Below are 47805 nucleotides of genomic sequence, written 5' to 3'. Positions count from 1 at the left end.
GAGAACAGGATCCGGGTGATCGAGCAGTAGTCGATGGGGAACGTCAGCGGGCGGGCCAGGCCGAGAATGTCCTGGAGCAGGCCGAGCGGGTGCCCGCGGCGCTGGCGCATCATCGGATCGCGCGGGTGGTGAGCAGTCCGCAGCGCCGGGCGCTGGAGACCGCGCGGCCGACGGCGGCGAAGCTGGGACTCGAGGTCGAGGTGCTCGACGGGCTGGCCGAATACGACCGGGACCTGCCCGCGTACATCCCGATCGAGGACGCCAAGGTGGAGTTCCGGGCCGAATACGATCGGATCAAGGCCGGTCATCTGCCGACGGTGATCGACGAGCCCGCGTTCAAGTCGCGGGTGCTGGACACGATCACCGATATCGCGGTGCGCGCCGACCACACCGATACCGTGGTCGCGTTCGCGCACGGTGGGGTGGTCAATATCCTGCTCCAGGACATTCTCGGCCTGGCCCGCCCGCTGACGTTCCCCATCGACTACTGCTCGATCACCCGGATCCTGTTCTCTCGCACCGGACGGCGCACCGCCGCCACCATCAACGAGAACGGGCACGTCTGGGAGCTGCTGCCGCGCAACATCAAGGCCTGACCCACACGGCCATTCCCAGCAGACTGCCAGCTCGGTCCCACCGCTGTCCCAGCGTCGGCGGCTTTCCTGGAGTTCGTGCACCGCGGACGCGGTTCATGTTCCGGGAGAAAGGGATTGACGTTGCACTCCACGAAACTGTCTTCTGTTCGACGGATCGGCCTTCGGGTCGCGGTGGCGGGTGCGCTCGCCGCGGTACCGGTGGCGGCGGTCGCTGCCACCGCATCGGCCGAGGCGCCGAGCGCAGCCACCACCCAGGTCGCCGAGGCGGCTGCCCCGGTCGCGGCGAGCGCCGATGAGGTGAGTCGACCGGGGCTGCACCTCGGGGAGCACCGCGATGGTGAGCGTCGCCTGTACCTGGACGATCACCGCCCCGGCGGCCCGGGCCCCGACGGTTCCGGACCGCGCATCCTGCATCGGGTGCTGCCCGGCGCTACCGGTTCCTTCGGTAGCAGCTAGCGGCTGCGCACACGACTGCGGCCACCGACCCGGCAGTGCCGAGTGGGTGGCCGCAGGGCGGAGCCGCTGATCACGCCATGCGCGCGAACCAGTTGTGCATCCAGGAGATGGCGGTCTGCCCGCCGCCCACCTGGTAGGTGCCGTAGCTGGTGTGGGCGTGCGACTGGTAGAAGTCCTCCAGCTCCTTGATCCGCTGCTGGTTGGCGGATTCGGTGAGCTGGGCCTGCAGGGTCGGGATGCCGCCGTTCGCCATCAGATCGTTGATGATCGCACCGGCTTCCAGCTGGTAGCGCCACATGTTCGCGGGATTGGCGTCCGAGCTCTGCGCAAGGAATCCGGCGAAGCGGGTGACGAAATCGTCCGAGGCTGTCGCGCAGTAGAGGTCGTCGACGGCGCAGATGGTGCGCACTCGGTCGTGGATCCAGCCGAAGCCGCCGACCCGCGGCCCACCGCCACCGGCACCACCCGCGTGCGGGCCGACCTGGATATCGTTCGGCGAACGCCGCGGATCCGAGATCAGGCCGACGCCGGCGATCCGGCTCGGCGGGACGACGCCGACGCCGGTGCCGATCTCCGCGGCGAGATCGCCTGCGGCGTCGGCACCCTGGCTGTAGCCGACCAGGCCGATCTTGGTGGCACCGCACCGCTGCGCCATCGCGCCGACGAGCCCGCGCGCCTTGTCGGTGGCCTCACGCTTGGACTGGCCGTAGACATCGCCCTCCCACGGGAAAGCGGTGGCGGCGTAGGTGACGTAGTCGACCTTCGTCTCCGGGCCGAGCCCGTTGGTCACGCCGGACAGCATGCCGGGCTGTGGCTTCTTGTCATGGCCGGTTTCCCAGGTGCCGGGAATCGCCACCACGTACAGACTCGGGCATCCGGGTGCGGCCGTTGCCACGGCGTTACCTCCGACAACCAACCCGGATGCGATCGCCACGCACGCGCCGAGTGCCGCGGCAACCTTCTTGAACTGCATACTGCTCCAGTCAACCCATCGCCCCTGATCAGGGCGTTCCCGTACACGCTGTCGCTATGATGCTGAACTCGTCGGATGGCGCACCGGTGCACACGAAGTGAACACCATTCCACCCGTCGAGTGCGCACACCCGGATAACATCCGAGGCCCCGACGCACACACCGCGAATAACAATAGGGCTACACCGGAACGCCCGCCAACCGAACGCGATCGGTTGTCCGGTTTCCTCTACTGGAGCTATCTCGCACCGACCCGTGGAGCTACGGCCCGGTGCGAGTGACGCGTCCGTCTAGTGATTCTGCGGCGGGTACTGCCCACCCTGCGGCGGGTACTGGCCGCCGTGGGGCGGGTTGTTCGGGTCCTGCGGGTACTGGCCCTGCTGCGGGTACTGACCCTGCGGCGGGTATGGGTTGTTCGGGTCCTGCGGGTACTGGCCCTGCGGTGGGATCTGGCCCTGCGGCGGCTGGGCGTTCTTCTTGCGCTTCATGAGCAGCACGACCGCCACGACGATGGCGAGAATGGCGACGACGCAGATGATCCCGATGATCAGCCCGCCCTTGCCCTTCTTGCCTTTGCCGCCTCTTTTCGCCAGCTCCTGCTCCATGGCCGCGGTCCACACGTCCGGGCTCGCCCAGGTCGAGTGATCGAGCGTGGCGGCGTTGGTCAGCAAGTCGAGGTGATACAACGAAGATCCCCAATCCGATGTGTGTCGGCGGCCTCCTCCTGGCGCCGGATCCTCCACACTATTGCCCGCGGGCTCGGCGCGCGAAACATTCGGCGAGCCGATCGCGTCAGCGTGGCTTGACCAACGGGAACGGCAACGTCTCGCGGATGCTGCGGCCGGTGATCAGCATGACGATGCGGTCGACGCCCATGCCGAGGCCGCCGGTGGGTGGCATGGCGTGTTCGAGGGCCTGCAGGAAGTCCTCGTCCAGTTCCATGGCCTCCGGGTCGCCGCCCGCCGCGAGCATGGACTGCTCGGTGAGCCGGCGTCGTTGTTCGACCGGGTCGGTGAGTTCGCTGTAGGCGGTGCCCAATTCGACGCCCCAGGCCACCAGGTCCCAGCGTTCGGCGACGCCCGCGATGCGGCGGTGGCTGCGGGTGAGCGGGGAGACCGAGGTGGGGAAGTCGATGTAGAAGGTGGGCTCTTCGGTGCGGTCTTCCACCAGGTGCTCATACATTTCCAGCACGATCTGGCCGGCGTCCCAGGCGTGCTGGTACGGGATCGTGTTGGCGTCGCACAACTCTCGCAGCCGCGTGACGTCGGTGCGTGGAGTGATCTCGGTGCCGATGGCCTGCGAGATGGCTCCGTGCACGGTCTTGACCGGCCATTCACCGGAGATGTCGACTGCCTCGAAGGTGCCGTCGCCCTTGGGGCGCATCGCGACCATCGCGCCGTTGGCGGCCAGGGCCGCGTTCTGGATCAGCTGACGGCACAGGTGCATCATCCGCTCGTAATCGCTGTGCGCCTCGTACGCCTCGAGAATGGTGAATTCCGGGTTGTGGCTGAAATCCACGCCCTCGTTGCGGAAGGTGCGACCCAGTTCGAACACCTTCTCCACGCCGCCGACGCAGAGCCGTTTGAGGTAGAGCTCGGGGGCGATGCGCAGGTAGAGGTCCAGATCGTAGGCGTCGATATGGGTGCGGAACGGCGTCGCGTTGGCGCCGCCGTGCACCTGCTGCAGGATCGGCGTCTCGACCTCGATATAGCCCCAGTCGGTGAGCGAATCCCGCAGCGACCGCACCACCGCACTGCGTTTGGCCAGCACGTCGCGGGTCTCCGGGTTGATCATCATGTCGACGTAGCGTTGCCGGACCCGCGCCTCCGGATCGGCCAGGCCCTTCCACTTGTCGGGCAGCGGGTGCAGGCATTTGCCCAGCATCCGCCAGTCCGCGACCAGCAGCGACAACTCCCCGCGCCTGCTGCGCCCGATCCGCCCGCTGACCTCGATGAGATCGCCGAGGTCGAAGAATTCGCCGAATTCGGCGCAGCGCTTGGCGCCGAGCCGTTCCCGGTCGAGTACCAGCTGGATGTCGTCGGACCAGTCGCGCAGCACGGCGAACACCACGCCGCCGTAGTCGCGGATGCGCAGCAGCCTGCCGCATACCCGCACCGTCGTCCCGCGCGGTGACCGGCGCGCCGCCGCGACGGTGTGGGTCGGCGGATAGGCGACGGGGTAGGCGTCGATGCCGGTGGCGGCCAGCCGATCCAGCTTGTTCATCCGCACCCGCACCTGTTCGGGCCTGCGCGCCAGCTGGAGTTCGGCCTCGGATTCGGGCGGCTCGGGCGGGCTGCCGTCGGCGTGCAGGCCGGTGCTGGTCGGCGGGACGGCGGGGTGGCGTCCGGTGTGCGTGGCCGGGTCCGGTTCGGCGCCGAAGCGCGGCAGGAACCCTTCGGCAAGGCCGCTGGCCATCGCCACCCGCGGCAGCTGCCTGCGTTCCTCGAACAGGAAGAACCGCGGCACCCAGATCGGCTGATATTTCACATTCGACCGGTATAGCGCTTCGAGCTGCCACCACCGGGAGAAGAACAGCAGCACCCCGCGCCAGGCCCGCAGGATCGGCCCGGCACCGATGCGTCCGCCTTCCTCGAATACCGAACGGAACACCGCGAAGTTCAGCGAGATCTTGGTGATGCCGTACTGGTCGGAGGTGAGCGCGAGCTGGGAGATCATCAACTCCATCACGCCGTTGGGTCCGAGCGGGTCGCGGCGCATCAACTCCAGCGATACTCCGGTGCGGCCCCACGGGACCATCGACAGCATGGCGAGTACGCGGTCGTCGGAGTCGACGGCCTCCACCAGCAGGCAGTCGCCATCGAGTGGGTCGCCGAGCCGGCCGAGCGCCATCGAGAAACCGCGCTCGTTCTCGGTATCGCGCCAGGCCTCGGCCCGCGCCACGATCTGGGCGAACTCATCGGCGGGGATATCCGAGTGGCGCCGGATCCGCACCCACATGCCTTGGCGGCGCAATCGGTTGACGGCTTGGCGGACCGGCTTCATCTCGGCGCCGGCCAGGGAGAAGTTCCTGGTGTCGAGCACGGCCTCGTCGCCGAGGCGCAGCACCGACAGCCCGGCTCTGCGGTAGGCGGTCGCTCCGAGTTCGCTGGCGCCCATCACCGCGGGCGCCCAGCCGAACTGGTCGGCCAAGCGCAGCCAGGCATCGATCGCCTGCGGCCACGCCTCTTTGAGGCCGATCGGGTCACCGCTGGCCAGGCAGACACCGAGCTCGACCCGGTAGGTGATGGCGGCCTTGCCGCTCGGCGCGAACACCACGGCCTTGTCGCGGCGAGTGGCGAAATAGCCGAGCGAATCCTCCACGTCGGAGCGGGCCAGCAGTCCGCGCAGCGCGGATTCGTCGAGCCCGGTCATGGCGTTGTCGGCGCGCTGGGAGCGCAGCAGCACGATGAAGGCACTGAGCAGGGCGACCGCGCCGAACAGGCCGAGCAGGAAATTCACGAAATGATGCGGCGAGCCGTCGAACTGCTCGTTCTCCACCAGGATCGCGCCGGTCACCCGGTACACCGCCCACAGCGGGCGTTGCGCCCCCGCGGGCAGCGAGCCGGGGAACATCTCCACCAGGCCCCAGCCGAGCAGGCAGCCGAGAGCGGCCCCACCCATCAGCGCGAGCAGCGCTTTGCGGCCGGCACCGCGGCGCACCCGGGTGTAGAACTCGGGCCAGGCGGCGATGAGCACACCGATCACCGCCACGTGCACCACGGCCGCGACCAGGGCGTTCACATCGCGGTCGGTGAGGAAGGCGACGACGTTGTCGAGCACCCACGTCACCAGGTAGATGACGAGCAACCACCAGGCGATGCGTTTTCGTCCGGCCGTCGCCGCCGCGAGCAGACCCACCACCAGTGCCCACACCAGGCTGGTGTCGGGAGCGTCGAAGTAGTAGTCGTCGATGTAGTGGCGGGGCGCGTGGGTCAGATAGCGCAGCGCGGGCGACAGGCTCCACAGCAGACATGCCACCGCGAACACACCGAGCACCAGCCCGGCGTAATGCGGAACCTCGGCCAACCGGCCGCGCCCCCGATGCGGTACCGGCGCAGCGGGTCTGCTCGCGGATAGCTCGGTGGTCGTGCGTAGGTCGTCTGGCGCGGAAGTCACCGATCCAGTGTGACCGTTGGGGTGGATTTGCCGGTCGTTTGTCGCGGCGTGTTCGCGACCCCTTTGCGACGTCTCAGAAATGGCGGATCAGTGCCGGATGCTGGGCCGCTGCAGTCTCGGCCGGGCCGGAGGAGTAAGTATTTAGTTCATGTCGGAACCAGTCGATGTGCCGATCGATGACGAAGCCATTCGGCTCGGCCAATTTCTCAAATTGGCCAATCTGATCGATTCCGGTTCGGAAGCCAAGACGGTGATCGCCGCGGGTCTGGTGCGGGTGAACGACGAGGTCGAGCTACGGCGCGGACGGCAACTGCACGTCGGCGATGTGGTCGCCCTCGCCGGTCACCAGGCGCGAGTCGCGGAGTAGGCCGGATCAGTCCGCTGCGCGGACCACGACCCCGTCGTGATCGCTGTAGAGCATGTCGCCCGGCACGAAGGTGACACCGCCGAACTCCACCGGTACGTCCTTGTCGCCGGATCCGGTCTGGGTGCTCTTGCGCGGGTTGGTGCCCAGCGCCTTGATACCGATGTCGAGGGTGCGCAGGATGGCCGAATCGCGCACGGCGCCGTTGACGATGACGCCGGCCCAGCCGTTGGCTACGCCGCGGCCCGCGATGATGTCGCCCACCAGAGCGGTGTGCACGCTCGCGCCGCCGTCCACGACCAGCACCTTGCCCTCGCCCGGTTCGCTCAGCGTCTGCTTGACCAGCAGATTGTCCTGGAAGCAGCGGATGGTGGTGATCCGGCCGGAGAATGCCGCGCGGCCGCCGAACTGGATGAATTGGGTATCACAGCTGCGAATCTCGGGGCCGATTTCGTCGGCCAGGTCCGCGGTCGCCACAACATCTGTCGGTTCGGTCATGGCCCTCAGCTTAGAGGTGGCCGGGTTTCACCCCGAACGGACCGCTCGGTCTGGGTCCGTTCCCTTGGGCCCGACACGATCAGGCGCAGCCGGGCGCCGGACCGCGCATGGCCGGAGCGAAGGCCGAGGTACGCCTATCGATGTCCGTAGCGCAGTTCGTACATCTCGCGATCGTGGTCGGAAATCTTGCCGTGATCGACCAACCCCGGATCGAGCCCGTGCTGCACCAGCCGATACCGGCGCCACACATAGCTGAGCGCGACGGTGAAGATGATCAGCGGCACGATCATCATCACGATCAGCCCGAGCTTGAGCGGCATCGGTCCGGGAAACAGCAGCACCAGCGCGAAGAACGGAATGATCGGCCCGATGAACCGCACGAGATAGCGTTCCATGGCCCCGTGCCCGACCAGGTCGTGGACCACCCACTCGTGCAGGTCCGCGGGGAGCTCGCGGCCCAGATCATAGGCAATGCGCTGCCCGAAGGTGGGTTTCTTCATACCTAAAGGCTATGCCTGTGCAGGAGGTCACCGCCAGCTGCGAATGGGGATTTGAGCAGGGCATTCGACCGATTTCCCACACTCGCTGTGTCCCGCCGGCAGTGCTCATTCCGTGCCGTCGGCCCCGCGGGTCCGGTGGAACTCCGCGATCTGCTTGGTGAGGTTGTCGGTGCTGTGCTTCACCGCGATCTTGACGAACGGCTCGATGGTCTTGCCGAGTGCCTTGCCCGCCAGTCCACCGGGGACCCGGTAGTCGACGATGGCGTCGACGGTGCACCGCTCGGCGTCCTTGGCGTGGAACAGGAAGGTCGATTCGACCTCGAATCCTTTGATCGACTTCACGCCGATCGCGACATGCGGTTCCCAGCGCACCACCTGGATCCGGGAGTTCAGCGAGACCGGCCCCAGCTTGATGTGGCCGTCGAACGTCGCACCGACACCTTCGGTCTGGCTGCCCACCGGCGTGAACTCCTGCACTTCGCGCAGAAAGCGCGGCAGGTTGCGGTAATCGTTCACGTAGGCGAACGCGGTTTCGGCCGAGGCGTCGCAGTCGGCGACGATCTTCACTTCGGTCATGGCGCAACCTTAACCGGGCGTTCGCCCGCGCCCGTCATGCCGTGACGGCCAGCGTCGCCGCCAGGCCGAACGCCGCTGCCATCACCACCACCTCGACGGTGGCCCGGCGCAGCGAGGCATCGGCGGGCATCCGGTGATCGGCGGCGCGGCCGACCCAATCGCGGCGCCACCACCAGCCGAGGGCCAGCAGCACGCCCAGGATCAGTGTCTTGGCCAGCAGCACCCGTCCGTATCCGGTCTGCACCAGCGGCGCGAGCCCGGCGATCCGGACCAGGCCGTTCACCAATCCGGTCACCGCGACGACCGCCACCAGCGGCAGCGCCACCGCGGAGTAGCGCGGCAGGGCGAGCGCCCATTCGCCACGAGAACGCACCACCAGCGCCAGTCCGATCAACAGGCCGAGCCACGCGCCCGCGGCCAGCGCGTGCACGGCGGCCAGTACCGAGCCGAACGGCTGCTGGGACATATGCCCGGTGATCGGCCGCAGCGTCAGCGCCACCGCCGCGAAGACCAGCACCAGATCCGGCGAGGCGGTCGCCGGGCGCCGGAACGCCAGCGCCGAATAGCAGGCGATGGCACCGGTCCCGATCAGGATCGCGATACCGACCTGGCCGCCGCTGAGCTCGGTGAGGAAGGTGGCGAACCGTCCGGCGTCCAACGCGCCGACCCGCACCCCGACGACGTCGGCGGCCTCGAACACCAGCACCACGAATTCACTGCCGCACCAGATTCCGGCGAGCACCGCAAGCAGCCGCCACGGCGGCCGCAGCCGCTCGTGTACCCGCGGCAGCGCGGCCAACCCGAGCACGGTGGCCCCGGCCAGATCGGCGAGCACCCGGACCGCGCTCTCGGCCGTCACCGCGGTCAGTGCCCAGGCCAGCAGCACACCGAGCAGCCCGGACGGGACGACCAGCAGCAGTGCCGGACGGCGGTCACGGCCGCCGGTCGCCCGATCGGTCACCGGCCGCTCTTACCGCTGCCCTTGCCGAACAGGCCCGTCCCGAACAACGCGAACGCCAGTCCGCCACCGAACAGCACGATCGCGCCGACGATGAACACCCAGATCGGAATGCCGCCGGAATCGCCGTCGCCCGCGTCCGCCGAACCCAGTGCGGGGCCGGGGGTTCCATTGCCGGGGGTGGTGAGGGTGAAGGTGAGTTTGCCTTCCACCGGATGCCCGTCGGCGGAGGTGACCCGGTAGCCGACCCGGTAGGTGCCCGCCGGTCCGAGTTCGCCGACCGCGACGCTCACCGTCTTCCCGTCGACCACCGGATCGCCCTTGGACCACAGATGATCGTCGGGGCCGACCACGGTCAGCGAGGGGAAGTTGGGTTGCAGGTTCTCGTTGAAGGTGATGGTGACCCGCTCGGGGCCCGCATCCAGCGAGGCGCCGTCCTCGGGGGAGGTGCCGACCACCGCGGAGTGCGCCGCGGCAGGCCCGGCGACGGTGGCGCCGACACCGAGGCACACGGCCCCGGCGAGCAGGGTGAGCAATACTGCGCGCAGTCGCACGCGCCCGCCGCTCACGACCGCCGTCCCCGCAGGACCGAGCCGACGCCGAGCCCGAGCCCGACCAAGCCGACCGCAAGCCCGATTCCGCCGAGCCAGCGGGCCGTGGTGTCGGTGCCGGAATCATCGGATTCGGTTGCCGCGGCCTGATCTTCGCTCTCCACGCCGTGCGTGCCGTGTGAATCGCCGGAGGCGGCGGCCAGCGTCAGGGTGGGGGCGGGGTTGGCGACCAGGCCCTGATCGGCAGGCTGATTCCAATCGACGACCTTGCCGTCGCTGTAGGTCTGCTTGGTCGGGAAGCTCACCGAATCCTGCTGCGGCAGGGGGCCGAGGGCCACCGCGAACTGCTGGAACTGGCCGGGCCCGACACCGGGGTTACCCGGATCCGCGGTCCAGGTCACGGCGGTGACCTGGGACTTGTCATTGCGATCGACCTTGGCGGTCCAGCCGGGGATCGGCTCGGTCATGGCAACCGCGAGATTGGGCACGGTGACGGTGACGGCTGTGGTCGCGGCGGTATCGGATTCGGTCGGAACCCGGAAGGTGGCCACCGCCATCGCACCCTGCTTCGCACCGGGCGCGTCGACGGTGACGTGGGCGTTCGCGACCCCGGCGGTCAGCGCGAGCAGTCCGCCGCCGAGCGCCACCGTGCAGATGGCACGCGAAATGAACGTTTTCATGAATGAAGTGCTTTCTCTCCGAAAGGTATTGATGCGTCAGGCCGGGCGTGCCAGGGGCGGGGCGCGCGGGCCCGCGGCACCGATCGGAGACCGGCCGAGCAGCCGGAAGATCACGACACCGGCATTCGGCGGGCGGTGCGTGAAGGGCGTGCGCGGCGCCGTCACCACGATCCGCACGGCCGCCGATACCGCGCGATAGAGCCGCTCGGCGAGCGGGATCAGCGCGGCGCAGACGGCGGTCGCGGTGAAGTGCGCCAGCAACATCGGGCCCGAGGGCAGATATCCGCCGAGCAGTTCGCCTGCCGGTGCGGCCGCGGTGGGGGAGGCGTGCTCGTGGCCGTAGAGACCGGTGAGGGCGACATGTCCGCCCGCCTGTCCAGCGGCCAGCCAGGCGAGCACCGGACCCCAGCCCATCGGCCGCGCGGCGGCGGCAAGACCGGTCACCGAAGCGGCGATCAGGATCAGCGCCAGTTCGGCCGACGACGGATACGCTCCACCGGCCAGCCCGTGCGCGGCGACCGCGAGCGCGCCGGCCGACGCGCCGACCAGGAAGCCGCGCGGGCTACCGGAGGTCGGGCGTCGGTACATCGGTGCGGTGGATCAGCGCACGCCGAGGCGGGCCAGGACGTCGGATTCGAGGCCGGTCAGTTCGTCGGCGATGGAGGCGTGCACGGCGCGACGGCGCTGTGCGGGCATCTGGTCGGCGGTGCGCACGGCGGCGCTCAGCGCTTCCAGGCGGTCGCGGGTCGCCGCGACGAACTTCTTGCCCTCGCCGTTGTCGCCCGCGCCGACCTTGTCGAGCGCGGCCTCGGTATTGGCGATCCTGGCGTGCAGGCGGGCACCGTGGCCGGTGTACTCGCCGAGCTGTTCGACGCCGATACCGAGCTGGTGGGCCTTGCGGTTGTCGAGCTGGGCGCGCACCGCGGTGGCGCCGCGGTAGGCCAGCGGGGCGAGCACCGGCACCAGGATCCTGGCCACGCCGATGTACTTCTTCACCTGTCCGACGCTGAACGGATCACGCTCGGCCTTGGCCGCGGCCTTCAGTGCGGCCTTCTCCTCCGCCTGCAGCGCGGCGATCTGAGCCTTGGCCACCTTCTTCTGGGTGCGGGTCTCAGCGCGCCGCTGTTTACGATCGTTCTTGGCGGCGAGCTTGGCTTCCAGGGCCGCCTTGTGCTTGAGGGCTTTCGCCTCGGCCCGGCGGCTCGGGCGCCGCTTGCGCTTCGTGAACAACCCCATCGTTGGCCCTCCGTCATGCTGGTTCGCCCTGGCGGCTCGGCGCGCGAAGTTGCCCGTCCGCCCATGTCACACGGTTTGCCGACACCCTATCCGGTCGCGGCCGGTCGCTGCGAGGGCGGCGGGCGAACGCCGGGGACGCGGGCGACGATTCGCTGATCTGTCGGGGGTAGGGACCATACTGCTTACGTGCATCCGGGCAGGGCCGATCGAGAGGGTCGCGAGTTGGACGAGGGAACCGAGCAGGATCGGTCCGTCGCCGCAGCGACCGCGTTTCTCGATGCCAGGGCGCTGATCGGGTGCAGGCACCGGCTGAATATGAACGCCACGCATCCGGAGCTGCTCACCGGCGTCCGCGAGGACGCGGGCGTGCAGCAGCGTCGCGAGGCCGCCGTCGCGCATCGGCTGCGGGTACGCGACGCCCTGGTCGGCGCCCGTCCCGAACAGTGGGTGGTGATCGATCCGGCGTTGCGCGCGGCCGATCGCGCCGAATCCACCATGCGCGCCTGCGCGGCGGGAGCGCTGTGCATCTGGGGCGGATTGCTGCCGCAGGAGCCCGATACCGGTCGCCGCGGCGGCGCCGAGATCCTGCTGCGCGATCTGGACCGCGGCGGCTATATCCCGGTGATCGTGGTCAACCACAAGGTCACCGATCCGCGTCAGCCCGAGCCGGCCGAATTCCACCCAACCACCTCGGATCTGTACCACTGGGATCCGCAGCCGGATCCGCACCGCAAACTGCGTCAGCAGCCGCGCGATCAGCAACGCCTCGCCCACCTCTACCGCATGCTGCAACGGCACGGGCTGGCCAGCCCCGCCCTGGTCGGCGGGGTGATCGGCTACCACTTCGACCGCATCCTGGTCCACGATCTGACCCAGGTGCTCGCCGATTACGACCAGCGCTACGCCGACCGGATCGCGGTGGTGCGCGGTGAGCTGCCGACGGTGCCGTCGAAGGTGCCCGAGTGCAGGCAGTGCCCATGGTGGAACCGCGGCGGGGCCGACGGGCGCGGGTGCGAGGGCTGGTTGATCGACCACCGCGACGTCAGCCTGGTCGCGCCGGGCTCCCGCGCCGACGTGCTGCGCGGGCACGGCGTGCAGACCATCGACGATCTGGCCGCCTGGTCCGGTCCCGAACCCGAGGACTGGCAGCACGGCCCGTTCGAGGAGGCCGTGGTCACCGCGCGCGCCTGGATCGCGGGCGCGCCACTGGTGCGCCGGTTCGACCAGGTGAAGGTGCGCCGGGCCGACGTCGAGGTCGACGTCGATCTGGAGAGCTTCCAGGAGTTCGGCGCGTACCTGTGGGGCACCCTGCTCGACGGGGTGTACCGGCCGTTCGTCACCTGGGATCCGCTGCCCACCGAGGACGAGGGGCGTTCCTTCGGCGAATTCTGGACCTGGCTGATGCGCGTGCGGGCGGAGGCCACCGCCGCCGGCAAAACCTTTGCCGCCTACTGCTATTCGCGTACCGCCGAGGACAAGTGGCTCTACGAGTCGGCGCGCCGGTTCGCCGGTCAGCCGGGGGTGCCGACGGTGGAGCAGGTGCGCGCCTTCGTCGATTCGCCGCAGTGGGTCGACATGTTCCAAGCCGTCACCGAGCAGTTCATCTGCCCGAACGGCAAGGGCCTCAAGAAGATCGCGCCGGTGGCCGGTTTCGCCTGGCGCGATGCCGAGGCCAACGGCGAGGCCTCGATGAGCTGGTACCGGCTCGCGGTCGGCTACGACGGCGCGCCCGATCTCACCCAGCGCACCCGGCTGCTCGAATACAACGAAGACGATGTGCGCGCCACCATGGTGCTGCGGGAATGGATGTGCCCGCGGGTGCCGGGCCCGCACCGCGCCGAGCTGGAGGTGCCCGCGCTGGCCGATTTCGCGCGGCCGGCCGATCTCGCGCGAGTGGGGGACCGCTCTCGGGCGTCGGAGGCGGTCGGCGGCGGCGGTAATATTTCGGCGTGACTGAGCACGTCGAAACACTCGAGTTCCAGGCCGAAACCCATCAGCTGCTCGAGCTGATGATCCACTCGGTCTACTCCAACAAAGACACGTTCCTGCGGGAGCTGATCTCGAACGCTTCCGACGCGCTGGACAAGCTGCGGCTGGAGTCCTACAAGGACAAGGACCTGCACGTCGACACCTCCGACCTGCATATCGAGCTGGAGGTCGACAAGGACGCGCGGGTCCTCACGGTCAAGGACAACGGCATCGGCATGTCGCGCGCCGAGGTGGTGGACCTGATCGGCACGCTCGCCAAGTCGGGCACCGCCCAGCTGCGCAAACAACTCAGCGAGGCCAAATCCGAGGCCGCCGCCGAGGAGCTGATCGGCCAGTTCGGCATCGGCTTCTACTCGACCTTCATGGTCGCCGACAAGGTCACCCTGACCACCCGCCGCGCGGGCGAGACCGAGGCCACCCGCTGGGTGGCCGAGGCCGGTAGCTCCACCTACAGCATCGAAACCGTCGACGACGCCCCGCCGGGTACCGCGGTGACGTTGCAGCTCAAGGCCCCCGACGAGGACGATCACCTCTTCGATTACACCCAGGAGTGGAAGCTCCGCGAGATCGTCAAGAAGTACTCCGACTTCATCGCCTGGCCCATCCGCATGTCGGTGGAGCGCACCGTCACCGAGGGTGAGGGCGAGGACAAAAAAGAGAAGACGATCGTCGAAGAGCAGACCCTCAACTCCATGAAGGCGCTGTGGACCCGCCCCAAGAGCGAGGTGAGCGACGAAGAGTACAAGGAGTTCTACAAGCACGTCAGCCATGCGTGGGACGAGCCGCTCGAGACCATCCCACTCAAGGCCGAGGGCACCTTCGAATACCAGGCGCTGCTGTTCATTCCGTCGACGGCGCCGTTCGATCTGTTCACCCGCGAGCACAAGCGGGGCGTGCAGCTCTACGTCAAGCGGGTGTTCATCATGGACAACTGCGAAGAGCTGATGCCGGAGTACCTGCGCTTCGTCAAGGGTGTGGTGGACGCCCAGGATCTTTCGCTCAACGTCTCGCGCGAGATCCTGCAGCAGGACCGCCAGATCCAGATGATCCGCAAGCGCCTGGTGAAGAAGGTGCTGTCCACGGTCAAGGACCTGCAGGGCGCCGAAGACCAGGGCAAGTACCAGACCTTCTGGCGCGAGTTCGGCCGCGTCCTGAAGGAGGGCCTGCTCTCCGACTTCGACAACCGCGACACCATCCTCGAGGTGTCGTCGTTCGCCTCGACGCACTCCGACTCCGAACTCACCACGCTCGCGCAGTACGTGGAGCGGATGAAGGACGGCCAGGACTCGATCTACTACATGACCGGCGAATCCCGCCAGCAGGTGGAGAGCTCACCGCATCTCGAGGCGTTCCAGGCCAAGGGGCTAGAGGTGCTGATCCTGACCGATCCGGTCGACGAGATGTGGGTCGGCTCGGTGCCGGAATTCGACGGCAAGCCGTTCAAGTCCATCGCCAAGGGCGAGGTCGATCTGGAGACCGAAGAGGAGAAGAAGGAGTCCGAGCAGCTGCGTGAGCAGCAGGACAAGGAGTTCGCCGAGCTGCTGGGCTGGCTGGGCAAGACCCTCGAGGACAACGTCAAGGAGGTGCGCCTGACCAACCGGCTCACCACCTCACCGGCCTGCCTGGTGGGCGACGTCTTCGATTTCACGCCGATGCTGGAGCGGATGTACCGGGCCTCGGGCCAGGTGTTGCCGGAAACCAAGCGCATCCTCGAGCTGAACCCGACCCACCCGCTGGTCACCGGCCTGCGCGAGGCCTACGACTCCCGCAAGCAGGACGCCGACGAGGGCAAGGTCCCCGAGCTCACCGAGACCGCCGAACTGCTGTACGGCACCGCGGTGCTGGCCGAGGGCGGCGAGCTGAAGGATCCGGCGAAGTTCGCCCACATCCTCACCGATCGGCTCACCCGCACGCTCTGATGCGGGCCGAGGGCAGTCCGCCGATACGGCGGGCTGCCCTCGCCACAGTCGTGCCGCCGCGCCGCTGACGCCACACCAGCCCGGCGATATCTGCGCGCTGGAGCCACGGTTCGTCCACCGCGGCCGGTCGCGTGGGCTATCCATCCGCTAACGCACGGCATCCAACCGCGGTGCGGCGCAATGAGTCCGATCTCCTGCTGTTCGATTCGGCGCCGATGTGCGCGACCCAGCCCTTGGTCTGGGATTTGTACAAGTAGCTGTCGCTGAAGGCGATAGATCATCCGGAGTGCGAGATCCGCGCTCCGGACAGGAGATCGATCATGTCGACTACGACCCTGCGTGGCCGTAGCATTCGCCGGGCGGTGGCCCGAACTGTTCTGCTGGGGGCCCTTGTGCTCGCTCCCGCCGCGACGGTAGCGCCCGCATTCGCCGAGCCGATCGGCTCGACGCCGACCGCGCCCACTCAGCCGACCACGGCGCCCACTCAGCCGACGCCGCCGACAACAGCGCCGACGCCGCCGACAACACCACCACCGACGACGCCCGCGCCCACCCCGCCACCGGAGCACAAACCGCCGAAGCCCTGCCCGGACGGTGGGTTCGATATGGGCACGGGTTGCCCGCCCCCGCCGCCGGACCCGTACGGCCCCGACGGCTATGACGTGCACGGTTACGACCGGTCCGGCTACGACCGTTCGGGCTTTGACCGTTCCGGTTACGACCGCTTCGGACGGGACCGTTTCGGTTATGACCGCAATGGCATCGGCCGCGATGGCTACACGCGCCAGGGTTGCGCGGTCGATGGCAAGGACCGGCCGGACGCCGACCACGAGGCCTGCGAGCGTTGGCGCTCGCGCCCGGCGACCGGTAGCGCCGGCTAGCGAGTTCGCGGCCTGCCGGGGCCGCGCTCCCGCCTCGCCGCACGCGCGAACGCCCGCCGACCCGCGGTGAGCGGGAGGGCGGGCGCCGAGCGCCGGGCAGCGCGAAACGATGCCGGGCGGGTAGTACTACCGCGGGATTACCGCGGCGCCATGCGCAGCGCGCCGTCCATGCGGATGGTCTCGCCGTTGAGGTAGTCGTGCTCGACGATGTACTGCGACAGCTGCGCGTACTCGTCCGGGCGGCCCAGCCGCGACGGGAACGGCACACCGGCCTCGAGGCCCTTGCGGTACTCCTCGGTGACGCCGGCCAGCATCGGGGTGTCGATGATGCCGGGGGCGATGGTGTTCACCCGGATGCCGAACTGGGCCAGGTCACGCGCGGCCGGAACGGTCATGCCGTGCACGCCGCCCTTGGAGGCGGAGTAGGCGATCTGGCCGATCTGGCCCTCGAACGCGGCGACCGAGGCGGTGTTGATGACCACACCGCGCTGGCCGTAGTCGTCGACCGGATCGGTCTTGGCGATGGCGTCGGCGGCCAGGCGCATCACGTTGAAGGTGCCGAGCAGGTTGACCGTGATGACGGTGCGGAACAGCTCCAGATCGTGCGGGCCGTTCTTGGACAGGATGCGCCCGGCCCAGCCGACACCGGCGCAGTTGACCACGATGCGCAGCGGCGCGCCGGATTCGACGACCTTCGCGACGGCGGCGCTGACCTCGTCGTTGCTGGTCACATCGGCCGGAAGGAGGGTGACACCGGCGGGCACGTTGTCGCCGGCCCGCTCGATCGACTGCGGCACGTCGAGCCCGAAGACGGTGGCGCCCAGTTCGGCGAAACGCTTGGCGGTGGCGGCGCCGAGGCCGGACGCGCCTCCGGTGACAATGGCGGCGGAACCCGAAATCTCCACGATGGTCCTCTCGTTCGTGACAAGCCAGTTGGCCCTTCGTCAATTTGCACCCTAACGGGTCACCGGTGAGGCGCGGATCACCACTCCCTGGCCTCGGGGCCCAGCGGTCCGGGCAATTTGCGAACACTAGTGTTCGCTGATGGTACCGTCGGCCGCATGACGTCGATATTTGGTGGATCGGTCGCCGGCCGCCGGGTGCTGATCACCGGTGCGGCCCGCGGCATCGGAGCCGCGCTGGCCAGGCAGTTGTCCGCGCACGGCGCGCAGGTGGCGCTGCTCGGGCTGGAATCGGAATCGCTGGCGGAGGTGGCGCGCGAGTGCGGCGGGGCGCCGTGGCGCTATTGCGATGTGAGCGACCGCGCGCAGGTGGACGCCGCGGTCGAGGACGTCGTCGGCGAACTCGGCGGCCTCGATGTGGTGGTCGCCAATGCCGGTGTAGCCAAACAACTTCCGCTGATCGGCGGTGATCCGGAGGTGATGGAGCGGACGCTGGCGGTCAACGTCCTCGGCGTGTACTACACGGTGCGCGCGGCGGGCCCGCACATCTCCCATTCCGAGGGCTACGCGCTGGTGGTCTCCTCGCTGGCGGCGGCCGTGCACCTGCCGCTGCTCGGCGCCTACAGCGCGTCGAAGGCGGGGGTCGAGGCACTCGGCGACACCCTGCGTCACGAACTCCGGCACACCGGGGCGAAGGTCGGCGTCGCGTATTTCGCCGAACTCGACACCGATATGACCGCGCGCGGATTCGGCACCGAGGCGGCACGCTCGCTGCTCGGGCGCAGCACCGTGTCCGGGGTGGCGCCGCTGGGCCCGGCCATCGACGCCGTCGAACGGGCCATCGCGCGCAGGCGCCGACAGGTGGTTTCGCCCTGGTGGGTGCGGTTCGTGCTGCCGTTGCGGCCGATCGCACAACGCGTCACCGAGCTGGCGTTGCGGCGCGGCGTGCACGAGGCCCTGAGCATCGCGCGCACCGAAGCGACACCCTTCACGACCGAGCAGCCCGCGCGAACCAGCAGAATGGGTCAGCACCCGCCCGACCGAACACCGGAGTAGCCAGCCATGACCGACCCGGCCACCAGTCTCCGCCAGCTGCCGCGCGGCCGGCACGGTCTGCCCCGGGAGCAGGTCGTCGCCTCACAACGCGAGCGGATTCTGCACGCGATGGGCGAGGCGATGGTCGACAACGGTTATGTCGGAACGTCGGTCGCGGCGATCCTGAAGAAGGCCGGTGTCTCGCGCGAGACCTTCTATGAGCAATTCCGTTCCAAGGAAGACTGTTTCGAGGCCGCCTACGAGCGGGCCGTCGAGCAGCTGCTCGCCCGGATCGACGAGACCGATGCCCCCGCAGCCGATCCCGGCGATCCGGCGCATATCGACCCGGTCGAGCGAATGCGCCGGCTTTTCGACACCTACCTGCGGCATCTGGCCGACGATCCGGCCGGTGCCCGGCTGTTCCTCGTGGAGGTCTACGCCGTCGGAGCGAAGGCGGTCGCCCGGCGGATGGAGCTACAGGACCTGTTCGTGGAGCGGATCGCCGAGGTCCTCGACGCCCGCACGCCCGAACAGCGCTTCGCCTGCCGAACCCTCGCGGCGGCCGTCGGCGCGATGGTGACGGGCAAGATCGCCACCGATGATGTGGCCGGGCTTCGTGCGCTCCGCGAACCCTTGCTCGAGCTCGTCGTTCGCGGCGGGGATCTGTACGGGCAGGCGCTGGCGGGCGGCTGATATCGGCGTCAGCGCAATTCCTCAGCGGGCTGTTCTGAGCCATCGGTTGCCGCGATGGGCGCTGCGACCGCTGTCCGGCGCCGGGTCAGCACGTAGAAGACCGCCCCCGCGAGGGCAGGCACGGTGATCGCGACGGCCGCGCCCGGCAGGGTGCCGAGGCCGGGCCAGGCGAGCCCGGTGAGCGTCAGCGAACCGAAGAACAGGAACAGCAGCCCGGAACCGATGCCGATGGCGCGTTCGGGCAGATGCTTGCCGACCAGGATGCCCAGTGCGATGGCCAGTGCGTCCGCGGCGACCATGCCGATGGTCGAGCCCAGCCAGACGCCCGCCCAGTCGTAATCGGTGGCCAGGGCGGCGGTGGCGAACATGGTGCGATCGCCCAGTTCGGCCAGCAGGAACGCCGACAGCACCACCAGGAACGGGGCCGCGGTGGCGAAACGGGAGACCTTGGGAGCGGCTTCGGCGTCGTCTTCGGGATCGAGGTGCTCGCGCAGGGTCCAGACGCCGACGGCGAGGAAGGTGAGCGCGGCGACCAGCGCGATCGCCGTGGTCGGCAGTGCCGCGCCGAGGAAGTGGCCGACGGCGACCGAGATGACGTGCACCGCGGCGGTGGCGGTGGCGATTCCGCCGAGCACCACCCACCAGCGATAGCGCAGTGCGAACGTCAGCGCCATCAGCTGGGACTTGTCACCGAGCTCGGCGAGGAAGACGATGCCGATACTCAGCAATACGGTGGCGATCATGTGATGTGTTCTCCCGGGCTCCGGCCAGTCGGCCGGAAAACGGGACGCCTCCGGCCGACAACGTCAAGGTTGTCTCGGCCGAAGGTCTCGCCCACCGGAGAAGTTCCGGTTCACGCAGCCGGACCCGCGCCACACGCGGCGGCGGATCAGTATGTCGACTACGCGATTGGGGGCTACTCCCCTTCGCTGCTGCCGACTCTACCCGCCCTGGCGTCGCGACGGCAACTCGCTGTTGTCGAAATCGCAATGCGCGCAATAAGTTTGGTGATCCGTGCGGTAGATTTCGGGTGCCCTTACGCGGCCAGCAGCATAGCCAGAACCGCGGTGTCGGGATCGCTGATCGGATCCAGCCCGACCCGGCTGACCAGCGAGGTCACCGTTCCGTCCAACTCGGCCTCGGCCCATGCGGCCCGGTGTTCCAGCCCCAGATGCGGCACGCCGGGCAGCAGCACACAGCCCGAGGCGGCCCCGCTGCATTCGGGCAGCGACGGATTGGTTTCGGACGGCGGATGCAGCATCAGCAGGGCGGGCGGCACATGCTCGGCAAACTTGCCGGGCGTCACCGCGGACTCACCGAGCACCGGCCCTTCGGCCAGTACCAGCCCGACGGTGCCCGGCTCGGGATCATCGGGCAGATCCTCGCGCGCCCCGAACACCGTCGATGTCGACAGCAGCCCGGGCAGGCTGGCCACCCGCACCGCGAGCACCAGCAGCTGCGCCCATTCCTTGGTGGTATCGGGCCAGCGCCCGGAGATGACGAACCCGCGAAGAGATCCGCGCGCTTGGAACGGCGTGACGCCGATCTGACCATCGCTGCGCATGAGGCCTCCCGTCATGGAACCGGGGGCGGCATTGCCCGTCCTCGAACTGTGGACTTGAAGAATGAACCCGAAGGCATCTGGCACACAAGTACCAAAGAGTGCCAGTACGTCTCGGCGTCGACCCGCAGAGGGCTTTTCACCAGCAGAAACGCAGCGGGCCCCGACACCATGCGGTGTCGCGGCCCCGGGCGCGTCGGATGCTCTTACCCGAAGATCAGGCCCTTGCCCTGGTTCACGGCCTTGGCGAAACGGTCCTGCACGTCGGCCCAGTTGACGACGTTCCAGAACGCCGTCACGTAGTCGGCCTTGACGTTCTTGTACTGCAGGTAGAAGGCGTGCTCCCACATGTCGACCTGCAGCAGCGGGATGATGCCGAGCGGCACGTTGGCCTGCTGGTCGTAGAGCTGGAAGGTCAGCAGCTTCTGGCCGAGGGTGTCGTAGCCGAGCACCGCCCAGCCCGAGCCCTGCAGGCCGTTGGCCGCGGCGGTGAACTGCGCGCGGAACTTGTCGAACGAACCGAACTGGTCGTCGATGGCCGCGGCCAGCTCGCCGACCGGCTTGTCGCCACCGTTGGGGGACAGGTTCTTCCACCAGATGGAGTGGTTCACGTGTCCGCCGAGGTGGAACGCGAGGTTCTTCTCGTGCAGGAAGATGGCGCTGTGATCGCCGGCCTCACGGGCGGCTTCCAGCTTCTCCAGTGCCGTGTTGGCACCGGCGACGTATGCGGCGTGGTGCTTGGAATGGTGCAGCTCGTTGATCTGCCCGGAGATGTGGGGTTCCAGGGCGCTGTAGTCGTAATCCAGATCCGGCAGCGTGTACTCAGCCACGATGTCCCTTCCTTGTCGGGCCGCGCACTCACGAACCTCGCGAGCGCTCTCGACCATCATTCGTACACCCGATCGGTTCCAACTTGCCCGGATGCCCCGGCATTCCGGTGACGGTGCTCACTCGGGTGGGCCCGGGCGCTGCCGCGCCACGTTCATCGGCGAGCAGTAAGAACCGCACTCGTGCATCGAACCATGCCGGGAAGCGACTAACTAGTCGGGCGGTCCGGGCTGTGGATCGCGAATGCGGGCGGGTGGGGCAGGTCGAACCGTTCGCCGGGGCGAATACCCATTCCGGGAACGTCTATCGGTGAAACGCCGATGCCGCACACCGGATCGGCCCGGTATGCGGCATCTGCTCGGCTGTCGCCGGCTCAGAGCGGGGGCGCGATCCCCGGCCGCCTGGTGCGCGGATCGCCCGCGTCGTGCGCCGCCCACCAGCGCCGGCCGCCCGCGATGAACTCCGGCAGCGGGATCTGCTTGCCGCGGGGGTCGTGGATGGTGATGCTGTCGAACCAGACCCGCACGTCGAGTTCGCGCGGATCGAGACCCTCCTCCTGGGAGAACTCGAGCACATGCGGCGAGACGCGCTGATCGATCATGGTGTCGAAGCTCAGCAGCTCGCTCCACAGCGACCAGCTGCTGTCGTCGATGTCGATGAAATCCCAGCCGTGCAGCCTGCCGCCGCCGAAACTGGTGATGGCATCGCCGAGCCCGTCCAGTTCCAGCGGCAGCACGGTGGGTTCGACGTCGTCCCAGCGGTGGATGCGCAGCGAGGCGGCCACCCGGCTGACGCCGTGGAAGGTCATCCGGACCTTGATATCGGCAGGTGTGGATTCCTGTGCGGGCAGTGTGAGTACTTCGAGGTCGAGTTCGAGTCGGCCGGTGTCGGCATCGACGGCGAGGCCGAGGCACGCGGCCTCCCTCAGTGCGATGTCGATTCCGGCGGTGTCCAATCCGTCAAGTAGCCCCCTGCTCGAGTTCATAGCGCCAGGCTACCGAGATCACCGCCCAGATCGGCGCATTTCAAGTTTTCACTAGGGTTGTCGTTTTTTTATGGAACCGAATCCGGGTCGCTTCCGTCCAAGTACATGTCGGGAGCTTCGACGGCGCAGCTCCCGAACAAGGCGGCGGATGACCGCTCCGGGATGGCTGGAGGGGAGTCCCGGATCGGTCGTTCGCAACCGTCGCCCGGTGATCGCCCAGTTGAAGCCGCGATAGCGTCAGCCTGTGGACGATGCGCCGGACGATAGCTGACACCTGTGGATCAGGTTGTGGAATCTGTGGATAACTACACCGACTTATCCACATCCCCCCAGAAATCGGGGCACCGGTCGGAAGTCGGCGCGGCATAACCTACGCGGGGCCCGCTGGCCCGGCGCGTCCCAGGTGTGCGGTGTTCGCACCGATGGACGGGCACGGAAGTCCGCGATCGTACGGCACCCATGGCAGGATCGAACACGTGACGAGCTCCGAGGTCCCGACGGTACCGCTGAACGAGGTGCCAGGTGAATTCGACGACAGTGCGCGCGCTGCCGCGGAGAAGGCCGGCGCGATCCTGCTCGACGTGCGCGAGCCCGACGAGTGGGCGCTGGGCCACGCCCCGGGCGCCGTCCACATTCCGGTGGACGACATCCCGGCCCGGCTGGACGAACTGGACTACGACGCCCAGCTCTACGTCATCTGCCGGCAGGGCGGCCGGTCCTTCGAGGCGGTCAAGTACCTGACCCACGTCGGATTCGACGCCATGTGCGTCGTCGGCGGCATGGTGGAGTGGCAGCGTACCGGCCGCCCGCTGGTCGGCGAGGGCGAGCACGAGCCCAAGATCTACTGACGAAAGAGCGAGGTGCGACGGCATTGAGTACGGTGGTGCAACCCTGTGCGCGCTGCGGCGCGCGCTGGGCCGTACAACAGGCGGCGCCGATGCACTGGTGCCCGCGTTGCCGTGGCGTCCTGCTCTCGCCCGGGCCGATCGACGCGCCCGCCGAACGGCGCAACTACCGGTGGGTCGCCCGCAGGCCCGATCACCGTCCGCGCGGCACCGCCGCCCCCGGCCGCACCGGGCCCACTCCCACCCCGCACTACACCGAGATCCCGCGCTGGGGACTGCGCGATGAACCGGCCCGCGAGCCCGTAGCCGCCCGGCCGCCGCTGAATGTGCTGGCCGGCTGGCTGCCCCCGCTCTTGATCGCGACGGCGCTGATGTTCGCCATCGCGGCGGGCTCCGAACTCGGTCGTTACCTGCTGTTACTGCGCAATCGCACCTATCTCATCGATCCATTGCTGTTGACGTTCTCCGACGCGATGGTCAACGCTTCGGCGCTGTTCGCCGCGGTGCTGGCATTGCTCGCCGCGGTCGCCGCCGTCGGCTGGCTGATCCAGGCGCGCCGGGCCGTATACGAGGGTCGTGGTCTGCGCGATCCGCGGTCGCCGCGGATGCTGGTGCTCGGCTGTGTGATCCCGGTGGTCAACCTGCTGTGGCCGGGAGTTTTCCTGAGCGAGATGGTGGCCGGCCGGGAGGATCCACGGCCGCTGCGTGCGGTGCGGGTGTGGTGGGCGATCTGGGTGTTCGGCGGAGCCTGCGCGGTTGCCGCGCTGGCCTGGCGCAGCGCCGACTCGCTGCAGGCCGAGGCCGACGGAGTGCTGTTCACCGCATTCACCGACGCCGTCGCCGTGGCGGTGGCGGTGGCGACACTGTGGATTGTGCGGATGGTGGAGGGCCGCGATCTGCTCGGGCGCGCCCATATCGCGCACCGCTGGGTGGTGGCCGCGGACCCGGCGGTGCCCGTCATCGAACCGGTGCAGCCGGGATCGGCTACCGTCGCAGCCCGGGCCGATGCCGGCGCGGGCCGCCCCGACGGCGGTGCCGCACCGGACGGTGCGATCGCGGCCGGCGACCACGCCGACGCGGAGCCCGCGGCCGAGCCGAGTGCGGAGGCGGCCGATCGTGAGCATCAGGAGCAGGAGGTCGTGGCGAAGTGAGCCAGCCCAATCGCGCACCATTCGTCGTCGCCCATCGCGGCGCGTCCGCCGAACGCCCCGAGCACACCCTCGCCGCCTACGAGCTGGCCCTGCAGGAGGGCGCCGACGGCGTCGAATGCGATGTCCGGCTGACCAGGGACGGGCATCTGGTCTGTGTGCACGACCGCACCGTCGACCGGACGTCCTCGGGCACCGGCCTGGTCAGTGAACTCACCCTGGACGAGTTGAAGGCCCTCGACTTCGGCACCGCAGGCGAACCCGCCTCGGTACTCACCCTGGCCGAGCTCATCGCCCTTGTGCTCGATTGGCGCAGCCGCCCGACCAAGCTGTTCATCGAGACCAAGCATCCGGTGCGCTACGGCGCGCTGGTGGAGAACAAGCTGCTGGCCGAATTGCAGCGCTTCGGCATCGCGACCCCGGCCTCGGCCGATCACTCCAGGGCCGTGGTGATGTCGTTCGCGGCCACCGCGGTCTGGCGGATCCGCCGCGCCGCGCCGCTGCTGCCGACCGTGCTGCTCGGCGAATCCTCGCGCTATCTGGGCGGCAGCGCGGCCACCACGGTCGGCGCCACCGCCGTCGGCCCGTCGGTGAAGACGCTGCGTGAACACCCCGATCTGGTGGACAAGGCCGCCGCCGCCGGCCGCGCCACCTACTGCTGGACCGTCGACGATCCCGAAGACGTGCGGCTGTGCGCCGATCTCGGCGTCAGCTGGGTGGCGACCAACCATCCGGGGCGGACCAAGGCACTGCTGGCCACCGCCTGAGCCGGTCGAGACCCGGAGGCGGCAGCGGAGCGTAACCACGCAGGGCCTCCGGCTCGGGCGCCGATCGACACCGCCTGAGCCGGTCGATGGCGACTGCCGAGCCGAGAGCGTGGCGCGCGGAGCGGGCGGCCCTGACCGGTGTAGTTTGACCAGCCGTGGGTAAGAGCAAGCGCAACAGTCCGAAGCCCGGCGGGAACCGGGCGCAGCGTCTCGCCGAGCGGCGAGCCGCGCTGGAACAGGCCGCCAACGCCGTCACGCGCCCGTTCGAGGGTTTGGCCGCCGAATGCGATCTCGTCGCGTTGCGCGAGTTCGTGCCCTCGGCGACCGCGACTCTGAAGCTATCGCCGGGCGCCGCGGCCGAACGTTCGGTCATCCTCGCGACGGTGCTGCCCGGTGCGGTCGCCGCGCTGGTGCGCGCGGGTGACGAGCCGACCGGCTATGTCGGGGTGCAGGTGCAGGCCGAGGGGGAGAACCCGGCCGCCGATCTCGCCGCGGCGATCTTGTGGACCCAGTCGGCGGAACCGGGTGAGTCGCTGCCCGCCGCCGCGAGCGTCGAAGGTGGGCCCACCCTGGCCGACGTCATCGACCCGGGCGCCGCGCTCGAGTTGACAGTGCATCAAGATTTCGACTGGTGGGTGCCCGAAGGCGTGGAGCCCGATCCGCAGGTGGCCGCGACCATCGAGCAGGCCAAGCAGGCGATCATGCCCTCGGATCGGCTGGATCTCGGTGCCGACGCGATCGGCGCGGCCTGGTGGGTCGACGCGGGTGAGAAGGCGCATCTGCGCTGGGTGCGCCCGGAGCCGGAAGACGATCTGATGCTGGCGCTGGCCCGGTTGCACGCCTCGGGTGGTCTGCATCTGGGTGAGGGTTCGCGGTTCGCGGGCTCGTTCCGTACCCACGGGCTGCTGGTGCCGGTGTTCGATCTGGATCCCGAGCGGCACGCGGCCGAATGGGCCGCGCCCGCAGTCGAGTTCGGTGCGCGGTTGGCGCAGGCGCTGGCCTCGGACGCGCCGATGTCGGCCGAGGAGCGGCGGTCGCGCGACGGCCTGCGTTCGCGACAGGTCACCCTGCGTTGACGCGTCGGCGTCGTTCGCGCTGAGTCGGCGCGCGAAAACAGTGAGACGGCTTCGGTGTCCGGCCTCGGGCCGGCCCGGAGCCGTCGCTGTTCGGGGGTGGCGAAATTCCACCGTAGTAATTTTGTGAAAAACGCTCCTTTCTAATCTTGGCTCCGTTACGTTCTCTGCATCACCGAAAGATGGTGTAGGTGAGGGAAACCTCACCGGCCGATGAGGAAAGTAGGGAAATCATGGACGCCATTCTCGAGCTTCTGACCACGCTTCTCAGCAGCCTGAGCGCCAGCGCGGGCTGAGTAGTGCGGAATTCGGCAGGCCGAGCACGCCGCAACGTGCTCGGCCTGCCGATCGCTCGATAGCGCGGTGGCGTATTACACCGAACCGCCGGCGGCCGACGGGGCACCCGAAGTGTTGCTCGGGCCGCTCATTTCGCGGGCGATGAATTCCTCCAGATCGAACAGGTTCGACCCGGCGCGATCGGCGATGGTGAGGAGAGTGTTCATATTGGCCACCTCCTCGACCTGTTCCTTCAGGAACCACTGCATGAACTGCTCGCCGAGGTAATCGCCCTCTTCGCGAGCGGTGCTGGCCAGCTGGATGATCTGGTCGGTGACCGCCTTCTCCTGGGCCAGTGCCAATGCGATGGGTTCGCGGGCATTCTCGAAATGCGATTTAGCAGCGTCGACTCCACCGAGTTCGATGCTGATATCGCGGTCGAGGAAGTACTGCACGATCATCATCGCGTGGTTACGTTCTTCGACGGCCTGGGCGTAGAAGCGCTTTGCCAGCTGCGGCAGGTCGGCGTTGTCGAACCAAACCGCAATCGCGATGTATTGATGCTCGGCATTGAATTCATGCCGGATCTGATCGTGGAGCAGGCTGTGGAATTTGCTGCGTGGAGTTTCCGGATGGCTGGACATGACACAGACGTTATCGCTGGTCAGCGTCCTTGTCATCCAAGTCGACCCTTATTGAGGATAGTGTTTCCTAATTAGTTGCGTACTGTCCCAGCCATTTTGGGGGCGGAGTTGCCCGCCGGTGCGACGGTGGTCGGCAGTTCACGCGCGGCGAATTCCTCCACGTCGAACAGGTTGCCCGCGGCGCGCTCGAGCACCGTCAGCAGCGTCGTCATGGCGGACACCTCGTCGAGTTGCTGCTCCAGGAACCACTGCATGAACTGCTCGCCGAGGTAGTCGTTCGAAGCGCGCGCGGCCTTGGCGCACTCGACCGTCTGATCGGTCAGCCTCTGCTCCCGGGCGTGCAGGAAAGCGATTGCGGCGTGCGGTGATTCGAAGGTCGGGCGCACCTCGTCCAGGCCGCCGACGGTGACCTCCAGATCGCGGTCGAGCAGATGCTGCACCATGCGCAGCGCATGGCCGCGATGCTCGTCGGAACGGCCGTAACAATGTCGGGCCAACTGGGGCAGCCGGTTCGCCTCGAAGTACACCGCGGCGGCCAGATATTGCTGGCCCGCGGTGAACCCGTGACGGATCTGATCGCGCAGCAGGGCCGGGAACGACCGGCCGGCGTCGAGGTCGGACATGTGCTCGACGTTACTCGCCGCGCAGATCCTCCGGAACGGGTTGCCCGGTCGCCAGCGCCTCGAAGAACCGGCTCGCGTTGGCCTTGTCCCACAGCACCACATTGCCGCTGGAGGTATCGCCGAATCCGCCGATCGGTACCGTCGTCGCCAGCGTGTCGCCGCGCAGCGCCCAGCCCAGCCGCGCCAGATCCCAGATGTGATCGCCGTTGTCGACGGTCAGCGAGCGCGCGGTGTCGCGGGCCATCGGCCACAGCTTGAACGGATTGGCCAACGTGCTCGGGCTGGTGGCCTGTTCGAGCAAGGCGGACAGGAACAGTCGCTGATTGTTCATCCGGTCGATATCGGCGAGCGCGGTGGCGCGGGTGCGCACGAAACCCAGCGCCTGCGGCCCGTCGAGGGTCTGGCAGCCCGCGGCCAGATTGATGCCGGCCAGCGGGTCGTCGATGGGTTGCGGCACGCACACATCGATCCCGCCGAGCGCGTCGACCACTCCGGCGAATCCGGCGAACCCGATCTGCGCGTAGTGGTCGATGTGCAGCCCCGTGGCGATCTCCACCGACTGCACGAGCAGTTGCGGACCGCCGAATGCGAAGGAGGCGTTGAGCTTGTCCTGGCCGTAGCCCGGGATGCTGACGTAGGAATCGCGCGGCAGGCTCACCAATGTGGTGCGGCCCGAGGGCGGCACATGCACCAGGATGATCGTGTCGGTGCGCTCCGGACCCACCTCGCCACCGGTGGCCAGGCCCTGCTCCTGATCGGCGGTGAGCCCGGACCGGCTGTCGGACCCGACGAGCAGCCAGTTGGTGCCGGGCGTGTCGCCCACCCGGTCGGAGTAATCGGCGAGCGCGTCGATCCGGTGCAGGGTGCGGTCGAGCTGAATGACCGCGGTGACGATCAGCAGCATGAACACCACCAGCATGACCAGGAACCACCGGAAGAGATGCCGTTTGCGCTTGGGCCGCGGCGGGCGTGGCGCCCGGCCGCCACCGCGTGGCGGTCGGCTCGGCGGGGGTGGGGGCACATCGCGGCGTCTGCGCGGGGGTTCGTCCTCGCGGAACGGGACGGGTTGCTGCGTCGGCGCATGGGTGCCCGCGCGGTGCTGTTCGGCGGGCGCCTCGGGCACCTGCGACCAGGCCAGCGGTGCCGCTTCCGCTCGGCCGTCACGGTGCAGCACCTGTGTCGGCTCGATATGGCGTGGCGGTCCGCTCGGTCCGTCTTTCCGCAGCCCGGGGGCTCCCTCGGGACGGCGCATCACCGGCTCGGCGGGCTGCCGGGCGTCCGGGTGCCGCGCCGGTCCGCCGCGATACGCGCCGCCTGGTCGGTCCGCGTCGTAACGACGGGTTGCCTCGGGATCGGGGTGGGCTCCCGGGCGATTGCCGTGCGGGCCCGCAGCGCCGGGGTTGCGCGGGGCACCTCGTCGAGCGTCCTGCCCGGCACCGAGTCGATCGGAGCCAGGGCGATCGGGGTGCGGGATGCCCGGGCGGTCGGGTTGCTGCCGCCCGGCTCCTGAACGGCCGGGGTGTGCGGCGCCTGGGCGCTCGGGTTCGGGTCGTCCGGATACGGGGCGGTCGGATGACGGGATTGCGCCGGGCCCGCCGACCGGATGGCCGCCGCGTTCGCCCGCCCCGCGTGAGCCCCGGTCGGGCCGCTGCCACCCGCCCCGCTCTCCGGGTGTTTGCGGCCTGCCGGGTTCGGGGGATGGCCCACGCATCCCCGGTTCGGCCGGACGCGCGCCAGGCCGACCGGGCGCCTGCGGCGGGACCCGGCGCCTCCGTGGGTCGTCGCCGTTCATCATGTCGAACTCTACTTACCCACTCCGCCCCCGTTTGTTACCCGACGCCACGCCGGTACGCCCGCGCCCGATCCGGCAGGCCGGCGCGGACACTGCCCCGCCACCGTCCTCCGACCTCGACCGGACCCGGCGATCCACCGCCATCGCTGTTCACGCCCGGCCAGCCGACCTGCTCAGGCGCTGATACGGGCGGCCGGGTCGACCATGGCGTTGGCGATTGCCGGCCCAGCGGCTGAGTGCCGTGCGTGGTTACCGCTCATGCTGTCTTCCGGTCTTGACCGGCTCGACGCGGTTACGGCGCCTCTCTGGGCCTGGCCCGGCGCGAGTCGAACCCAGTGCGGAGCTGGTCCAGCGCGATCAGCCGGTATCGCGGTTCACGGCAGCCGGCCGATTGCTCGCGGGGCGATATGGCGGGCAGATCGATTGTGGTGTGCACGATCGCCGGCGGCCAGAGTCGGAGTGCCTTGCGTCGTTACCGCTACTGCGGTCTTCGGATCTCGACCGGCTTCGCGCGGTTCGTCGGTCGACTGCTCACGGCAGCCAGACGACCCGGTCGCGGAGCACGGTGTAGCCGATATAGGCGACCGCGTCGATCAACGCGTGTGCGATGACCAGTGGCCAGAGGCGGCCGGTGCGCTGCCAGTAGCGGCCGAAGATCAGGCCCATGACGATATTGCCGAGTCCGCCGCCGAGGCCCTGGTAGAGGTGGTAGCTGCCGCGCAGCAGCGCCGAGGCGAGCAGGGAACGGTTGTCCGACCAACCCAGTGCACGCAGCCGGGTGATCAAGTAGGCAACGACAATGATCTCTTCGGCGGCGGAGTTGGCGCAGGCCGACAGAATCAGGGCGGGCAGCCGCCACCAGTGCTCGTCGAGGGCGCTGGGCACGATCGTCACGCTGACGCCCGCCGCGTGCGCGATCAGGTACAGCGCGAGCCCCGGCAGCCCGATCACGGCCGCGAGCACGAGTCCGTGCAGCCAGTCCGGGCGCCAGCGCGCCCGAGCGAGGCCGATGGCGCGCGGGCCGATACCGCTGCGCCAGAGCAGGTAGAGCCCGAGCCCGGCCCACGCCGTCAATCGCAGCACGCCGAGCAGCTGGAACAGCAGGTCGATGGTCGACTGCGCCGAGCGCGAGGCATTGAGCGCGACGGTCTGCTCATCCACACCGCCCGGTGCGAGCGCGCTCTCCACCAGCGACAGGGCGGCATTGAGGCCGCTCAGTCCGAAGGTGACGCCGAGCACCACCAGGATCTCGAGCCGAATACCCGCCCGTTCCCGATCGGTCGGCTCACCGGTTTCCGCCCGGCCGAGGTCATCGCGCATGCAGCCGAATCTATTGCCCCCGGGCGCGGGAATCAGATCCGGCGCAGTCCGTTCAGGAAGGGGCAGCCTGCCAGCAACCGCACTGCGCGGCTCAGCGATTCGACGTCGTCGGCGGGCGAGGCGAAGGGCAGGCGGACGTCGTGGTCGCCGTCCTCGCCTTCTACCCGCAGGGTGAGTCCGTATCGGTCGATAGCGAGCGGATGCACAGTGCCGCGCTGCAGGCGGGGCGGCAGATGCCGGGCCAGTTGCGCGATGACGTCGGCGTGGTCGGCCTCCATATGTTGCAGCCAGGCCGATTCCATCGAGCAGAACGGGTCGGGCCTGGCCAGCCGCAGATCCTCGACGCACACCGATTCCGCGCCGGTGGCATCGGCGACCACGGCCGAGTTGATCACCAGACGCAACAGGGTGGCGGTGTGGCCGACGTCGAGCAGGCCCGGATCGGGGTTCTCCTTCGCGACCTCGGTGGCCAGCGCCCGCTGCGCCTGCGTCGGCACGGCCCGCACCCAGCCGCGCAACCACACCAGCGCGCGTACCGGTTCCCGCAGCGGTAGTGGGGCGTGGTCGGTGAGTTCCAGGACGGCCGGCGCGCCCGCGGCACCGGAGGCGGCGGCATGCGCGGCGGCGCTGTCGCGGGGCACGGCGATCACGGCGTCGCCGCATTCGCGCAGATGATGCACCGAGGTGGGGATCGGATCGGTGCCGGGCAGAGCCAGCACCGAATACTCGGCATGCGCACATGCGCTGCGCACCCGCTCGGCGGTCGTCGGTGCGCTGATCGTCTCCGGCATAGAAACCTCCACTGGGTGAACGTGCCCCACTTCACAGATGCGCAATTAGGTTAACCTAACCTAAGCGAAGGTGGGGATGCGCGCAACATCTGGCCGCTGGGTAAGTTGAAGTCCATGAGCAGCGAGCCGGTTCTGGTCGCATTGACGGCACCCGCGCGGCGACATCTGGCCGACGGCCTTGTCGTCCCGCCCGCCACGGCGCCGCCGGGCCGGATCATCGCAGCGGATCTCGACGTTGCCGAGATCGCCGACATCCTCGCCGAAGCCGCCCACTCCGACACCGGTCTGGTCGCACGGACCGACGATCCGCAGCGCGCGCTCGCCCTCGTCGCCGGCACCGCCGCCGCGCTGTGCGGTGAGGACATCCGCACCGCCCTGACCACTCCCGATGTCGGCTTCCTCACCGGCCTGAAGCCACAGGCGGTCGAGGCCGTGCGCGGGGTACTGCTGGCCATCGAGACGCGGCATCCGCGGGAACTGGCTCAGGCGCTCACCGAGCTGCTGGCTCCGGTCGCCGACTGATAGCCCAGCCGTTCCCGGCCTCGGGAAGTCGGCCGAGCGCGTGGGCTCGCGCAAGTAATCTCGTAGGCGTGCCGCGAATAGCGTATTTCGGGCCCTCCGGAACCTTCACCGAGATGGCCCTCGCCGAACTCGAAACCTCGGGGGCCTTCGACGGGCCGGTCGAGCGGATCGCCGCGCCCAGTCAGGGCGCCGCCCTCGATTTGATCCGCTCGGGTGACGTCGACGGCGCCGTGGTGCCGATCGAGAGTTCGGTGGAGGGCTCGATTCCGGCCACCCTGGATTCGCTGGCCGTCGGCCCGCGGCTGCAGATCATCGCCGAGACCGAACTCGAGGTGAGCTTCGCGATCCTGGCCCGCCCGGGCACCCGGCTCGACGACGTGACGTCGGTGGCCGCGTACCCGGTGGCCGCGGCGCAGGTGCGGCTGTGGCTGGAACGTCATCTGCCCGGAGCCACCGGTTATGTGTCGGCCTCGAACGCCGCTGCCGCCGAGGATGTGCTGGCCGGGCGCGCCGATGCCGCGGTGTCCACCACTCTGGCCGGGCAACGCCTCGGCCTGGTGCCGCTGGCCGAGGGCGTCGCCGATCACGAGGACGCGATCACCCGGTTCGTGCTCGTCACCAAGCCGCGGGTGGCACCGCAGGCCACCGGCGCCGACCGCACGTCGATCGTGCTCGAACTGCCGAACGAACCGGGCGCGCTGATGCGCGCCTTCGGTGAATTCTCCACTCGCGGTATCGATTTGACCCGAATCGAATCACGGCCCACCCGCACCGGGATGGGCACGTACCGGTTCTATCTGGATTGCGTCGGCCATATCGACGACGCCGCGGTCGCCGAAGCGCTCAAGGCGCTGCACCGCACGGCGCGTATCCGTTTCCTCGGCTCCTGGCCCGCCACCTCGGCCACCGGGACGCCGCCGCCGTCGGATGAGGAAGCCGCGCAGTGGCTGACCCGATTACGAAAGGGGGTTGCCGACCTGTGACAGGCAAACTGATTCTGGTGCGGCACGGTGAGACCGAAGGCAATGTCGCACGGATGCTCGATACCAGTCTGCCCGGGCTGCCACTCACCGAACGCGGTGCGGCGCAGGCGAAGACCTTCGCATCGCGGCTGACGGTGCCGCCTCGGCTGCTGCTGTCCTCGCAGGCCTTGCGGGCCAGGCAGACCGCCGGCTACATCGAAGCCGCGAGCGGCATCTCGGCCGGAGTGCTCGACGGCGTGCACGAGGTGCAGGTCGGCGATCTGGAGGGGGAGAGCAGCCAGCAGGCGCACGAGCTGTTCCTCCGGGTGTACCGGTCCTGGCACGAGGGCGAGTTGACGCAGCGGCTGCCCGGTGGCGAATCGGGTCAGGACGTGCTCGACCGTTTCCTGCCCGCGATCACCGAATTGCGTGACGGATACCTACTCGACGACGCCGGCGATGTGCTGCTGGTGAACCACGGCGCCGCCATGCGCCTCGTCGCGCGGACGCTGACCGGCGTGGCGCCGCCGTTCACCATCGACAACCATCTCGACAACACCGAGACCATCGAGTTGGCGCCGCGTCCCGACGGCAGCTGGGAATGCGTGCGCTGGGGCCGGTTCACCCCGCCGTTCGGGCGCGTGCCGGCATTGGGGTCCGACGACCCGATGGGGTGAGCTGCGCCCGGCCACGCTGGTGACCGGGCGCGACGCTCGATGATTCAGGACCGTGGTCGGATCACACCACCGCTGGACTGTCCGGGAACTCTTCGCGTTCCGGCAGCGAGTTGATCAGATCTTGCAGCGCTATCCGCAGTCGGGCGTTGGTGCCGCTGCTGAACGAGGTCCACTTCACGCCGTCATCGGAGACGCTCGCCGTCGCGATGAAACGGCCCGCGCGCGTGTTGAATACGGCGATATGGTTGTCGGCGATCTCGCGGGTGCCGTCGCCGTAGACGACGCCGACGATCTCGGCATGCGAATCCAGATGCACCAGGGCCGAGGCGAGGGTCTGCGCGTCCCGTGGTGGGTTGCCGACCTTGCCGAGGCGGTTGGCGGTGGCCGTCGCGTCGCCGAGGTCGTTGAAGATCGGCTCCAATTGCTCTGTCGGGGCGTTCATTCCGGTGAGTTCGAGCGCCTCGGCGGGCCCGAGCGCGGCGAGCACCGGACCGGGTAGATCTTCGTCGGCCTCGTCGATCACATACGACTCGGGTCCGCGCAGGGCGACCGTCACCAGATCGTCGCCCTTGGCCAGACACATCCGGCTCACCTGACCGGAGACGACCAGCCGCAACGCGATGGCCCAGTGCGGGCGGTTGAGCGCGCGCAGCCGGTCGGCGAGATCCGGTTGAACCACTTCACCGTCGAGCAGATCCCGTTCGGCGAGCGACTGGGCGGCCGCGGCCATCGCCGCATCGTGCGCGGTCTCGTTGTCGTAGCGCCCGATCGCGTTCAACACGACCGGGACCTCGTCGATCTGCAAATGTTCCAGCAGGAACTGCATTTCGTCGAGCGAGAGCGTGACCGCGCCGAGCGTCGCCGGACCGCGACCGGCACCGAGTACCGTCACTTGGCCGTCCCGGCGGGATCGGCACCGATGACGCCGTCGGCGGCGAGGCGGCCGTCGGAGAAGTGATCCGCCCGCAGGTAATCCGCGCCGTTGTGCTCGGACTCGTCGTCCTCGCTGTTGGCCGCACCGCGACCGAGCAGCGGGCTGGCGGGCCCGGTGGAGGCGGGACGGATCGGCGCGCCCTCGGTGCGCGCCACGGCGACCTCGGTGACCGGAGCGGCCGCACCCGCACCACCGCTGACCGGCGGTGCGCCCCAGCCCTCGGGCACCTTGAACGCGCTGCCCGCGCCGACCGACGCGCCCATCCCGGCGGCGCGGGTGGAGGCACCGGCCGCGGCCGCGGCGCCACCGGCGGCCATGCCGACCGGAGCCATCGACGCCACCCCTGGCGCGCCCGAGCTGGTGGCGGCGGCGATCGCGTTGGCGCCGAGATTGCCGACGGTGCTCACACCGCTGGTGGCGACCGAACCGGCCACGTTCGCGACCTGGGTGACCGCGCTGCTGATGGCCGGGTTGTTCACCACCGCGCCCGCGGCGGCGAGCGCGGTCTGCACCGGGTCGCCATTGCCGCTCTGGAAGGCCTGATCGGCGTTGGAGGCGGCTTCGGCGGAGCCGGCGCCGTTGGCGATCGGCGGCGGGTTGATGAACTCACCGGGCGTGATCACGGTGGCGGTGGTGGCGGCCTCGTAGGTCTCCATCACCAGCGCGGCGCGAATGTCCATGGCGTGCTTGGCGACTTCGGCCGCCTCGAACGCGCCCGAGAGCGCACCGGCCGGGTTGGCAGAGGCGACGACCGCGGTATTGACCGCGACGATCTCCGGCAGGCTCGGCATCGCCAGCGAGGCGACGGTGTAGGCGGTGGCGTTGGCGGCGGCCTTGCTTCCCATCGTCGCGGCCATCACGCCCTGCTGGCCCGCCCATGCGGTGAACCCGCCGAGCCGGGCCAGTGCGCCGATGCCGTTGACGCTCTGCAGGCCGAGGCCCAGTTCGGCCATCACCCGGGTGACGGTGGCGGTGGCGTCGACCCAGGCGCCCGTCAGCGTCCCCCATGCGGTGGCGGCGGCCGAGATCGGGACGGCGTGCGCGCCCGCGTTCAGCGTGACGGAGTTGAATTCGGCCATGCGGGGCAGCCAGAACACCCCGGTGATTCCTGCGGTCATGCTTGTTTCTCCCCTTGTGTGAAGCTCGGAGCCGGATCGGCGGTCGGCTAGGCGACGATCGAGTTGAACGGTGCGCCGGTCAGCGTGACGATTCCGGCGGACATGGCGTCTTCGGCCATGTACTGCGCGAGCTGAGTGCGCAGGATCGCGGCGGCGTGATGCAGTTCGAGAATCCCCTGCGCGACGGCCCGATCATGGGTGATGGCCGCGTGATTGAAGTGGTTCGCGGCCAACAGCGACACCTCGTCGGCGCCCGAGGGGAGGACATGCGTTGCCGGTCCGGTCACCGCGGCCACCCCGGCCAGACGGTCGGCGAGCAGATCCAGTTCGACAGCTGCGGCGAGGATGAGTTCGGGTGTGACGTGCACGTTGCCAATCATGTCTCGACTCCTTCTAGTGGTAGCTGTTCGGCGGAACCACGAGAATTCCCCCTACGAGTACATTGGACGCGACGTCACCACGATCGGTTCCATCGAATCCAGAGTTTCCTTCCGGTCTTGCCGGCCGGACGCGAACCCCCATCCACAGGTTCGCATACAGCTCGGGCTAAGACTAGCCCCATCCCAGCTGATGGAGCCGTTCTTCGTCAATCCCGAAATAGTGTGCTATCTCATGGATCACGGTGATCGCCACCTCCTCGACCACCTCTTCTTCGTCGCCGCATATCTCCAGCAGGGCGTCTCGATAGATGGTGACGGTGTCCGGGAGTGCGCCGCCGTAATGACTGTCGCGCTCGGTCAACGCGATTCCGTGATAGAGCCCGAGCAGATGTGGATCCTCCGGATTGCGTGCCTCGATCAGCACTACGACATTGTCGATGGCCCGGGCGAGTTCGGGCGGAATGAGATCGAGCGCGTCGGCGACCAGCTCCTCGAAGCGGTCCTCGGACATCGAGACCGGCATGTACGTCGTCGCCCTGCCTAGCGCGGCTGCGGCGGCAGCGGTGCGGCGCCCGGCAGCGGCGGCGGGGTGTAGCGGCCGTCGCTCGGCGGCGGCACCGGGGCCTGGCCGTTGATCAGGATCTCGCCCTTCGCCGATCCGGTGATGGGCGCGAATCCTTCACGGTCGGCGCCCTTACCGACCATGCAGTCGAGTTTGCGGCTGCCGGCGAGCCAGCTGCGCGCGTCGATGTAGTCGAAGAACAGCGTCAACGTCTTGTTGCGCAGGACGTCCGGGCCGCCGAGGTATTCGGTGGACAGCCGCGCGCATTCGCCTTCGACGAACTTGTCCTGCTCTTCCTTCGGCGGCGGCGGACCCTGGAAGCGGCCGCCGAGATCGACGGTCGCCACGATCTCCACCGCGTGCGGCTGGGTGCAATCGACCGGATCGGTGGGCAGGTTCTGGTTGATGCCGAGGCACACGCCAGGGGCGAACACCTTGGACTGGTCGTTGTCGAGCACGCTGCCGGTGGTCGGCAGCGGCGCCGAGGCCGCACCGGTCAGGCCCGCGGCCTGAAGTCCGCAGCGCAGCTTGCGATCTCCGGTCTTGGCCCAGCCTTCGGGGCTCGGATACATCAGGCCGACGACGAAACGCCCGCGCGGGTCGAACTTCCCGCCGAGGTACTGCTGCGCCGCGGTGACGCAGTGCTCCTCTTTGAGTTCGGTGAATCGCAGCGAATCGGGGAAACGCGAACCGGGGCCGAATTCCTTGCCCGGGTACTTGCTCAGGTCGATATCGGCGGTGACCTCGAACAGATGCTTGTCCGCGCAGTCGACCTCGACCAGGTCGGAGCGATCCGGCGCGGTCCAGCTGAGGCAATCGCCGCGGGTGGCGGTGCCGAAGGTCTTCTCGGCGCCAGCGGGCGCGGCCACGGCCGGGTTGTGCGCTTCCAAGCCGGAATCGTTCTCGAAACCGGTGACGAACAGCGTCACCATGGCCGCGGTCACCGCGCCGACGGCGACCGCGAGCAGCCCCCAGCGCAATTTCGGCGCCGACAGCCGCAGCTTGCCTCCCGAATCGGCGTCGGCATCGGGCGCCGGAGCCGCCGCCGTCGACCGGCGCCCCTGCCGCGGTTTCGACCGGCCGAACGCCGCGCCGCGCGGGCTCCGGCCGGCCGAGCCGCGGTCGGGGCGGCCGACGGCGGGCCGCGACGGATCACCGTCCCGAGCGGACTCGGGCACCGGCGGGGGCGTGTGCGCGTCATCGGAGGTCATCGCGATCCATCATGGCACGTCCGCGTCAGGGGCCGGAGGCGGAAGCTTGCGTAACCACGCAGGCCCCCGCGGGCGTGCCGAATGGATACAGCACGTCCGCGTCGGGGGCCGGAGGCGGAAGCTTGCGTAACCACGCAGGCCCCCGCGGGCGTGCCGAGTGGATACAGCACGTCCGCGTCAGGGGCCGGAGGCGGAAGCTTGCGTAACCACGCAGGCCTCCGCTCGCAGGCCCCCGCGGCTCACCCCCGCAGGGCGGACGCGAACAATCCCGGCAGCCGCGCCGGGTTCTTGCCCGCGTAGAACTCGGTGAGCTTGCGCCCGGTCGAGGCCGCGGTGGCATTGTCGACGAACCAGGGCGGCTTGGGGGAGAGCGCCCATTCCCGGTGCAGCACCGAGCGTGGCGCCGGGCGGAACGGGCCGCGCACGACGGTTCGTTCCACGTCGTCGAGCAGCAGCGCGTTGTGCACGATGCCGATGCCGCTCTGCACGTCGTCGAGGGTGTGGCCGGGGTAGGCGCCCCACGAGGCGCGCGGGGTGAGGAAGGCCAGTCCGGTCCAGGCGTTGATCGCGACGGTGCCGTAGCGCAGCCGCTCGACCGCCCGCTCGAACGCGAGGCCGAGCCGTTTGATCGTCACCGGATGTGCGATGAGATTCGCCCCGAGCGTGCCGGTGAGCTCGTCGTTGGCGAAGTCCACCGCCCGTTGCAGGAACTCACCGCCCGCTCCGGGTAGCTCGACCACGCCGAGCACGGGCGCGAAGTATTCGGTGCGCAGCAGTGCGGTATCGGCGGTGGGCAGTTGTTCCACCAGCACTCGCCCGGAGCCGGGCCCGAGCCGCCGGGCGTCCGGGTAGGCGGCCAGTGCGTCCGCGACCCGTGTGTCGCTGCCCGGGTAGTAGGCCGGACGCTGCGGTGCCTGGGTCATCGCCTCGCGCAGCGCGCCGAGAAACTGCTGCTTCTGCGGCCAGTCCGCGCTCAGCACCACCGTCTGCGCGGCGACACAGTTGTAGCCGCCGTTGTGCAGTCGCTGGGTGGCCACATGCGCGGCCTGATAGCGCAGATCGGCCTCGGACCATTCCCCCGGCACCACGACGGTCGGCGAGACACCGCCGAGTTCGCTGGTGATCGGCTTGTCCAGCAGTGGACGACGATCGTGGCGGCGTTCGATCGCGTCCGGTCCGGTGCCCCACACGATCGCGTCGTGGGTGATGGCGCTGCCGGTCATGTGCACGTGTGCGACCCCTGGATGCCGCACCAGGTACCCGCCCGCTTCGGCACCGCCGGTGAGAATGCGCAGCACACCGAGTTCGATGAGCGGGGCGAAGATCATCTCGAACACCGTGAACAGCGGATCGGTGATCGGGTTCAATTTCAGCGCGACGACCCGGTTGTTCGCGTACAGCTCGTACAGGGTGTCCAGCGGCGCGATCGACATGATGTTGCCCGCGCCGAGCACCACTCCGACCCCGCCGGTCGCGGCGGGTTCCCGCTGGGCGAGCCCGGCCTTGCGGCGCGCGGTCGCGGCGTCGACACCGGGACGCAGCCACACTTCCCCGGAGAACCCGCTGAGCAGCAGCTTGTCGTAGGTGCCGGACGGCAGGACGGGCACCGCGAGCCGGCCACCAGGGGCCGGGCGCAGGTCGATGCCGTCGAGCGGGCTGCGGCCGGCCTCGAGTGCGCTCAGTGTTTCCGCGAGGGCGGTGGTGGCTTGCAGCAGGGTCAGCGGGCCGGACATCCACTCCTCGCCGAGCAGCGGGGACTGCGGGTCGAGCTGCTTGATGGTGCAGGCGGCGCGGACCCAGTCGGCGGCGAAGCGCGCGGTCCTGGTGTGGATCTGTTCGAGGAGTTCGCGGCGGCGGCGCAGCGGAGTACCCGCCCACACCTTCTCGCCCGCGGCCAGCTCGGCCAGCGCGTTGTCGATTGCGGTGTCGTCGAAAGTGGTGGCCACAGCACAACTATGCGCCTGCGCGCCGGTTTCGGCCGGACGAATACGGATCCGCCCCCCCGCCCGGTGCCGCGCTGCCCGCCGCCACCAACCGATATCCGATTACCCAGCACACGCCCCGCCAACTAGGCTGGTCAGCCATGATCGACCTCCGATTCCTGCGCGAACATCCCGACGTTGTCCGTGCCTCGCAGCGGGCGCGCGGTGAGGATCCCGCGCTGGTGGACGCGCTGCTAGAGGCCGATGCGGCGCGCCGGGCCGCGGTCGCCACCGCCGACAATCTGCGCGCCGAGCACAAGGCGATGGGCAAGAAGATCGGCAAGGCGAGCAAGGAGGAGCGCCCGGCGCTGCTGGCCGAGGCATCCGAGATGTCGGCCAAGGTCAAGGAGGCCGAGGCGGCCCAGCACGCCGCCGACGCCGATCTGGACGCCGCGCAGCGTGCCATCTCGAATGTGGTGCAGGAGGGCGCGCCCGCGGGCGGCGAGGACGATTACGTCCTGCTCGACACCATCGGCACCCCGCCCGAATTCGACTTCACCCCGAAGGACCATCTGGAGCTGGGTGAATCGCTCGGCCTGATCGATATGGAACGCGGCGCGAAGGTTTCCGGCGCCCGGTTCTACTTCCTCACCGGTTACGGCGCGCTGCTGCAACTGGGCCTGCTGCAGCTGGCCGCCCAGCGCGCGGTCGCCAACGGTTTCACGATGATGATCCCACCGGTGCTGGTGCGCCCGGAGATCATGGCAGGCACCGGTTTCCTCGGTCAGCATTCGGCCGAGGTGTATCACCTGGCCGACGACGACCTGTACCTGGTCGGCACCTCGGAAGTGCCGCTGGCCGGCTACCACTCCGACGAGATCCTCGATCTGAGCGGCGGCGCCAAGCGGTACGCGGGCTGGTCGTCGTGCTTCCGCCGGGAAGCGGGCAGCTACGGCAAGGACACCCGTGGCATCATCCGGGTGCACCAGTTCGACAAGGTCGAGATGTTCGTCTACTGCAAGCCCGAGGACGCCGACGCCGAGCATCAGCGGCTGCTGGCCTGGGAACGCGAGATGCTGGCCGCCATCGAGGTGCCCTACCGCATCATCGACGTCGCCGCGGGCGATCTGGGCAGCTCGGCCGCGCGCAAGTTCGATTGCGAGGCATGGGTGCCGAGCCAGCAGACCTACCGTGAGCTCACCTCGACCTCGAACTGCACCACGTTCCAGGCCCGCAGGCTCTCGGTGCGCTACCGCGACGAGAACGGCAAACCGCAGATCGCCGCCACCCTGAACGGCACCCTGGCCACCACCCGGTGGATCGTGGCGCTGCTGGAGAACCACCAGCAGGCCGATGGGTCGGTGCGGGTGCCGCAGGCGCTGGTGCCGTTCGTCGGCACCGATGTGTTGACGGCGCCGAAGTAGCGCGCCGTGTACGGCCCGATACGCCTGGGCGAGGATGGGTGCGATGTCCGATTCGGGTGATGTGGCAACCGGGGGGTTCGGTGTTGTCTAGGCTGTCGTTCGTGCGAGGAATCGGGTCTCGCGGCGATACCCGAACCCGGGTGCGGGCCGCGTCTGCGTTGGCGACGGCCATGGTCATGTCCAGGACCACCGGGGCCTTCTACGTGATGGGTGGCGCGCTCGGGCTGGTGATCACCGCCGTCGCGCCCGGCGATGAGGGCAACCGGCCGCTGGTCGGCAGCGCCGCCGCGGTGGCGTTGCTGCTCGGCATCAGCCTGCTCGGCTGGGGTCCGCGGCTGCCGCACAGCATCCATCACGGCTACGTCGCCATCGCGACGATCCTGGTCACCATCGCCGTCTACGCCTTCCCGAACACGGTGGGTGCGATCACGCTGGCCTCGTTCTATGTGTTCGTCGCCTGCGATGCCGCGTTGTTCTTCGTCTGGCCGCTGGCCATGGCGCATATCGCGCTGGCCATGGCGTTGTGTCTGTGGGTGCTGCCCACCCGTGAGGGTCTGCCGTGGTGGTCGGGGCTGATCCCGGCGGGGGTGACCTTCGGGGTCGGCGTCGTCGTCGGGATCCTCACCCGGATGGCGTCCGAGGCCGATATCGACGTACTCACCGGGCTGCTGAATCGGCGCGGTTTCGACCGGGCGCTCAACACCGCCATCGAGAACGCCACCCGCTCCGAGGAGGGGCTCGCGCTGGTGCTGGTCGATCTCGACCGGTTCCAGAAGGTCAACGATCACCTCGGGCACCGCGCCGGTGACGCCGTGCTGCAACGGGTCGCCGATACCTGGTCCAAGCTGCTCGCCCCGGAACAGCGGCTGGCCCGCTACGGCGGCGACGTCTTCGCACTGCTGCTGCCCGGCACCACCGAACAGGCCGCGATCCTGCTGACCGAACAGTTGCGCGCCGCCGTCACCACCGGCTGCTCGGCCGGTGTGACGTCCTGGCAGCCGGGCGAATCCGGGTCGCTGCTGGTCAGCCGCGCCGATGTCGGTCTGTACCGGGCCAAGCAGGCGGGCCGCAACCGGACCGTGCTGGAATCGTCGCGGCAGCTGCCGCTGGCGGTGGAGCTGCGCGAGGCCATCGACCGCGGGGCGCTGGACGTGCACTACCAGCCGATCGTCAGCCTCAGTGAGGGCGGCGGCAAGGCCGTCGGGGTGGAGGCGCTGCTGCGCTGGTCGTCGAGCGCGCAGCCGGACGTCACCACCGAGGGCCTGATCCGCGTGGCCGAGGAATACGACCTCATCTCCGACCTGGACGAGCTGGTGCTGCGCCGGGCCTGCGCCGACGCCGCGCGGCTGCAGGAAACCTTCGCCCAGCTCGATCTCACCCTCAACGTCAATGTCAGCGGGCTGGAGCTGGCCGAATCCGGCTACGCCGACCGGGTCACCGGGATCTTGGAGAGCACCGGCTGGCCCGCCGATCAGCTGGTGCTCGAGGTGACCGAAAGTGAGCTGGCCGCCGAATCGCAGACCGCCATCGCGAACCTGCACACCCTGCGCGACCGTGGCGTCCGCATCGCCATCGACGATTTCGGCACCGGCTACTCCTCGCTGAGCAGGCTGGCCACCCTGCCGAGCGACATCATCAAGGTCGACCAGTCGTTCGTGGCCGCGATCCGCTCCGATTCGCCCGCCCCGCCACTGCTCGGCGTGATCGCGGCGCTGAGCAAATCGCTGGACCTGCAGGTCATCGCGGAGGGTGTGGAAACCGAGTATCAGGCGGCCGTGCTCACCGAGCTGGGTTTCGCGCTGGCACAGGGGTACCACTACAGCGATTCGCATCCGGTCGCCGAACTCATCAGCGATCTGAACCAGAACCAGGGCCGGATCGGTCCCGGTGCCGACGCCGATCGCAACGGCTGGGTTCCGCTCGGCTGAAATTTCCCTTGACCGGCATCGTCGGCTGCGGCGATGCTTGGCACATGCGTTTACTCGTCTATGGCTGTTGATTCGGCCCTGGCAGGCCTGCCGAACCGATCGGCATGCGTGCGCTCACCGTACGGGCGGTGCTGTTCACCGGTCTCGGTGATTTCTTCCCGCTCTATGCCGTCTATGCCCTGCTGTTCGCCGACCACGGCCTGAACGCCGGGCAGATCTCCTCGCTGTTCGCGCTCTGGTCCGCGACGGCGTTCCTGCTGGAAGTGCCTTCGGGCGCGTGGGCCGACACGGTGTCCCGGCGCGGACTTCTGGTGCTGAGCGGGCTACTGCTCACCCTCGGCTTCACGCTGTGGACGCTGCTGCCGAGCTACTTCGGCTTCGCCGCCGGTTTCGTGGTGTGGGGCGCATCGGGCGCGCTGCGGTCGGGGACATTCGAGGCGCTGCTCTACGACGAACTCAGCCTGCGCGGTGAACCCTCGGCGTTCCCGCGGATCCTCGGCTACACCAGGGCGGGCACCGAAATCGCGGTGCTGATCGCCATCCTTGCCGCGACCCCGCTGTACCTGATCGGCGGTTATCCGCTGATCGGCTGGGTGAGCGTGGTGATGGCGGCCGCGCACACCGTCGTCGCGTTGAGCCTGCCCGGTGCGCCCAAAGCGGTGTCGACCGCCGACGTGGATGAGGTCGAAGAGGATCCGACCGGCGCATCGACCGCCCGCGCGGCGGGGGCAGCCGCCGACCGGACCGCTGTCGCTCCGGAACTCACCGCGTTGCCGAGCGCGGCTGCCGGACCACCGGAGGCGCCGGGTCCATCCCCGCGCCCGACATCATCCGACGGCCCGATCACGCGGTACCTGACGATGTTGCGCTCCGGGCTCGCCGAGGCGACGCGGATCACGACCGTCCGCAACGGTGTGGTGCTCGGCGCGCTGCTCTACGGCATCACCGCCTTCGACGAGTATTTCGCCTTGGTGGCCGGGGAGGCCGGCGTCGCGACGGCCGTGGTCCCGGTACTGGTGGCGATCACCGTGGTCGGCTCGCTGATCGGTTCGGTGACGGCGGGACGCACCGAGACCATGCGGGCCCGCACGATGGGAATCGCCATTGCCGCCGCGGGCGCGCTGTTCATCGCCGGTGCCGTCGTCGTCGGGCTGGCGGCGCGCTGGCCTGCGGCGTTGTACGTGCTCGCGGGGTCGGGCTTCGTGGCGCTCGGGGTGTCTTATGGCGTCATCTACAACACGAGCGTGGTCGCGGCCGCCCGCCTGCAGGACGCCATCGAAGGTCCGGCCCGCGCGACGGTGACCTCGGTGTCCGGCCTGCTGTCGGAGGTGGTCTCGCTCGCGGCCTTCGGTTTCGTCGCGCTGGCGACGGTGTGGTTGTCGATGTCGGCGACCGTCGCGTTGCTCGGCATCGGTGTGCTCATGATCGCCGCGGTGACACCGGCCTGGCTGCCGCGCCGGCCCCGGCCGTCGAGCAGCTGAATGGACCCCGGCCGATGATGGGTGGCGGCTGCACGGCAGCGCTGCGTCACGGGGATAGGGTGGCGCGGTGGTGCAGCGACGGCTCGGACTCGGACTCGGGATGTCCATCGGGGCCGGGGTCGCGGTGCAGGCCAGGATCAATGGCGCGCTGGGGGAGCGGCTGCACGATGGAATCGCCGCCGCGGTGGTCAGTTTCGGCACCGGATTGCTAGTGCTGGCCGTGGCTTTCGCGTGCTCGCGGACGTTGCGTGACGGCCTCGGCAAGGTGCGCCGGGCGGTGGCGGCGGGGCAGCTGCGGCGCTGGCAGTTGCTCGGCGGGTTGTGCGGTGCGGCGTTCGTGGCCAGTCAGGGGCTCACCATCACCGCGCTCGGTGTCACCGCGTTCACCGTGGCCGTGGTGGCCGGGCAGCTGCTGAGCAGCCTGGTGGTGGATCGGCTGGGGCTGGCGCCGAACGGGCACACCCCGGTGACACTGCGCCGCATCGGTGCCGCCGCGCTGGGGGTTTTCGCGGTGGCCCTGGCCGGGGTCGGTAGCTCGGAGGTCAGCGGGGCGCTGTCGGCGCCCACCGCCATCGCCGAGGTCCCGCCGGCGGTGCTCATCCTCGTTCCCGCCCTCGCGGGTATCGGCCTGGCCTGGCAGCAGGCGGTGAACGGACGTGTCGGCGCGGTCGGCGGCCCGTTCCCGGCCACCGGCATCAACTTCGCTGTCGGCCTACTCGGCTTGCTGGCCGTCGAAGCCGTGGTGGTCGCAGGTGCAGGCCTACCAAGCGAATTCCCCACCGACCCATGGCTTTACCTCGGCGGCGTCATCGGCGTGGTCTTCATCGCCCTCGCCGTCCTGGTCGTGCGCTGGATCGGCGTCCTACTCCTCGGCCTCACCTCGGTCGCGGGCCAACTCCTCGCCTCGGTGGCCCTCGACGTCATGATCCCCACCGGGGCGGGGCTATCGATCACCGCCCTGATCGGCTGCGCTCTCACCTTGATCGCGGTGGTCGTGGCGACAGGCCGGCCGGGTTCGTCGTCCGAACAGCACAGCTGAAGATACGGCGAGGTACGACTGGCGGGGCGTAGTCGTACGGCACAGCATCCACGCGCCGAGCCCGGCGTTTCCGTGCGGGCGTCGGGCTCGGCGAACTCAGACGAGCTTGCGGGAGCGCAGCTCATGCCCCTTCGAGGTCTTGCAGCGACCCGATTCCAGGTCCCACTGCCAGCCGTGCAGATTGCAGGTGAGGGTGTTGCCTTCGACCACGCCGAACTTGGACAGGTCCGCCTTGAGGTGCGGGCAGCGGCGTTGGACTTCCCAGCCGTCGAGTTCGGTGGAGGCGGAGTCGTCGTGCGCCTCGGCGAACCAGCCGTCGGCGTAGGCGATGCGCTCGTCGGTGAGGCATTTGAAGAAGGTGTAGAGGAACTCGTTGTAGCCGCCGATGCGCCAGGCCTGGAAGCGCGTGGACAGGAAGATGGTGTTCACCCAGTCCGGTTCGTTGTCGCGCAGCACGGTGCGTACCAGCTCCGGGGCGATGCGGAAGCCGTAGCGGTACTTGCCCTCACCCTCGATCGGACCGCGCACCAGGCGCTTCGGGAAGTCGAGCACCACGGTTTCCTCGCCGATCACCAGGCCGACGGGGTAGCCGATGCCGTCGCAGATCAGATCGCTCTGCGCCATGATCGGCTCGAACAGCGCCTTCAGCGGTTCCAGCAGCGGGCCCTCGCCGGTGGCCCACGTCGCCTTCTCGGCCGCGAGCACCGGCGCCATCCGCTCGGCCATCCGCTCGATGTAGGCGGCCTTGTCGTCGTAGATCTCGGCCGGGTCGAACGGATGGGTGAGTTCCAGCTCGGCGCCGCGCACATCGGCGACGGATCCGGGGATCATCAGCACGCCGCCGGCGTTGCCGTGGATCCGCATCTGCTCGAGAAACACCATCTGATCCGGGAAGATGTTGCCCTCGTCGCCGCGGTCGTCGTTGAGGTAGCGCAGTTCGTCGTCGAGGAAGACCGGCGGCCCGGCCGAGGGCACCACCCAGGTGGCGCCGACCTGTTCGATGTAGCTGCGGGCCCGGTCCATCCCGCGCTGACGCTTCTGTTTGCCGAAATTCGACTTGGTCCGGTTCGGGATGTCGTAGACCATCGGGTACCAGATCGCGCCCGAGTACTGCAGCAGATGGATGTCGACGTGCCCGAACGCCTCGTGCAGCACGTCCATATCCACCGGACGAGCGTCGTTCATGTTGAAACAGGTGGTCTCGCCGTCGGAGACGACCAGCCCCGAGTCGCCGATGGGCCCATCGGCGGGCGCACGCAAGGCGATGATCATGATGTCGAGCTCGCCACCGGGCCCGGTCACCGTGTGCTTGACCGAATCCTCGGTCTCGAAGAACTTGTGGAAGCCCAGCTTCTCCAGCTCACGGCGCAGATCCGGCACCGGGTAGTCCGGCAGCAGGACGGTGGCGTCCTTGTTGACGTGCTCGGCCAGGTTCTTCGCGTCGAAATGATCGCGGTGCAGATGCGAGACGTAGAGGAAATCGCAATTGCCCAGGGTGTCCCAGTCGAGCCGGGAGTTGTCCGGGAACGGGAACCAGGACCCGAAGTAGGCGGGGTTCACCCAGGGATCGCAGAGAATCGACCCGGCCGTCGTCTGGATATGGAAACCCGCATGTCCGACGCTGGTGATCTGCACGAGCTTGTTCCTCCTGAACCGCGGTGTTTCCGAACTGTCAGCCGGTCGTCCAGGGTAGTCGCTACGGCGAGACGTCCCCGATGCAGTAGCCGTCGGATCCCTCACGCAAGGTGAACGTCCGGGTCTGGGTCACACCCGAGGAGTTCGTCACCGGAACCTGAACCGCGACATATCCGGCACGCAGCGCCTGTGAGCTGATCTGCTGATCGGCGAAGGCGGTGGTGCCGGTGAGCCGCCCCGGATTGTTGGCCAGCGGCGCCGGGAGCGGACTGCCCGTGCCCTGCGGATCCCAGTTCGCCGGGTTCGCCGTGCAGATCAGCGGGTGGGTGCCCTCCTGGTCGGACGGGTCGAGTGGCTTGCCGATGAGCCGGGCCAGGTAGCGGCGCACCGTGTGGCGGGCGTCGGCATCGTCGTAGCCGGGTTCGGCGCCCGCGG

At 69.0% G+C, this 47805-nt stretch carries 47 protein-coding genes and 1 pseudogene; 19 read left to right on the top strand and 29 right to left on the bottom strand.

The genetic code is table 11. The annotated features are described in order from the left end of the window. Window positions 1-71 precede the first annotated feature (71 nt). Window positions 72-596 (top strand): histidine phosphatase family protein, encoded by a 525-nt coding sequence (locus GV790_RS25050; RefSeq protein WP_163816731.1) that lies wholly within the window; start codon window positions 72-74, stop codon window positions 594-596. A 114-nt stretch (window positions 597-710) separates the two neighbouring features. Then, window positions 711-1052, top strand: a complete 342-nt coding sequence (locus tag GV790_RS25045; RefSeq protein ID WP_163816719.1) for a hypothetical protein — start codon at window positions 711-713, stop codon at window positions 1050-1052. Between the two features lie 70 nt (window positions 1053-1122). Here GV790_RS25045 and GV790_RS25040 read toward each other — a convergent pair whose 3' ends face one another. From GV790_RS25040 to lysX, 3 genes are all read right to left on the bottom strand, one after another. Continuing rightward, window positions 1123-2025 carry a cutinase family protein gene (locus tag GV790_RS25040; protein ID WP_163816717.1) on the bottom strand — a complete coding sequence of 301 codons (903 nt, stop codon included), beginning with the start codon at window positions 2023-2025 and terminating at the stop codon, window positions 1123-1125. Between the two features lie 289 nt (window positions 2026-2314). Continuing rightward, window positions 2315-2710: a hypothetical protein gene (locus GV790_RS25035; protein WP_163816715.1), complete on the bottom strand. Its 396-nt coding sequence runs from the start codon at window positions 2708-2710 to the stop codon at window positions 2315-2317. A gap of 106 nt (window positions 2711-2816) precedes the next feature. After that, window positions 2817-6140 carry a bifunctional lysylphosphatidylglycerol synthetase/lysine--tRNA ligase LysX gene (gene lysX / locus GV790_RS25030; protein ID WP_175586003.1) on the bottom strand — a complete coding sequence of 1108 codons (3324 nt, stop codon included), beginning with the start codon at window positions 6138-6140 and terminating at the stop codon, window positions 2817-2819. A gap of 148 nt (window positions 6141-6288) precedes the next feature. Here lysX and GV790_RS25025 point away from each other — a divergent pair, with 148 nt between their 5' ends. Next, window positions 6289-6507, top strand: coding sequence for an RNA-binding S4 domain-containing protein (locus tag GV790_RS25025; RefSeq protein ID WP_036531561.1), 219 nt, complete (start codon window positions 6289-6291; stop codon window positions 6505-6507). 6 nt (window positions 6508-6513) lie between these two features. Here the strand turns inward: GV790_RS25025 and rraA are convergent, their stop codons facing one another. From rraA to GV790_RS24985, 8 genes are all read right to left on the bottom strand, one after another. Beyond that, window positions 6514-7002: a ribonuclease E activity regulator RraA gene (gene rraA, locus GV790_RS25020; RefSeq protein ID WP_163816712.1), complete on the bottom strand. Its 489-nt coding sequence runs from the start codon at window positions 7000-7002 to the stop codon at window positions 6514-6516. A gap of 134 nt (window positions 7003-7136) precedes the next feature. Next, the gene (locus GV790_RS25015; RefSeq protein ID WP_163816710.1) at window positions 7137-7502 is read right to left on the bottom strand and encodes a DUF5313 family protein; all 366 of its coding nucleotides are present in this window, start codon (window positions 7500-7502) and stop codon (window positions 7137-7139) included. 105 nt (window positions 7503-7607) lie between these two features. Continuing rightward, window positions 7608-8078, bottom strand: coding sequence for an SRPBCC family protein (locus tag GV790_RS25010; protein ID WP_163816708.1), 471 nt, complete (start codon window positions 8076-8078; stop codon window positions 7608-7610). A gap of 34 nt (window positions 8079-8112) precedes the next feature. Then, the gene (locus GV790_RS25005; RefSeq protein ID WP_163816706.1) at window positions 8113-9039 is read right to left on the bottom strand and encodes a copper resistance D family protein; all 927 of its coding nucleotides are present in this window, start codon (window positions 9037-9039) and stop codon (window positions 8113-8115) included. Next, the gene (locus tag GV790_RS25000; RefSeq protein ID WP_163816727.1) at window positions 9036-9590 is read right to left on the bottom strand and encodes a copper resistance CopC family protein; all 555 of its coding nucleotides are present in this window, start codon (window positions 9588-9590) and stop codon (window positions 9036-9038) included. Before GV790_RS25000 ends, GV790_RS25005 begins: the two co-directional genes overlap by 4 nt. Before the next feature lie 11 nt (window positions 9591-9601). After that, complete coding sequence (locus GV790_RS24995; RefSeq protein WP_163816705.1) at window positions 9602-10267, bottom strand: YcnI family copper-binding membrane protein; 666 nt, start codon at window positions 10265-10267, stop codon at window positions 9602-9604. Window positions 10268-10303: 36 nt separating this feature from the next. Further along, a complete protein-coding gene (locus GV790_RS24990) occupies window positions 10304-10855 on the bottom strand; it encodes a hypothetical protein (RefSeq protein ID WP_163816703.1) in 552 nt (183 codons plus the stop codon). Between the two features lie 12 nt (window positions 10856-10867). After that, a complete protein-coding gene (locus tag GV790_RS24985) occupies window positions 10868-11503 on the bottom strand; it encodes a DUF6474 family protein (protein ID WP_163816701.1) in 636 nt (211 codons plus the stop codon). Window positions 11504-11818: 315 nt separating this feature from the next. Here GV790_RS24985 and GV790_RS24980 point away from each other — a divergent pair, with 315 nt between their 5' ends. The 3 genes from GV790_RS24980 (at window position 11819) to GV790_RS24970 (ending at window position 16292) form a co-directional block, all read left to right on the top strand. Next, entirely contained in the window at window positions 11819-13456 is a 1638-nt protein-coding gene (locus tag GV790_RS24980; protein WP_228805985.1) for a TM0106 family RecB-like putative nuclease, read from the top strand. Continuing rightward, the gene (gene htpG, locus GV790_RS24975; protein WP_163816691.1) at window positions 13453-15411 is read left to right on the top strand and encodes a molecular chaperone HtpG; all 1959 of its coding nucleotides are present in this window, start codon (window positions 13453-13455) and stop codon (window positions 15409-15411) included. Before GV790_RS24980 ends, htpG begins: the two co-directional genes overlap by 4 nt. Before the next feature lie 320 nt (window positions 15412-15731). Continuing rightward, window positions 15732-16292, top strand: a complete 561-nt coding sequence (locus tag GV790_RS24970; protein ID WP_163816689.1) for a hypothetical protein — start codon at window positions 15732-15734, stop codon at window positions 16290-16292. Window positions 16293-16429: 137 nt separating this feature from the next. Here the strand turns inward: GV790_RS24970 and GV790_RS24965 are convergent, their stop codons facing one another. After that, window positions 16430-17197: an SDR family NAD(P)-dependent oxidoreductase gene (locus GV790_RS24965; RefSeq protein WP_014348381.1), complete on the bottom strand. Its 768-nt coding sequence runs from the start codon at window positions 17195-17197 to the stop codon at window positions 16430-16432. A gap of 156 nt (window positions 17198-17353) precedes the next feature. On the opposite strand from GV790_RS24965, the gene GV790_RS24960 reads away from it, so the two are divergent. Next, window positions 17354-18250 (top strand): SDR family NAD(P)-dependent oxidoreductase, encoded by an 897-nt coding sequence (locus GV790_RS24960; protein WP_163816687.1) that lies wholly within the window; start codon window positions 17354-17356, stop codon window positions 18248-18250. Between the two features lie 6 nt (window positions 18251-18256). Continuing rightward, window positions 18257-18922, top strand: a complete 666-nt coding sequence (locus GV790_RS24955; RefSeq protein WP_163816685.1) for a TetR/AcrR family transcriptional regulator — start codon at window positions 18257-18259, stop codon at window positions 18920-18922. Between the two features lie 8 nt (window positions 18923-18930). On the opposite strand, the gene GV790_RS24950 is transcribed toward GV790_RS24955, so the two are convergent. The 4 genes from GV790_RS24950 to GV790_RS24935 all read right to left on the bottom strand — a co-directional run bounded on the left by GV790_RS24950 (window position 18931) and on the right by GV790_RS24935 (window position 22296). Next, window positions 18931-19665, bottom strand: a complete 735-nt coding sequence (locus GV790_RS24950; RefSeq protein WP_163816683.1) for a TMEM165/GDT1 family protein — start codon at window positions 19663-19665, stop codon at window positions 18931-18933. A 293-nt stretch (window positions 19666-19958) separates the two neighbouring features. Then, complete coding sequence (locus GV790_RS24945; protein WP_163816680.1) at window positions 19959-20486, bottom strand: peptidase; 528 nt, start codon at window positions 20484-20486, stop codon at window positions 19959-19961. Window positions 20487-20689: 203 nt separating this feature from the next. After that, the gene (locus GV790_RS24940) at window positions 20690-21313 is read right to left on the bottom strand and encodes a superoxide dismutase (protein WP_014348386.1); all 624 of its coding nucleotides are present in this window, start codon (window positions 21311-21313) and stop codon (window positions 20690-20692) included. A gap of 371 nt (window positions 21314-21684) precedes the next feature. Beyond that, window positions 21685-22296, bottom strand: a complete 612-nt coding sequence (locus tag GV790_RS24935; protein ID WP_175586002.1) for a hypothetical protein — start codon at window positions 22294-22296, stop codon at window positions 21685-21687. A gap of 476 nt (window positions 22297-22772) precedes the next feature. Between GV790_RS24935 and GV790_RS24930 the strand changes: the two genes are divergently transcribed. From GV790_RS24930 to GV790_RS24915, 4 genes are all read left to right on the top strand, one after another. Further along, entirely contained in the window at window positions 22773-23144 is a 372-nt protein-coding gene (locus tag GV790_RS24930; RefSeq protein ID WP_163816677.1) for a rhodanese-like domain-containing protein, read from the top strand. Between the two features lie 32 nt (window positions 23145-23176). After that, complete coding sequence (locus GV790_RS24925; protein ID WP_280210572.1) at window positions 23177-24292, top strand: DUF4328 domain-containing protein; 1116 nt, start codon at window positions 23177-23179, stop codon at window positions 24290-24292. Then, entirely contained in the window at window positions 24289-25056 is a 768-nt protein-coding gene (locus GV790_RS24920) for a glycerophosphodiester phosphodiesterase (RefSeq protein ID WP_163816675.1), read from the top strand. Before GV790_RS24925 ends, GV790_RS24920 begins: the two co-directional genes overlap by 4 nt. 155 nt (window positions 25057-25211) lie before the next feature. Then, a complete protein-coding gene (locus GV790_RS24915; protein WP_163816673.1) occupies window positions 25212-26132 on the top strand; it encodes a DUF5926 family protein in 921 nt (306 codons plus the stop codon). 368 nt (window positions 26133-26500) lie between these two features. On the opposite strand, the gene GV790_RS24910 is transcribed toward GV790_RS24915, so the two are convergent. The 5 genes from GV790_RS24910 to GV790_RS24890 all read right to left on the bottom strand — a co-directional run bounded on the left by GV790_RS24910 (window position 26501) and on the right by GV790_RS24890 (window position 31575). Then, the gene (locus GV790_RS24910; RefSeq protein WP_014348392.1) at window positions 26501-27049 is read right to left on the bottom strand and encodes a ferritin; all 549 of its coding nucleotides are present in this window, start codon (window positions 27047-27049) and stop codon (window positions 26501-26503) included. 71 nt (window positions 27050-27120) lie between these two features. Continuing rightward, on the bottom strand, window positions 27121-27672 hold the full coding sequence (locus GV790_RS24905; RefSeq protein ID WP_163816670.1) for a ferritin: 552 nt from the start codon (window positions 27670-27672) through the stop codon (window positions 27121-27123). Window positions 27673-27682: 10 nt separating this feature from the next. Further along, window positions 27683-28846, bottom strand: coding sequence for an LCP family protein (locus GV790_RS24900; protein WP_163816668.1), 1164 nt, complete (start codon window positions 28844-28846; stop codon window positions 27683-27685). 1149 nt (window positions 28847-29995) lie between these two features. Further along, window positions 29996-30784, bottom strand: coding sequence for a CPBP family intramembrane glutamic endopeptidase (locus GV790_RS24895; protein WP_163816666.1), 789 nt, complete (start codon window positions 30782-30784; stop codon window positions 29996-29998). Window positions 30785-30816: 32 nt separating this feature from the next. Continuing rightward, window positions 30817-31575, bottom strand: a complete 759-nt coding sequence (locus GV790_RS24890; RefSeq protein ID WP_163816664.1) for a DUF2470 domain-containing protein — start codon at window positions 31573-31575, stop codon at window positions 30817-30819. Between the two features lie 114 nt (window positions 31576-31689). Between GV790_RS24890 and GV790_RS24885 the strand changes: the two genes are divergently transcribed. The 3 genes from GV790_RS24885 (at window position 31690) to GV790_RS24875 (ending at window position 33736) form a co-directional block, all read left to right on the top strand. Beyond that, window positions 31690-32097 (top strand): hypothetical protein, encoded by a 408-nt coding sequence (locus tag GV790_RS24885; protein ID WP_163816662.1) that lies wholly within the window; start codon window positions 31690-31692, stop codon window positions 32095-32097. 68 nt (window positions 32098-32165) lie between these two features. Beyond that, window positions 32166-33080 carry a prephenate dehydratase gene (gene pheA / locus GV790_RS24880; protein WP_163816660.1) on the top strand — a complete coding sequence of 305 codons (915 nt, stop codon included), beginning with the start codon at window positions 32166-32168 and terminating at the stop codon, window positions 33078-33080. After that, window positions 33077-33736 carry a histidine phosphatase family protein gene (locus tag GV790_RS24875; RefSeq protein WP_163816658.1) on the top strand — a complete coding sequence of 220 codons (660 nt, stop codon included), beginning with the start codon at window positions 33077-33079 and terminating at the stop codon, window positions 33734-33736. The genes pheA and GV790_RS24875 overlap by 4 nt, the downstream gene beginning before the upstream one ends. 61 nt (window positions 33737-33797) lie before the next feature. On the opposite strand, the gene GV790_RS24870 is transcribed toward GV790_RS24875, so the two are convergent. From GV790_RS24870 to GV790_RS24845, 6 genes are all read right to left on the bottom strand, one after another. Continuing rightward, window positions 33798-34628: an ESX secretion-associated protein EspG gene (locus GV790_RS24870; protein WP_163816656.1), complete on the bottom strand. Its 831-nt coding sequence runs from the start codon at window positions 34626-34628 to the stop codon at window positions 33798-33800. After that, window positions 34625-35788, bottom strand: coding sequence for a PPE domain-containing protein (locus GV790_RS24865; protein WP_163816654.1), 1164 nt, complete (start codon window positions 35786-35788; stop codon window positions 34625-34627). Before GV790_RS24865 ends, GV790_RS24870 begins: the two co-directional genes overlap by 4 nt. A gap of 47 nt (window positions 35789-35835) precedes the next feature. Next, window positions 35836-36168, bottom strand: coding sequence for a PE family protein (locus tag GV790_RS24860; RefSeq protein WP_163816651.1), 333 nt, complete (start codon window positions 36166-36168; stop codon window positions 35836-35838). A gap of 172 nt (window positions 36169-36340) precedes the next feature. After that, entirely contained in the window at window positions 36341-36691 is a 351-nt protein-coding gene (locus GV790_RS24855) for a metallopeptidase family protein (RefSeq protein ID WP_163816649.1), read from the bottom strand. A gap of 17 nt (window positions 36692-36708) precedes the next feature. Beyond that, entirely contained in the window at window positions 36709-37941 is a 1233-nt protein-coding gene (locus GV790_RS24850; RefSeq protein WP_175586001.1) for a septum formation family protein, read from the bottom strand. Window positions 37942-38180: 239 nt separating this feature from the next. After that, window positions 38181-39887: an aldehyde dehydrogenase family protein gene (locus tag GV790_RS24845; protein WP_163816647.1), complete on the bottom strand. Its 1707-nt coding sequence runs from the start codon at window positions 39885-39887 to the stop codon at window positions 38181-38183. Window positions 39888-40024: 137 nt separating this feature from the next. On the opposite strand from GV790_RS24845, the gene serS reads away from it, so the two are divergent. The 4 genes from serS to GV790_RS24825 all read left to right on the top strand — a co-directional run bounded on the left by serS (window position 40025) and on the right by GV790_RS24825 (window position 45735). Then, complete coding sequence (gene serS, locus GV790_RS24840) at window positions 40025-41287, top strand: serine--tRNA ligase (RefSeq protein ID WP_163816645.1); 1263 nt, start codon at window positions 40025-40027, stop codon at window positions 41285-41287. A 176-nt stretch (window positions 41288-41463) separates the two neighbouring features. Then, window positions 41464-43215, top strand: coding sequence for a putative bifunctional diguanylate cyclase/phosphodiesterase (locus tag GV790_RS24835; RefSeq protein ID WP_256673514.1), 1752 nt, complete (start codon window positions 41464-41466; stop codon window positions 43213-43215). A gap of 104 nt (window positions 43216-43319) precedes the next feature. Continuing rightward, complete coding sequence (locus tag GV790_RS24830) at window positions 43320-44696, top strand: MFS transporter (RefSeq protein WP_163816640.1); 1377 nt, start codon at window positions 43320-43322, stop codon at window positions 44694-44696. A gap of 67 nt (window positions 44697-44763) precedes the next feature. Next, window positions 44764-45735 (top strand): DMT family transporter, encoded by a 972-nt coding sequence (locus GV790_RS24825; RefSeq protein ID WP_163816638.1) that lies wholly within the window; start codon window positions 44764-44766, stop codon window positions 45733-45735. 96 nt (window positions 45736-45831) lie between these two features. Here GV790_RS24825 and GV790_RS24820 read toward each other — a convergent pair whose 3' ends face one another. Then, window positions 45832-47370: a Rieske 2Fe-2S domain-containing protein gene (locus GV790_RS24820; protein WP_163816636.1), complete on the bottom strand. Its 1539-nt coding sequence runs from the start codon at window positions 47368-47370 to the stop codon at window positions 45832-45834. A 61-nt stretch (window positions 47371-47431) separates the two neighbouring features. After that, window positions 47432-47805 (bottom strand): annotated as a pseudogene (locus GV790_RS24815) (hypothetical protein); the annotation flags it as partial.

The organism is Nocardia cyriacigeorgica (genome assembly GCF_010858045.1).
Lineage (GTDB): Bacteria > Actinomycetota > Actinomycetes > Mycobacteriales > Mycobacteriaceae > Nocardia > Nocardia cyriacigeorgica_E.
Note: the sequence above shows the minus strand (reverse complement) of the source record. Positions and strands in the feature narration are given on the sequence as shown.

What these genes read in the sequence shown, in the direction of transcription:
- GV790_RS25040 (WP_163816717.1), bottom strand. Translation starts at nt 2,025, where the DNA reads ATGCAGTTCAAGAAGGTTGCCGCGGCACTCGGCGCGTGCGTGGCGATC.
- GV790_RS25025 (WP_036531561.1), top strand. Translation starts at nt 6,289, where the DNA reads ATGTCGGAACCAGTCGATGTGCCGATCGATGACGAAGCCATTCGGCTC.
- rraA (WP_163816712.1), bottom strand. Translation starts at nt 7,002, where the DNA reads ATGACCGAACCGACAGATGTTGTGGCGACCGCGGACCTGGCCGACGAA.
- GV790_RS25015 (WP_163816710.1), bottom strand. Translation starts at nt 7,502, where the DNA reads ATGAAGAAACCCACCTTCGGGCAGCGCATTGCCTATGATCTGGGCCGC.
- GV790_RS25010 (WP_163816708.1), bottom strand. Translation starts at nt 8,078, where the DNA reads ATGACCGAAGTGAAGATCGTCGCCGACTGCGACGCCTCGGCCGAAACC.
- GV790_RS24995 (WP_163816705.1), bottom strand. Translation starts at nt 10,267, where the DNA reads ATGAAAACGTTCATTTCGCGTGCCATCTGCACGGTGGCGCTCGGCGGC.
- GV790_RS24990 (WP_163816703.1), bottom strand. Translation starts at nt 10,855, where the DNA reads ATGTACCGACGCCCGACCTCCGGTAGCCCGCGCGGCTTCCTGGTCGGC.
- GV790_RS24985 (WP_163816701.1), bottom strand. Translation starts at nt 11,503, where the DNA reads ATGGGGTTGTTCACGAAGCGCAAGCGGCGCCCGAGCCGCCGGGCCGAG.
- GV790_RS24980 (WP_228805985.1), top strand. Translation starts at nt 11,819, where the DNA reads ATGAACGCCACGCATCCGGAGCTGCTCACCGGCGTCCGCGAGGACGCG.
- GV790_RS24970 (WP_163816689.1), top strand. Translation starts at nt 15,732, where the DNA reads ATGTCGACTACGACCCTGCGTGGCCGTAGCATTCGCCGGGCGGTGGCC.
- GV790_RS24960 (WP_163816687.1), top strand. Translation starts at nt 17,354, where the DNA reads ATGACGTCGATATTTGGTGGATCGGTCGCCGGCCGCCGGGTGCTGATC.
- GV790_RS24955 (WP_163816685.1), top strand. Translation starts at nt 18,257, where the DNA reads ATGACCGACCCGGCCACCAGTCTCCGCCAGCTGCCGCGCGGCCGGCAC.
- GV790_RS24950 (WP_163816683.1), bottom strand. Translation starts at nt 19,665, where the DNA reads ATGATCGCCACCGTATTGCTGAGTATCGGCATCGTCTTCCTCGCCGAG.
- GV790_RS24945 (WP_163816680.1), bottom strand. Translation starts at nt 20,486, where the DNA reads ATGCGCAGCGATGGTCAGATCGGCGTCACGCCGTTCCAAGCGCGCGGA.
- GV790_RS24935 (WP_175586002.1), bottom strand. Translation starts at nt 22,296, where the DNA reads ATGAACTCGAGCAGGGGGCTACTTGACGGATTGGACACCGCCGGAATC.
- GV790_RS24910 (WP_014348392.1), bottom strand. Translation starts at nt 27,049, where the DNA reads ATGTCCAGCCATCCGGAAACTCCACGCAGCAAATTCCACAGCCTGCTC.
- GV790_RS24905 (WP_163816670.1), bottom strand. Translation starts at nt 27,672, where the DNA reads ATGTCCGACCTCGACGCCGGCCGGTCGTTCCCGGCCCTGCTGCGCGAT.
- GV790_RS24895 (WP_163816666.1), bottom strand. Translation starts at nt 30,784, where the DNA reads ATGCGCGATGACCTCGGCCGGGCGGAAACCGGTGAGCCGACCGATCGG.
- GV790_RS24890 (WP_163816664.1), bottom strand. Translation starts at nt 31,575, where the DNA reads ATGCCGGAGACGATCAGCGCACCGACGACCGCCGAGCGGGTGCGCAGC.
- GV790_RS24885 (WP_163816662.1), top strand. Translation starts at nt 31,690, where the DNA reads ATGAGCAGCGAGCCGGTTCTGGTCGCATTGACGGCACCCGCGCGGCGA.
- GV790_RS24865 (WP_163816654.1), bottom strand. Translation starts at nt 35,788, where the DNA reads ATGACCGCAGGAATCACCGGGGTGTTCTGGCTGCCCCGCATGGCCGAA.
- GV790_RS24860 (WP_163816651.1), bottom strand. Translation starts at nt 36,168, where the DNA reads ATGATTGGCAACGTGCACGTCACACCCGAACTCATCCTCGCCGCAGCT.
- GV790_RS24855 (WP_163816649.1), bottom strand. Translation starts at nt 36,691, where the DNA reads ATGCCGGTCTCGATGTCCGAGGACCGCTTCGAGGAGCTGGTCGCCGAC.
- GV790_RS24850 (WP_175586001.1), bottom strand. Translation starts at nt 37,941, where the DNA reads ATGACCTCCGATGACGCGCACACGCCCCCGCCGGTGCCCGAGTCCGCT.
- serS (WP_163816645.1), top strand. Translation starts at nt 40,025, where the DNA reads ATGATCGACCTCCGATTCCTGCGCGAACATCCCGACGTTGTCCGTGCC.
- GV790_RS24835 (WP_256673514.1), top strand. Translation starts at nt 41,464, where the DNA reads ATGTCCAGGACCACCGGGGCCTTCTACGTGATGGGTGGCGCGCTCGGG.
- GV790_RS24830 (WP_163816640.1), top strand. Translation starts at nt 43,320, where the DNA reads ATGCGTGCGCTCACCGTACGGGCGGTGCTGTTCACCGGTCTCGGTGAT.